The sequence below is a fragment of the Donghicola sp. XS_ASV15 genome (assembly GCF_041224595.1).
Lineage (GTDB): Bacteria > Pseudomonadota > Alphaproteobacteria > Rhodobacterales > Rhodobacteraceae > Donghicola.
The window spans coordinates 1-56,121 of record NZ_JBGFGN010000135.1; the positions used below are offsets into that span (position 1 = coordinate 1).

Annotated in this window: 59 protein-coding genes and 1 tRNA gene (1 of these 60 only partly in view); 44 read left to right on the forward strand and 16 right to left on the reverse strand. The window is 58.8% G+C overall.

What is annotated here, in order from left to right:
* Positions 1-121: 121 nt before the first annotated feature.
* Together AB9K37_RS10750 and AB9K37_RS10755 are read right to left on the reverse strand one after the other, a co-directional pair.
* Positions 122-469, reverse strand: coding sequence for an ABC transporter substrate-binding protein (locus tag AB9K37_RS10750; RefSeq protein WP_369838297.1), 348 nt, complete (start codon positions 467-469; stop codon positions 122-124).
* Positions 470-718: 249 nt separating this feature from the next.
* Positions 719-793, reverse strand: a tRNA-Asn gene (locus AB9K37_RS10755).
* Between the two features lie 242 nt (positions 794-1,035).
* On the opposite strand from AB9K37_RS10755, the gene gfa reads away from it, so the two are divergent.
* From gfa to AB9K37_RS10785, 6 genes are all read left to right on the forward strand, one after another.
* On the forward strand, positions 1,036-1,680 hold the full coding sequence (gfa, locus tag AB9K37_RS10760) for an S-(hydroxymethyl)glutathione synthase (protein WP_369838301.1): 645 nt from the start codon (positions 1,036-1,038) through the stop codon (positions 1,678-1,680).
* A 95-nt stretch (positions 1,681-1,775) separates the two neighbouring features.
* Entirely contained in the window at positions 1,776-2,486 is a 711-nt protein-coding gene (locus AB9K37_RS10765; RefSeq protein ID WP_369838304.1) for a response regulator, read from the forward strand.
* Positions 2,487-2,488: 2 nt separating this feature from the next.
* Positions 2,489-3,646, forward strand: a complete 1,158-nt coding sequence (locus AB9K37_RS10770; RefSeq protein WP_369838307.1) for an FIST N-terminal domain-containing protein — start codon at positions 2,489-2,491, stop codon at positions 3,644-3,646.
* The gene (locus AB9K37_RS10775; protein WP_369838309.1) at positions 3,643-5,901 is read left to right on the forward strand and encodes a PAS-domain containing protein; all 2,259 of its coding nucleotides are present in this window, start codon (positions 3,643-3,645) and stop codon (positions 5,899-5,901) included. Before AB9K37_RS10770 ends, AB9K37_RS10775 begins: the two co-directional genes overlap by 4 nt.
* A 46-nt stretch (positions 5,902-5,947) precedes the next feature.
* Entirely contained in the window at positions 5,948-6,613 is a 666-nt protein-coding gene (locus AB9K37_RS10780; RefSeq protein ID WP_369838312.1) for a hypothetical protein, read from the forward strand.
* A complete protein-coding gene (locus AB9K37_RS10785) occupies positions 6,610-6,954 on the forward strand; it encodes a hypothetical protein (protein ID WP_369838315.1) in 345 nt (114 codons plus the stop codon). The genes AB9K37_RS10780 and AB9K37_RS10785 overlap by 4 nt, the downstream gene beginning before the upstream one ends.
* Here the strand turns inward: AB9K37_RS10785 and AB9K37_RS10790 are convergent, their stop codons facing one another.
* On the reverse strand, positions 6,955-7,743 hold the full coding sequence (locus tag AB9K37_RS10790; RefSeq protein WP_369838317.1) for a quinoprotein dehydrogenase-associated SoxYZ-like carrier: 789 nt from the start codon (positions 7,741-7,743) through the stop codon (positions 6,955-6,957).
* A gap of 124 nt (positions 7,744-7,867) precedes the next feature.
* On the opposite strand from AB9K37_RS10790, the gene AB9K37_RS10795 reads away from it, so the two are divergent.
* Positions 7,868-8,869, forward strand: coding sequence for a quinoprotein relay system zinc metallohydrolase 2 (locus tag AB9K37_RS10795; protein ID WP_369838319.1), 1,002 nt, complete (start codon positions 7,868-7,870; stop codon positions 8,867-8,869).
* 1 nt (position 8,870) lies between these two features.
* Here the strand turns inward: AB9K37_RS10795 and AB9K37_RS10800 are convergent, their stop codons facing one another.
* Complete coding sequence (locus AB9K37_RS10800) at positions 8,871-9,479, reverse strand: hypothetical protein (RefSeq protein ID WP_369838321.1); 609 nt, start codon at positions 9,477-9,479, stop codon at positions 8,871-8,873.
* A 164-nt stretch (positions 9,480-9,643) separates the two neighbouring features.
* Here AB9K37_RS10800 and AB9K37_RS10805 point away from each other — a divergent pair, with 164 nt between their 5' ends.
* The 7 genes from AB9K37_RS10805 to AB9K37_RS10835 all read left to right on the forward strand — a co-directional run bounded on the left by AB9K37_RS10805 (position 9,644) and on the right by AB9K37_RS10835 (position 15,916).
* Complete coding sequence (locus AB9K37_RS10805) at positions 9,644-10,774, forward strand: S-(hydroxymethyl)glutathione dehydrogenase/class III alcohol dehydrogenase (protein WP_369838324.1); 1,131 nt, start codon at positions 9,644-9,646, stop codon at positions 10,772-10,774.
* Between the two features lie 14 nt (positions 10,775-10,788).
* Positions 10,789-11,613: an S-formylglutathione hydrolase gene (fghA, locus tag AB9K37_RS10810; protein WP_369838327.1), complete on the forward strand. Its 825-nt coding sequence runs from the start codon at positions 10,789-10,791 to the stop codon at positions 11,611-11,613.
* A gap of 12 nt (positions 11,614-11,625) precedes the next feature.
* Positions 11,626-12,009: a cytochrome c family protein gene (locus AB9K37_RS10815; RefSeq protein WP_369838329.1), complete on the forward strand. Its 384-nt coding sequence runs from the start codon at positions 11,626-11,628 to the stop codon at positions 12,007-12,009.
* A 141-nt stretch (positions 12,010-12,150) separates the two neighbouring features.
* Positions 12,151-13,953, forward strand: a complete 1,803-nt coding sequence (xoxF5, locus tag AB9K37_RS10820) for a lanthanide-dependent methanol dehydrogenase XoxF5 (RefSeq protein WP_369838332.1) — start codon at positions 12,151-12,153, stop codon at positions 13,951-13,953.
* 154 nt (positions 13,954-14,107) lie between these two features.
* Positions 14,108-14,557 carry a c-type cytochrome, methanol metabolism-related gene (locus tag AB9K37_RS10825; RefSeq protein WP_369838585.1) on the forward strand — a complete coding sequence of 150 codons (450 nt, stop codon included), beginning with the start codon at positions 14,108-14,110 and terminating at the stop codon, positions 14,555-14,557.
* Positions 14,538-15,383: a substrate-binding domain-containing protein gene (locus AB9K37_RS10830; RefSeq protein ID WP_369838591.1), complete on the forward strand. Its 846-nt coding sequence runs from the start codon at positions 14,538-14,540 to the stop codon at positions 15,381-15,383. The genes AB9K37_RS10825 and AB9K37_RS10830 overlap by 20 nt, the downstream gene beginning before the upstream one ends.
* A 20-nt stretch (positions 15,384-15,403) precedes the next feature.
* Complete coding sequence (locus AB9K37_RS10835; protein WP_369838335.1) at positions 15,404-15,916, forward strand: PQQ-dependent catabolism-associated CXXCW motif protein; 513 nt, start codon at positions 15,404-15,406, stop codon at positions 15,914-15,916.
* Between the two features lie 5 nt (positions 15,917-15,921).
* Here AB9K37_RS10835 and AB9K37_RS10840 read toward each other — a convergent pair whose 3' ends face one another.
* Genes AB9K37_RS10840 through AB9K37_RS10850 form a run of 3 tightly spaced genes read right to left on the reverse strand, consistent with a single transcriptional unit; the run spans position 15,922 to position 17,880 of the window.
* A complete protein-coding gene (locus AB9K37_RS10840) occupies positions 15,922-16,848 on the reverse strand; it encodes a YncE family protein (RefSeq protein WP_369838338.1) in 927 nt (308 codons plus the stop codon).
* The gene (locus AB9K37_RS10845; RefSeq protein ID WP_369838341.1) at positions 16,832-17,374 is read right to left on the reverse strand and encodes an SRPBCC family protein; all 543 of its coding nucleotides are present in this window, start codon (positions 17,372-17,374) and stop codon (positions 16,832-16,834) included. Before AB9K37_RS10845 ends, AB9K37_RS10840 begins: the two co-directional genes overlap by 17 nt.
* Positions 17,371-17,880: a DUF3280 domain-containing protein gene (locus tag AB9K37_RS10850; protein ID WP_369838344.1), complete on the reverse strand. Its 510-nt coding sequence runs from the start codon at positions 17,878-17,880 to the stop codon at positions 17,371-17,373. Before AB9K37_RS10850 ends, AB9K37_RS10845 begins: the two co-directional genes overlap by 4 nt.
* 131 nt (positions 17,881-18,011) lie before the next feature.
* On the opposite strand from AB9K37_RS10850, the gene AB9K37_RS10855 reads away from it, so the two are divergent.
* The 3 genes from AB9K37_RS10855 to AB9K37_RS10865 are packed head-to-tail and all read left to right on the forward strand — an operon-like array spanning position 18,012 to position 20,635.
* Positions 18,012-19,202 (forward strand): ABC transporter substrate-binding protein, encoded by a 1,191-nt coding sequence (locus AB9K37_RS10855; protein WP_369838347.1) that lies wholly within the window; start codon positions 18,012-18,014, stop codon positions 19,200-19,202.
* Positions 19,203-19,220: 18 nt separating this feature from the next.
* Positions 19,221-20,192, forward strand: coding sequence for a YVTN family beta-propeller repeat protein (locus AB9K37_RS10860; protein ID WP_369838350.1), 972 nt, complete (start codon positions 19,221-19,223; stop codon positions 20,190-20,192).
* 14 nt (positions 20,193-20,206) lie between these two features.
* Complete coding sequence (locus tag AB9K37_RS10865) at positions 20,207-20,635, forward strand: hypothetical protein (protein ID WP_072706178.1); 429 nt, start codon at positions 20,207-20,209, stop codon at positions 20,633-20,635.
* A 48-nt stretch (positions 20,636-20,683) separates the two neighbouring features.
* Here AB9K37_RS10865 and AB9K37_RS10870 read toward each other — a convergent pair whose 3' ends face one another.
* Both AB9K37_RS10870 and AB9K37_RS10875 read right to left on the reverse strand, forming a co-directional pair.
* Positions 20,684-20,887, reverse strand: coding sequence for a hypothetical protein (locus AB9K37_RS10870; protein ID WP_369838353.1), 204 nt, complete (start codon positions 20,885-20,887; stop codon positions 20,684-20,686).
* Positions 20,888-21,057: 170 nt separating this feature from the next.
* Positions 21,058-21,558 carry a MarR family winged helix-turn-helix transcriptional regulator gene (locus tag AB9K37_RS10875; protein WP_369838356.1) on the reverse strand — a complete coding sequence of 167 codons (501 nt, stop codon included), beginning with the start codon at positions 21,556-21,558 and terminating at the stop codon, positions 21,058-21,060.
* Positions 21,559-21,782: 224 nt separating this feature from the next.
* Between AB9K37_RS10875 and ectA the strand changes: the two genes are divergently transcribed.
* From ectA to modC, 9 genes are all read left to right on the forward strand, one after another.
* Positions 21,783-22,334 carry a diaminobutyrate acetyltransferase gene (gene ectA / locus AB9K37_RS10880; RefSeq protein ID WP_369838359.1) on the forward strand — a complete coding sequence of 184 codons (552 nt, stop codon included), beginning with the start codon at positions 21,783-21,785 and terminating at the stop codon, positions 22,332-22,334.
* A gap of 39 nt (positions 22,335-22,373) precedes the next feature.
* Positions 22,374-23,660, forward strand: a complete 1,287-nt coding sequence (ectB, locus tag AB9K37_RS10885; RefSeq protein ID WP_369838361.1) for a diaminobutyrate--2-oxoglutarate transaminase — start codon at positions 22,374-22,376, stop codon at positions 23,658-23,660.
* A gap of 5 nt (positions 23,661-23,665) precedes the next feature.
* Positions 23,666-24,076, forward strand: coding sequence for an ectoine synthase (locus AB9K37_RS10890; RefSeq protein ID WP_369838364.1), 411 nt, complete (start codon positions 23,666-23,668; stop codon positions 24,074-24,076).
* Complete coding sequence (locus tag AB9K37_RS10895) at positions 24,076-25,500, forward strand: aspartate kinase (protein WP_369838366.1); 1,425 nt, start codon at positions 24,076-24,078, stop codon at positions 25,498-25,500. Before AB9K37_RS10890 ends, AB9K37_RS10895 begins: the two co-directional genes overlap by 1 nt.
* Positions 25,501-25,876: 376 nt before the next feature.
* On the forward strand, positions 25,877-28,333 hold the full coding sequence (nirB, locus tag AB9K37_RS10900) for a nitrite reductase large subunit NirB (protein ID WP_369838369.1): 2,457 nt from the start codon (positions 25,877-25,879) through the stop codon (positions 28,331-28,333).
* A complete protein-coding gene (gene nirD, locus AB9K37_RS10905; protein ID WP_369838372.1) occupies positions 28,330-28,671 on the forward strand; it encodes a nitrite reductase small subunit NirD in 342 nt (113 codons plus the stop codon). Before nirB ends, nirD begins: the two co-directional genes overlap by 4 nt.
* Before the next feature lie 454 nt (positions 28,672-29,125).
* On the forward strand, positions 29,126-29,863 hold the full coding sequence (gene modA, locus AB9K37_RS10910) for a molybdate ABC transporter substrate-binding protein (protein WP_369838594.1): 738 nt from the start codon (positions 29,126-29,128) through the stop codon (positions 29,861-29,863).
* Positions 29,863-30,531 (forward strand): molybdate ABC transporter permease subunit, encoded by a 669-nt coding sequence (gene modB, locus AB9K37_RS10915; RefSeq protein ID WP_369838375.1) that lies wholly within the window; start codon positions 29,863-29,865, stop codon positions 30,529-30,531. The genes modA and modB overlap by 1 nt, the downstream gene beginning before the upstream one ends.
* Positions 30,528-31,610 (forward strand): molybdenum ABC transporter ATP-binding protein, encoded by a 1,083-nt coding sequence (gene modC, locus AB9K37_RS10920; protein WP_369838377.1) that lies wholly within the window; start codon positions 30,528-30,530, stop codon positions 31,608-31,610. The genes modB and modC overlap by 4 nt, the downstream gene beginning before the upstream one ends.
* A 9-nt stretch (positions 31,611-31,619) precedes the next feature.
* Here the strand turns inward: modC and AB9K37_RS10925 are convergent, their stop codons facing one another.
* Positions 31,620-32,381 (reverse strand): ion transporter, encoded by a 762-nt coding sequence (locus tag AB9K37_RS10925; protein WP_092463702.1) that lies wholly within the window; start codon positions 32,379-32,381, stop codon positions 31,620-31,622.
* A 108-nt stretch (positions 32,382-32,489) separates the two neighbouring features.
* A complete protein-coding gene (gene ald, locus AB9K37_RS10930; RefSeq protein WP_369838381.1) occupies positions 32,490-33,608 on the reverse strand; it encodes an alanine dehydrogenase in 1,119 nt (372 codons plus the stop codon).
* A gap of 127 nt (positions 33,609-33,735) precedes the next feature.
* On the opposite strand from ald, the gene AB9K37_RS10935 reads away from it, so the two are divergent.
* From AB9K37_RS10935 to AB9K37_RS10980, 10 genes are all read left to right on the forward strand, one after another.
* A complete protein-coding gene (locus tag AB9K37_RS10935; protein ID WP_369838383.1) occupies positions 33,736-34,671 on the forward strand; it encodes a helix-turn-helix domain-containing protein in 936 nt (311 codons plus the stop codon).
* A 337-nt stretch (positions 34,672-35,008) separates the two neighbouring features.
* Positions 35,009-35,776, forward strand: coding sequence for an SDR family NAD(P)-dependent oxidoreductase (locus tag AB9K37_RS10940; protein WP_369838385.1), 768 nt, complete (start codon positions 35,009-35,011; stop codon positions 35,774-35,776).
* 15 nt (positions 35,777-35,791) lie between these two features.
* Positions 35,792-36,565 carry a crotonase/enoyl-CoA hydratase family protein gene (locus AB9K37_RS10945; RefSeq protein WP_293708115.1) on the forward strand — a complete coding sequence of 258 codons (774 nt, stop codon included), beginning with the start codon at positions 35,792-35,794 and terminating at the stop codon, positions 36,563-36,565.
* 87 nt (positions 36,566-36,652) lie between these two features.
* A complete protein-coding gene (locus AB9K37_RS10950; RefSeq protein WP_369838386.1) occupies positions 36,653-37,690 on the forward strand; it encodes a TRAP transporter substrate-binding protein in 1,038 nt (345 codons plus the stop codon).
* 3 nt (positions 37,691-37,693) lie between these two features.
* A complete protein-coding gene (locus tag AB9K37_RS10955; protein WP_369838388.1) occupies positions 37,694-38,233 on the forward strand; it encodes a TRAP transporter small permease in 540 nt (179 codons plus the stop codon).
* Positions 38,233-39,555, forward strand: a complete 1,323-nt coding sequence (locus AB9K37_RS10960; RefSeq protein WP_369838390.1) for a TRAP transporter large permease — start codon at positions 38,233-38,235, stop codon at positions 39,553-39,555. Before AB9K37_RS10955 ends, AB9K37_RS10960 begins: the two co-directional genes overlap by 1 nt.
* Before the next feature lie 14 nt (positions 39,556-39,569).
* Complete coding sequence (locus AB9K37_RS10965) at positions 39,570-40,046, forward strand: MarR family winged helix-turn-helix transcriptional regulator (protein ID WP_369838392.1); 477 nt, start codon at positions 39,570-39,572, stop codon at positions 40,044-40,046.
* Between the two features lie 26 nt (positions 40,047-40,072).
* Positions 40,073-41,887: a feruloyl-CoA synthase gene (locus AB9K37_RS10970; RefSeq protein WP_369838393.1), complete on the forward strand. Its 1,815-nt coding sequence runs from the start codon at positions 40,073-40,075 to the stop codon at positions 41,885-41,887.
* A 9-nt stretch (positions 41,888-41,896) separates the two neighbouring features.
* A complete protein-coding gene (locus AB9K37_RS10975; protein ID WP_369838395.1) occupies positions 41,897-42,772 on the forward strand; it encodes an amidohydrolase family protein in 876 nt (291 codons plus the stop codon).
* The gene (locus AB9K37_RS10980) at positions 42,772-44,319 is read left to right on the forward strand and encodes an acyl-CoA dehydrogenase family protein (RefSeq protein ID WP_369838397.1); all 1,548 of its coding nucleotides are present in this window, start codon (positions 42,772-42,774) and stop codon (positions 44,317-44,319) included. Before AB9K37_RS10975 ends, AB9K37_RS10980 begins: the two co-directional genes overlap by 1 nt.
* Positions 44,320-44,368: 49 nt before the next feature.
* On the opposite strand, the gene AB9K37_RS10985 is transcribed toward AB9K37_RS10980, so the two are convergent.
* The 3 genes from AB9K37_RS10985 to AB9K37_RS10995 all read right to left on the reverse strand — a co-directional run bounded on the left by AB9K37_RS10985 (position 44,369) and on the right by AB9K37_RS10995 (position 46,936).
* Positions 44,369-44,728, reverse strand: coding sequence for a response regulator (locus tag AB9K37_RS10985; protein ID WP_369838399.1), 360 nt, complete (start codon positions 44,726-44,728; stop codon positions 44,369-44,371).
* Between the two features lie 2 nt (positions 44,729-44,730).
* The gene (locus tag AB9K37_RS10990; RefSeq protein WP_369838401.1) at positions 44,731-45,846 is read right to left on the reverse strand and encodes an HWE histidine kinase domain-containing protein; all 1,116 of its coding nucleotides are present in this window, start codon (positions 45,844-45,846) and stop codon (positions 44,731-44,733) included.
* 70 nt (positions 45,847-45,916) lie between these two features.
* Positions 45,917-46,936: a LacI family DNA-binding transcriptional regulator gene (locus AB9K37_RS10995; RefSeq protein ID WP_369838402.1), complete on the reverse strand. Its 1,020-nt coding sequence runs from the start codon at positions 46,934-46,936 to the stop codon at positions 45,917-45,919.
* Between the two features lie 145 nt (positions 46,937-47,081).
* Between AB9K37_RS10995 and ltnD the strand changes: the two genes are divergently transcribed.
* The 8 genes from ltnD (at position 47,082) to AB9K37_RS11035 (ending at position 54,570) form a co-directional block, all read left to right on the forward strand.
* A complete protein-coding gene (gene ltnD / locus AB9K37_RS11000) occupies positions 47,082-47,984 on the forward strand; it encodes an L-threonate dehydrogenase (protein WP_369838404.1) in 903 nt (300 codons plus the stop codon).
* A 2-nt stretch (positions 47,985-47,986) separates the two neighbouring features.
* On the forward strand, positions 47,987-49,252 hold the full coding sequence (gene otnK, locus AB9K37_RS11005; RefSeq protein WP_369838406.1) for a 3-oxo-tetronate kinase: 1,266 nt from the start codon (positions 47,987-47,989) through the stop codon (positions 49,250-49,252).
* The gene (locus tag AB9K37_RS11010; protein WP_369838409.1) at positions 49,249-49,896 is read left to right on the forward strand and encodes an aldolase; all 648 of its coding nucleotides are present in this window, start codon (positions 49,249-49,251) and stop codon (positions 49,894-49,896) included. The genes otnK and AB9K37_RS11010 overlap by 4 nt, the downstream gene beginning before the upstream one ends.
* A complete protein-coding gene (locus tag AB9K37_RS11015; protein ID WP_369838412.1) occupies positions 49,896-50,657 on the forward strand; it encodes a hydroxypyruvate isomerase family protein in 762 nt (253 codons plus the stop codon). Before AB9K37_RS11010 ends, AB9K37_RS11015 begins: the two co-directional genes overlap by 1 nt.
* Before the next feature lie 123 nt (positions 50,658-50,780).
* Positions 50,781-51,950 (forward strand): pyridoxal phosphate-dependent aminotransferase, encoded by a 1,170-nt coding sequence (locus tag AB9K37_RS11020; protein ID WP_369838415.1) that lies wholly within the window; start codon positions 50,781-50,783, stop codon positions 51,948-51,950.
* 21 nt (positions 51,951-51,971) lie between these two features.
* A complete protein-coding gene (locus AB9K37_RS11025) occupies positions 51,972-52,916 on the forward strand; it encodes a 2-hydroxyacid dehydrogenase (protein WP_369838418.1) in 945 nt (314 codons plus the stop codon).
* Complete coding sequence (locus AB9K37_RS11030; RefSeq protein WP_369838421.1) at positions 52,916-53,692, forward strand: HpcH/HpaI aldolase/citrate lyase family protein; 777 nt, start codon at positions 52,916-52,918, stop codon at positions 53,690-53,692. Before AB9K37_RS11025 ends, AB9K37_RS11030 begins: the two co-directional genes overlap by 1 nt.
* A 74-nt stretch (positions 53,693-53,766) precedes the next feature.
* Positions 53,767-54,570 carry a hypothetical protein gene (locus AB9K37_RS11035; RefSeq protein WP_369838424.1) on the forward strand — a complete coding sequence of 268 codons (804 nt, stop codon included), beginning with the start codon at positions 53,767-53,769 and terminating at the stop codon, positions 54,568-54,570.
* A 37-nt stretch (positions 54,571-54,607) separates the two neighbouring features.
* Here the strand turns inward: AB9K37_RS11035 and denD are convergent, their stop codons facing one another.
* The gene (gene denD / locus AB9K37_RS11040; RefSeq protein ID WP_369838427.1) at positions 54,608-55,573 is read right to left on the reverse strand and encodes a D-erythronate dehydrogenase; all 966 of its coding nucleotides are present in this window, start codon (positions 55,571-55,573) and stop codon (positions 54,608-54,610) included.
* Positions 55,574-55,594: 21 nt separating this feature from the next.
* On the reverse strand, positions 55,595-56,121 hold the 3' end of the coding sequence (locus AB9K37_RS11045; RefSeq protein WP_369838430.1) for a fumarylacetoacetate hydrolase family protein. It continues 625 nt past the right edge of the window; only the last 527 of its 1,152 coding nucleotides appear in the window; its start codon lies off the right edge, out of view; its stop codon occupies positions 55,595-55,597.

Consider the following 56,121-nt stretch of genomic DNA (forward strand, 5'->3'; position numbering starts at 1 on the left):
ACCTCACAGAATTGGCCTGACGGCCAATGCGCCTTGGACCGGGCTTGCTATATGAGGGCCGCACGCTCCAAGGCGCTCGCCCCAAACTGGCCGACTTTTGCTCCGCCACAATGGCCGAATTTTACTCCGCCGTTGACACCTGCACCTTGGGCTGCGAGCGCCCGCCTGCGATTACAAGATCGGGTGCCATCACGGCGAGCGCTTCAAAATCAGGCTCGAACAGGGAGCCGACTGTGGGCACATCTTGCGTTGCCTTGGCCAGATAGGCGGGCGGCGTGATGTCCGGAATGCCTGCAATCTCAACACCAAGTGCATTCAGGGTGTCGATGGCTGACAAGTCCAGCGCAACCACTGTGGCAGGGTTCAGGGGCGCGGATTGTGGACCGGTTGCCGTCTCGACGGTCACGGTTTCGGCGAGGGCAGTGACGGGAATGGCGGTTAAGGCAAGAGCGGCAAAAAGGGGTTTCATCCAAAGCTCCTTGAGGGTCAGGGATTCAATCGCAAAGTTGATCATAACAGTCAGCTTTAATTTCCGACAAAAATACTAGGTCTGACGAAGGCGCAAGCAAAAACTCTGTGATGAGGTGAAAAAGCGGACCTGCCGGTTTCGGTGGGAACGCAGCGCGGCGCGACCATACATACCAGCGATAGGCCAAATGACGGCAATGCCGTTTACCGTGGGTGCAAGGTAACTCGATGCTTTATGGGGATTTTTCAGTGGCTCCGGCGGTAGGGATCGAACCTACGACCAATTGATTAACAGTCAACTGCTCTACCGCTGAGCTACGCCGGAACACTGTAGGGCGTTCTATAATAAGAGCATTCTTTGGGCGCAAGCGGAAATTCCAAAAAACCTGAAAATGATTTTCAGCGCTCCTAAGGCCATGACGATTCTTGGAAAACAGTCGCTGCGCATCTTCGATCAACTTTCAGAAACTGGCCAGACTTAGCGGGCCGATACTTAATGCTGAATTGTTTGACATGTCAGAGCGCCGCACTCTGCATTGGCGACCCGGATCAATGCAGGAGACAGAGATGGGACGGTATGACTGGGACAGTGTGCTTCGTGGGTTTGACGGTCAAAACAGGGTGATCCACCCAAGCGCTGCAAAGCGTGATGTGAAACACGAAGGCGAGTTCGGTGGGGGTCACCTGAAATGTCACTGCCAAATCAGCCCGATTGTCGTCCGAGTGACGACACAGGTTCAGCACAACCACCTATGCGGTTGCAGCCAGTGCTGGAAGCCTGATGGCGCACTGTTCTCGCAAATTGCTGTGGTCCCGCAAGAGGCTGTGGCAGTAATCGAGAATGGTGACAAACTGGGTTTGGTCGATCCGTCCTCTATGATCCGCCGTTATGCCTGTCGTGACTGCGGGGTGCATATGGTCGGTCGGATCGAATCCAATACGCACAGTTTTTATGGGCTCGACTTCATTCATACAGAACTGTCCGAAGAGAAAGGTTGGGCGGGACCGACCTTTGCGGCCTATGTGAGCTCTGTCCTTGAGACAGGCTTTCCCGCTGACCAAATGTCCTACTTGCGAGCGCAGTTGCGCGCCTTGGGATTGGAGCCCTACGATTGCCTGTCGCCTGACCTCATGGATGTTATTTCGCATCATGCATACTTTCGCAGCCGGTCACATGGTAGGCGGGATTCGGCCGAAGTGGCTGTCGGATAACCGCTTGGGCCAAGTGAAATCCGAATAGTCCTGCCTATTTTTATGGTGCTTTTCTAGAATCATCGGGTACGCTTCCTGTCAGGGAGGAAATTACAATGATTCAGGAACCAGCGGCGGAGTCGACTGGGCAGATGTGTTCTGTCCTGATTGTAGACGATCATCCACTTTACAGCGACGCGTTGACGGCGGCTCTGCGGAGCGAGAACCCGGAGTGCGAGGTTACGTCGGCGCGGTCTTTGCGGGCCGCTTTGAAAGCGCTTGATGACGGATGCCAGCCAGACCTCGTGATGTTCGATCTGAAATTGCCAGATGTGCTTGGTATCTCTGGGTTCCTTTCATTGCGAGAGCGTATGCCGGACCTGCCAATTCTCGTGATTTCTTCGCTTACGTCAAATGACGTCGTTCATGCATTGATGGCAAAGGGCGCGGCGGGATTCCTGCCCAAAGATGCATGCTCTGAGATTTTGCGCGAGGTGGTGAGCACCGTCTTGGCAGGCGAAAGATACCTGCCCACCGCATATCAGCAGTCCACCGCAAACGAAGAGCCCGAGCGGGTGACCGGAACCAAATTGGATGAACTCACCCCGCAACAGCAAAAGATCATGCGGCTGATCTGTTCTGGCAAAGCAAACAAACAGATCGCTTATGAACTGTGTCTCGCAGAGGCGACGGTCAAAGCCCATATCACGGCGTTGCTTCGGCGGCTTGGGGTGCAGAACCGGACTCAGGCAGCAATGATGATGGAAAGCTCTCTGGCGGCGGGGCAGTCTTCAGACCCTGACGCGCTTGCATTCCTGACCCATTAATCATGCTGGATCAAGGAAACACAGCACGGTTCGTGCGTGTGGCCCTATCCCGAGCCTCCACCGCGACCGAGGCTGTGACCGAAGCTGTCGCGCAGGTGGACCGGCGCGCAACGTGCTTTGTCATGGCCTTTGTGCCGGATCATCTGGACCGAGAGGTGCTGGCGAGTGAGCTTGATCGGCAGATGGGGGGCGTTCCGGTGTTCGGGTGCACGACAGCGGGCCAGATTACGCCCCATGGGTATGACACCGAGTCCCTGATGCTGATCGCGTTTCCACGGCGGTACTTCCGCTGTGCCTCGATGTTTGTCGAGCACCTTCGCGACTTCCCGATGCGCGAAATGAGTCAAAAGGTCGATCGCCTCAAAACCCAGTTCCAGCGAACTGCAGGATGGCGCAGGTTGGGTTTGGTTTTGTGTGATGGCGTGTCGAAACAAGAGGATTTGCTTGTCTCGACCTTACAGCTCTGCCTCGGGGAAATCCCGGTTTATGGGGGCTCTGCGGGGGATGGGCTGAAGTTTCAAGAAACCTATGTTCTTCATGGAGGGCGGTTTCATTCTGGCGCAGCGCTCATGCTCCTGATTGAAACGGCACTGGATTTTTCTGGCGTCGGGTTCGACCATTTCCGGCCGACAGATACCTTGATGGTGGTGACTGACGCTTTGCCCGAAGAGCGGGTCGTGCTGGAGTTGAACGGTGCCCCGGCAGCTTTGGAGTACGCGCGCAAGATTGGTGTTGCGGTGGAGGATCTCTCTCCCGAGGTCTTTGCCGAGAATCCCGTGCTCGTCCGACAGAACGCGAATTTCCACGTGCGGGCGATCCATTCGGTCGAGGATAATCACGGGCTCTCGTTTATGGGGGCGATTGACGATGGCCTGCTGCTGACCCTGGGGACTGGAACAGAGATCATCAATGCGCTGGAGACTGGTCTGGGGCTGAAGGGCAGCGCGGATCAACCGCCAGACTTTATCCTTGGGTTTGACTGCATCCTGCGCAAACTGGAATTTACCCAGAAGGGGATGCTGGACGACGTTTCTGCGGTGTTTCGCAAATACAACGTGCTTGGCTTCAACACATATGGCGAACAGCACTGCGGGGTCCACGTGAACCAAACCTTTGTAGGCGTTGCGTTTTTCGAGCACACGCCGGAGGATCTGCATTGATCAATCCCGCCGACAGCCCGCAGGAACAAATCCGCAAACAGGCCAAGATTATCGATGCGCTTATTCGCCGGATGAACCACCAGCACGAACTGGGGAACTCGGCCTATGCGACATTTCAATCGGCGGTCGCGATGCAAGACAAAATGCACGAACAGTCGCGGGATCTGGCACGTACTACGTCTGAATTGGCAAATGTTCGCATCGAGAGAGAGCGCACGCGCAAGAACCTGACCAGTGCGCTTGCCGCGATGGAAGGGGGCTTTGCGCTTTTTAACCGGTGCCGGTTGGAAGTCAGCAATGAACTTTTTCAGATGGTGCTGCCCGATATCTCGGGGCGCATTCAACCCGGTCTGGAAATCGACGCCTATATCGAGGCGATGCTGTCGAGCGAACATCTGGTTGGCACGGACGGGCGTCTTTTTGGGGCACTGGCGCAAGTGCGCCGCTCAGCCGTCGGAGCTGCGGTGAATGCAGTCGTCGCCGAGCTGGTGGGGGATCGTTTCTTCCAAGTAAATCTTCAGCGCACAAGTGAAGACAACATCGTCATCCTGTTGACCGACATTAGCCGGATTGTGCGCCAGAACCGCAGCGAGAAGGAAAACCTGATCGACCGTCAGGCAAATTATTTGCAGGCGGTGTTTCAGAATATGACTTCCGGCGTTTGTACCTTTGATGCGGATGGGCGGGTCAAAATGTACAACCAGCGGTTCCGTCAGCTCTTGGGCCTGCCCTACACGCTACTTCAGACAGGCTCCGAATTGGACCTCATTGTCCGACATGTGAAATCGCATGCGGTGTTTGAAGACGAGGACGCTTTTGATGTGCCGTTCTGGATGGAGCGATTGCGCAAACAGGGGCGGTTCCGATCACGTCTTCGCCATGCAAACGGGCGCATCTTGGATATGCACTCGCACGTCTTGCCTGATGGCGGTTTTGTGGTCGATCTGGGAGACGTGTCAGCCGAGATCCGCACTGCCGAGATGCTCGAAAACCGCGTGGCAGAGCGCACTGGTGAACTCACCGAAGCCAATGTCCGTCTACGCGAACAATACGAAGAGAAGGCCCGCGTCGAAGAGAAATTACGTGTCGCCAAAGAGGCGGCAGAGGCAGCGGTATCGTCGAAAACCCGTTTCTTGGCGGCGGCCAGCCATGACCTGTTGCAACCAATCAATGCGGCCAAGCTCCTGATTTCGACGATCAAAGAAGAGACCAAAGGCGACCCTGTGCATCCAATGGTCAAACGGCTCCAGTCGTCCTTTAGCTCGACCGAACAGCTCCTTCATGCACTGCTTGATATCTCGCGGCTGGATAGTGCCGATGCCAGCGCGTTGCAGCCGTCGAATGTGTGCCTCGGGACGTTGATGCAAGGTGTCTACGAAGACCAGATGCGCGTCGCCGAAGACAAGGGTGTGCGACTGGATGTAGTGCCTGCGATGGTCTTTGTCCGGTCCGATCCGGTTTACCTGTTGCGGTCTATACAAAACCTCGTGGTGAACGCGATCCAGTACACCCCCGAGGGGGGGCGCGTTCTGGTTGGGTGCCGTCGGCATGGGAATAAAGTGGTTCTTGAAGTTTGGGATACGGGCATCGGTATCACGCTGAAGGATCAGTCCAGAGTTTTCGAAGAGTTTACCCGCGCTGGGAATGTTCCGATCGGCTCTGGTGTCGGACTTGGGTTGTCGATTGTCGAACGCACCTGCCGCCACATGGGCCACCAAGTCTGGGTGAAATCGAAACCCGGCGTGGGTTCTGTATTTTCGATAGCTATGGATCGCGTGGCTGTTCGACCCGAACAGATCGAAGAACGCGTTCCGGTAAATATCAATGAATCCAGCACGATGGATTTGATTGTTCTGGTTGTCGAAGATGATCCTTCGGTCCAGTTCGCCATGGTCAAGAAGCTAGAACAGTGGGGTGCGTCGGTTCTGGGGGCCAGTTCGACATCAGAGGCGCTGCGTCATGTGCGCGACATGGGCATCCCGCCGGACATCATCTTGGCGGATTATCAACTCGGAATGACGGATACTGGGATCAACGCAATCCGCGCGGTGCGGCAACTGACAGCCATGAACGTGCCCGCGATCATGATCACTGCGGATCGTGGTGATCATTTACTAAAGATCGGGTCAGAGCACCAAATACCGGTTCTGACCAAGCCGGTGCGCCTGCGAAAACTGCGGCCTCTGATCGAATGGTTGACCCGTGATCCGGTGGAACCTTTGGTCGCCGCCGGCACAGACGAAAGTCGGCAATGACTGCCATTGCCGAGCGGTTAGGCTGATCCTCGGGGAGGAGTTTATCATGCGGAAAACATTGCTATCTTTGGCCTTGGTGTGCGCCGTGGGCGCGCCTGTTCATGGTGCTGTTCTAGAGGGTAATGCCCTTTACGAGACACTATTCAAAACGGGGACATTGGCGCAGATCGAGACAGGTGAAAAGTTGGTTTACCGCCGAGACGTCACCAACAAAGCACTGCCTGATGCGGCCACCCGAGACACCGGCGATGTTGTTCTGTCGCTCGAACAAGGCGACGCGCTGATGGCGAACCTCGAGTTTCGCCAAGATGACATGCATCGCAATCTAGGAAGCTTTCCTGCCAGTATCGGAAACCCGATGATTATGTATTTTGCCGAAACGGTCGCGCGTGACATGGCCGAAACGTCCGGTGGTAGCCCGTTCTATATCAGGAACCGCTTGAAAGAGGCGTTGGTCAGCGCGGCAGAGATCACAGAGGGTGAGGCTGACCTAGAGGGCACGGATATACCTGTAAAAATCGTCGTGCTGCGCCCCTTTGCCGATGACCCAAACCGCGACCGGATGCATGGGTTTGAGGATTTGGAACTGACCGTCGCCATGTCGGACTCAGTGCCCGGATGGTATCTGTCGCTGACGGCGGTGACCCCAGCAGAGAGCACTGTGGGCTACAGATCCGAAACCCGCTTCGTTACTGTAGAGGCCACGCAATGAAATTACCGGCGATCTTACTGGCTCTGTCCACGCTTCCTGCTTATGGGCAGAGTGTTGCGCAGCAATTCAATGATTACCCGACAGCTGCGCGGGCGGACTATGTGTTCGCCTGTATGGCGAGCAATGGCCAGACCCGACAGTCTCTTGAAAAGTGCGCGTGTTCCATCGACGAGATCGCGACGATCTTGCCTTATGAAAAATATGTTGAGGCAGAGACGGTGCTGTCTATGCGACGCACAGGCGGCGAGCGCATGGCAATCTTTCAAAGCGCGGCCTCCGCTTCGGCGCTGGTGGCCGACCTGCGGCGGGCGCAGGCCGAAGCCGAGGTGATTTGCTTTTGATCAACTGCCCGATTTGGGCAGTACGTTTCGCCAGATGTTGCCTTCGGTATCGGTGGCCTGGACGATCAGATCGTCGGCCCCGGTGTCGGTGTAGGTGAACCGGAACACCGGGTTTTCGCTGATCGAAATACCGCCTTCCATCGTAAAGAGAACCGCGTCCCCCTGAAGCACCTCAATCTCGCTCAGGAAGTGAGCGGGAATGAATAGCTGGGTCAACTGGTCGCGCTGAAGTCCCGAATAATTCGGATGCCGGATCATGATCTGCGCTTCACGGCGATTGTGGTCTTGGGGTGCGAACTGGCGCAGTTTCATCTTGCCCATGTCAGCTTTGGCCATCTCCGGATCGCGGGTGGCTGGGGCAGAGCAGCCGCCCGACGCTTTGACAAATCCGCCATCCATCGCCAGACCATTTGGCGTTTTGGCCAGAACTCGGACGTTCGAGTAGGCGTTCACACGTACCCGCAATTCAAAATCAAGCGGCAGCATTTCCGGCCCGAAGTTGAAAGTGCCTGCCACTGGCGCCGGGTTTTCGTCAATGACGACGGTGGCCGCTGTGACGGCCATGGCGGGATCGGTCTGGATGATCCGGATCGGGACGGTGCCGGCGTCTTGGGCGCGTTTCGGGGCCTCGATCTTGAACATGCCCGTTGCGGGAATGGGTGTGAGTTCGCCGATAACGTCGGCCTGTAACGCGTCCCATGTGGGACTGTCTTTCATAGGCGCGGTCTCGCCAAAGGCAGGTAGCGCGATGGACAAAGCCAGCGCAGCAACAAGGCAGCGTGTGATCATTTGGGCTCCTCCTTGAGGGCGAAGTATGCCAGATCAGCAACGCGTTTCTCATACCGCCGAAAGTCTGTGTGGTCCGCAGGGAGCTGGCCCCCAACCCTTGAGGCAAATTGGATGGGAGGCCGTGATGTTCGAATTGATCGCGACGGTGTGTGTGGCAGGAACCTGTCATGCACAACTGGTGCCGGGCTTTGAGGCGGAAACTTTGCCAGAATGCCAAAGCCTTGCTGCGGATCATTACGGCGGGCTCGAGGCCTCGTGTCAGCCCATTGGACCGGCGCTGGATCTGTCAGAGGTTGCGCCTGGCGTGTATGTTCACATTGGTGAAATAGCCGAGCCGAATCCGGAAAATAGGGGCGATGTGGCCAATATGGGCGCGATCGTAGGTCGCGACTCCGTCGCTGTGATCGATTCGGGTAGTACGCGACAGGTCGGGGAAGCGCTGTGGCGCGCGGTGCGAAAAGTCACGGAATTACCTGTTCAGCACCTGATCCTGACGCATATGCACCCGGACCATGTGCTTGGCGCTGCGGTTTTCGCCGAAGCAGGCGCCGACGTGATCGGGCACGAGGGATTGGCGCGCGCGCTGGCGGATCGTCAGGGCAGCTATCTGTTGCGCATGGAGCAGGAAGTCGGCGCTGAACTTTTCAAAGGCACCATCGCACCCGCCGTGAACATAGAAGTCGCGGATGAGATGAGTATCGACTTAGGCCTGCGTGAAGTCACTTTGAATGCGTGGCCTCTTGCGCATACGCAGACGGATCTTACCGTGCATGTGCCCGATGCAGAGCTCTTGTTCGCTGGGGATTTGCTGTTCGATGACCATTGTCCGTCACTTGATGGCTCGGTCGTGGGGTGGCAAACGGTACTGGATGACCTGATTGCGTTTCAGGTCACGCAGATGGTGCCGGGTCACGGCGAGGTTCTTGCGTGGCCGCCAAAGGATCTACCGCTGAAGCGCTACCTGGCGGATTTGGAGGCCGAGACCCGCGCCGCGCTGGACAAAGGAAGCCGTCTAGACGAGGCCGCAATGACAGTCGCGCACGAGGCCTCGAAGGAATGGCGCTTGTGCAGCACATACACCCCGCGGAACGCGACGGTCACGTATACCGAGTTAGAGTGGGAATAAGTCAGAGCGCAGCGTTCTGCAGAAGACTCGCGAGTGCAAACAGGCGCTTTTCCAAGAGAACTGGAGATTCGCACAGGTACGTGACAGATTGCTGGCGTTCCCGATAGATGCGGTCATCCCAGTCAACTTGTTCTTCCAATGCATCAACGGTGTCGTAGTCAGGCTCTGGCATATCCATCAGCCGTTCCATTTCGGATCGTGCTTCGTCAATCCGCTCGGCCAAGGCGATTTGACCGGTAGACACATTGCCAATGCCGCTGATGATACGTGTGCGTCGCTTGCTGATGGTGTCGAAGACTTCGGAAAATACCGCCTGCATCAAATCCCGTTCGGTTCCATGGGTTTGCGCAAAGTCAGAGATCATCTGGCGCGCGTTCTCCATGTCCACACGCTGTAGTGAAAGGGCCGATGCCAGCTCCTCGACAGCGCCTTGCTGGGGATCGCTTAGGCTGATGTTTTGCTTCGGCTCGGGCCACATCAGACCCAGAGACAACCGTTCCACCTTGCGCTGGATGCACGGCCAAGTCGGGTCGGAAAAGTCCGCTGCCTGTACATGAGTTGTCGCAACTGACAAAGCCAGTGCCATAGAAAGATTACATAAAATCTTCATGCGGTACCTCCCTGCGCATTGAATATGTGTTACTTGGGGTCTGTCTGTCTATGCAGACCTGACACCAACCATCGTATGCATTGAGTGAAACGCAAAGTGCTCAGCATACTTGGACCAACCCGTGTGTACCGCGGAATACTAACTCAAATTCATGGAGACTATGGATGCGAACCCGTGCCGCCGTTGCCCTAGAGGCAGGCAAACCCCTCGAAATTATGGAAGTCGAACTCGAGGGCCCCAAAAAGGGAGAGGTTCTGGTCGAGATTAAAGCGACCGGCATTTGTCACACCGACGAATTCACCCGCTCGGGTGATGACCCAGAAGGTCTATTCCCCAGCATTCTCGGCCACGAAGGTGCCGGTGTGGTTCTGGAAGTCGGCGAAGGCGTCACCACGCTGAAGCCCGGCGACCACGTAATCCCGCTGTATACGCCTGAGTGCCGCGAATGCCCCAGCTGCCGTTCAGGCAAAACCAACCTGTGTACTGCGATCCGCAACACTCAGGGTCAGGGCCTGATGCCCGATGGAACCACTCGGTTTAAGATGTTGGATGGCACCCCAATCTATCACTACATGGGCTGCTCGACCTTTGCGAACCACACTGTCATGCCCGAGATTGCTCTGGCGAAAGTTCGTGAAGACGCGCCGTTCGAGAAGATCTGCTATATCGGCTGCGGCGTCACCACCGGCATCGGTGCAGTGATCAACACTGCGGGCGTCGAGATCGGCTCGACCGCGGCTGTGTTCGGTCTGGGTGGCATCGGTCTGAACGTGATCCAAGGCCTGCGTATGGCGGGTGCGGACATGATTATCGGTGTCGATCTCAACGACGACAAAGCGGAAATGGCCCGCAAGTTCGGCATGACCCACTTTGTGAACCCGTCCAAGATCGAAGGCTCGGTCGTGCAGGAAATCGTCAACCTAACCAAAAAGGGCGACGATGTCATCGGCGGCGTGGACTACTCGTTCGACGCAACCGGCAACGTCAAAGTCATGCGTGACGCGCTAGAATGTTCGCACCGCGGTTGGGGTGTGTCGGTCATCATCGGCGTTGCGCCGGCGGGTGCCGAAATCAGCACCCGTCCGTTCCAGCTGGTCACTGGCCGCGTCTGGAAAGGGACCGCATTCGGTGGCGCCAAAGGCCGGACCGACGTTCCCAAGTTCGTCGATTGGTACATGGACGGCAAGATCGAGATCGACCCCATGATCACGCACGAGTTGACCCTCGACGAGATCAACGAAGGCTTTGAACTGATGCACGCGGGCAAATCGATCCGCGCTGTCGTGAAGTTCTAAGGTTGGGGGACGAGATGGAGGTCGTATCGGAAAATAGAAGCTTCGGCGGCCGCCAGATCGTCGCGAAACATCCCTCTGACGCGTGCGGGTGCGACATGACCTTTGCGGTCTACTTGCCTCCGCAAGCCGAAGAAGGTCCAGTCCCGGTGCTTTGGTATCTATCGGGGCTGACCTGCACACATGAAAACGCCATGAGCAAGGCTGGCCTGCAGGAACACGCTGCCCACCATGGTTTGGCAATCGTCTATCCCGATACCTCGCCGCGCGGCGACGAGATCGCGAATGACGAAGCCTATGATTTGGGGCAGGGCGCAGGCTTCTACGTGAACGCCGTATGCGATCCGTGGAAAGCTAACTTTCAGATGTATGACTATGTCACAGATGAGCTTCGGGGACTGGTCGAGCGAACGTATCCGGTGACAGACCGTCACGGTATAACAGGGCATTCAATGGGCGGCCATGGTGCCCTGACGATCGCGATCCGCAATCCGGACCGCTACCATTCCTTGACGGCCTTTGCGCCGATCACGAACCCAACCCGCTCGGATTGGGGCCGCAAACAGCTCTCGGCCTATCTGGGAGATGACGAGACCACTTGGTCAAATTACGACGCCACGCTCCTGCTCGAGGAGCATGGATGGAAGGGCGATATCCTGATTGATCAGGGGGCCTCGGACCAGTTTCTGGATCTGCTCAAGCCCGAAAGCCTGTCTGCGGCGATGGCGCGCCGCCGCCAACCGGGTGAGTTCCGCATGCAGCGGGGCTACGACCATTCCTACTATTTCGTCAGCACATTCGCTGGCGAGCATGTCGCATGGCATGCAGAACGGCTGAATTAAAGGAAGCTACTCATGTTTAAACGGGTTTTTGTCGCAGTACTTCTGCTCTCGGTTCCGGCCAATGGGGTCATGGCCGAAGGAGACCCCGCCAAAGGCGAGCGGGTCTTCAAGAAGTGCCAGGCTTGCCACGCCGTCGGCGCGGACGCCAAAGCGAAAACCGGACCTGTTTTGAATGGCATTGTTGGCAGTGAGGTCGCTGTTTCGGAGGGGTATTCCTACTCTCCGGCGATGCAAGAGTTTGCCGAGACCGGGGTGACCTGGACGGTAGAAGAACTGGACGCATTCCTCGCCAAACCGCGCGAGCATGTGTCGGGAACAAAGATGTCTTTTGCAGGTCTGCGCAAAGAGAAAGAGCGCGCAGACGTGATCGCGTATTTGGGTACGTTTACCAAGTAACAGACCCATGGGGATCATAGGGCCCCAGTACAAGAAGCTTGCGCCCGGAGGGAGGAGAGGTCGCTGGACGCAGGCACCAGTCGGGAGAGGTGTGCCCGATGACCAGAGGGCGGGGATGGCCCGTCAATCAGGGAGGAAAACATGAAAAGCCTTAAGTACTTAACATCAGTATTGGCGATTTGCTCGGCGACAGGCGCGCTGGCGAATGCCGATCTACAGAGCCAGATCGACAACCCCGCGCAGTGGGCGATCCAGACTGGCGACTACGAGAACCAGCGATATTCGGAACTGGATCAGATAAACGCGGACAACGTTGGGGACATGCAGGTTGCATGGACCTTCTCGACCGGCGTTTTGCGTGGTCACGAGGGCTCGCCACTGGTGGTGGGAGACGTGATGTATGTCCACACGCCGTTCCCGAACACGGTCTACGCTCTGGATCTGACGCAGGAAGGTAAAATCATCTGGAAGTACGAGCCCAAGCAGGATCCGAACGTGATCCCTGTGATGTGCTGTGACACCGTAAACCGCGGCGTGGCCTATGCGGATGGCAAGATTTTCTTGCATCAGGCAGACACCACGGTCGTGGCTCTGGACGCGAACACGGGCGAAGCGCTGTGGTCGGTCAAGAACGGCGATCCCAGCAAGGGTGAGACCAACACCGCGACCGTCATGCCGGTCAAGGACAAGGTCATCGTTGGCATCTCGGGTGGTGAATTCGGTGTGCGCGGCTCTGTGACGGCCTACAACATGGAAGACGGCAGCCTCGCATGGCGCGCCTATTCGATGGGTCCGGACAGCGACATCCTGTTTGATCCGGAAAACACCACCCATCTTGGTCAACCCGTTGGCGCGGACTCTGGCACCAACACATGGGAAGGCGATCAGTGGATGATCGGTGGCGGCACCACATGGGGATGGTATTCCTATGATGCCGAAGCTGATCTGATCTACTACGGCACCGGTAACCCGTCCACTTGGAATCCGGCGCAGCGCCCTGGTGATAACCGTTGGTCGATGACCATCATGGCACGCGACCCCGATGACGGCATGGCCAAGTGGGTCTACCAGATGACTCCCCATGACGAGTGGGATTATGACGGCATCAACGAAATGATCCTGACCGATCAAGAGATTGATGGCCAGGTGCGCAAGCTTCTGACCCACTTTGACCGGAACGGTCTGGGTTACACGCTGGACCGCCTGACTGGCGAACTGATCACCGCAGAGAAGTTCGATCCGGCCGTGAACTGGACCACCGGCGTCGACATGGACCCTGCATCCGAGACCTACGGCCGTCCCGCAGTGGTGGCCCAGTACTCGACAGAGCAGAATGGCGAAGACGTGAATTCGACCGGCATCTGTCCGGCGGCTCTGGGCTCCAAAGACCAGCAGCCTGCGTCCTACAGCCCCAAGACAGAGCTGTTCTACGTGCCGACCAACCACGTCTGCATGGACTACGAGCCCTTCCGCGTGAGCTACACCGCAGGTCAGCCCTATGTGGGCGCGACACTTGCAATGTACCCCGCACCGGACAGCCATGGCGGCATGGGGAACTTCATCGCGTGGGACAACATCGCAGGCGAGATCAAGTGGTCCGTCCCCGAGCAATTCTCGGTCTGGTCGGGTGCTCTGGCAACTGCGGGTGACGTGGTGTTCTACGGCACACTCGAAGGTTACCTGAAGGCCGTTTCGGCTGACACCGGCGAAGAACTGTACCGCTTCAAGACCCCCTCGGGCATCATCGGCAACGTGATGACCTATGAGCAGGCGGGCAAGCAGTACGTCGCGGTTCTGTCGGGTGTCGGCGGATGGGCCGGCATTGGCCTTGCGGCTGGTCTGACCAACCCGAACGACGGTCTGGGGGCTGTGGGCGGCTACTCGGCGCTCAGCGACTACACCGCTTTGGGTGGTCAGCTGACTGTGTTCACCCTGCCTGACTAAGCGACATGCTTGATCCAAGGGAGCCGGCCGTTTGGCCGGCTCCAACCCCCGAAAACTTAAGGATAATATGATGATCCGACAGGGTTTTTCTCTGGTGGCACTGACCACCGGTCTGATGGTTGCGTCCGGTGTATGGGCTGAATCCAGCTACACAATGGACGACCCGAACATCGCCGTCTCCTACGAGGAAGATGGCCGCTATTTCACAGAAGATGACGTTCCGACCTTTAACGTCACTGACGATGGCAAGGTTGACTGGCTGACATTCTCGGGCTTTCGCCGCTATCACTCGGAATGCCACGTCTGCCACGGCCCCGATGGCGAGGGATCGACCTACGCGCCCGCGCTGAAAAAATCCGCGCTGGACATGGATTACTACGACTTCCTCGATGTGGCGACGAACGGACGCCAGCGGGTCGATGCGGCGGATAACTCGGTCATGCCTGCCTTTGGCACCAACCTGAACGTGATGTGCTATCTGGATGACATCTATGTCTACCTCAAAGCCCGCGGCATGGAAGCTGTACCTCGCGGTCGTCCCGGCAGCAAAGAAGCCAAATCCGATGACATTCGCGAAGCTGAAAATGCCTGCATGGGAACGTAAATCTGCTCTCAAGGTTCTGGCCGTGGCGCTCTGCGGGCTCTTGCCCGTCAGCGGCGCCGCGCAGACCTCGGATCTGGTGTCGCACCATGCGTTCCGTGTGTGTGCAGATCCGGCCAACCTGCCGATGTCCGACGATCAGGGCAGGGGATACGAGAACCGACTGGCAGAGCTGTTTGCGTCAAAATTGGATTTACCTGTGGAGTACGAGTGGTACCCGATGGCCACGGGTTTCATCCGCAATACGCTCAAGGCGGCGAAGTGCGATGTGGTGATCGGGTATGCCCAGGGGCATGAGATGGTTCTCAACACGAACCATTACATGACCTCTGGGTTTGTTCTTGTCGCGCCTCGGGATAGCGCCTTGTCCAACGTCAGCGGGCTGTCTGATCCCGCGCTGCAGGGCAAACGGATCGGTATTGTGGCAGGCACTCCGCCCGCCACGCACATGGCGCGCTACGGCCTGATCGGCAAGGCCAAGCCCTATAACCTGACCGTGGACCGCCGCTACGAGAGCCCCGTGGTCAACATGCTCGAAGATCTTAAGGCCCAAGAGATTGACGCCGCCATTCTGTGGGGGCCGCTTGGCGGACCGTTGGTGAAATCCGACTATCCGGGCATGACGGTCCTGCCTCTGTTGGGGGAAACACTGCCGCCCAAGATGTTCTATCGCATCACCATGGGCGTCCGTCAGGGAGAGAAGGTCTGGCAGCGCAAGCTTAACTCGCTCATTCGTCGTCATCAGGATGAGATCAACGCCATTCTCATGGAGGCGGGTGTGCCCCTGCTGGATGCGCAGGGCCAGACCTTGCTGGAACTCCCCCAGTGAGGTGGCCATGGGCGGCTCTAATGTCCTGCCTGCCCATGGCTCTCCTCGCGCAGGTGGCCGAGCCCGAGGGCTACCGTACCCAACAGTATCGGGCTGCAGTTCCGTCAGAGCTTTCTGGCGGGACTGTCATCACGACACCAGAGGCCGAGGCGCTCTGGCGTGAGGGGCAGGCGGCTTTTGTCGATGTGCTGCCCCAAGCGCCCAAGCCTGCCAATCTGCCAGAAGGCACGATCTGGCGCGACAAACCCCGCCACTCTATCCCCGGCGCGATCTGGCTGCCAAATACTGGTTACGGCGCGCTGGCGGATGTGACGCTCGATTATTTCCTATCGGGATTGGACGCCGCGAGCGGTGGGGACAAGGCGCATCCTCTGGTCTTCTTTTGCCTAGAAGAGTGCTGGATGTCTTACAACGCTGCGCGCCGTGCGCTGGAGTTGGGCTACAAGGATGTCAGCTGGTATCCCGATGGCACCGACGGCTGGACGTTCTTTGATCTGCCGACCGAGCAAATCAAACCCTTTGCCGAGGAGTAAGGGGCTCAGGGTCGGATAAACCGGCCAAACGCCCGTGGCCCGTCTGCTGTCGGGTAGGTCGCAATGATGCTCTGGCTCTCTGGATCAATGACTTGGATGGTATTGTCGAACCAGTTCGCAATCACGATATCCCCGTCAGAGGTCGTATCGATCCCCTCTGGGTATTCGTTTGTGGCAATCTCGGTCAGCGGGGTCAGTGTTTGCAGGTCAAACAGGCTCAGCGTGTTGGCGTATTGGTTGGTCGCGAAGCCGACAGCGCCCGCAAAAGCGATCCCGTAGGGCCGCTCTCCCACTGGAATGGTCGCAATCACCAATCCAGCCTCTGGATCAATGACGCTCACATCGTTCGTTCCCACATTCCCAACGAACAACCGGCCGTCTGCATGGAACCGCAGACCATAGGGACGCACGCCGGTTTTGACACGGGCCACGACCTCGAGTGTGTCTGTGTCAAACAAAGAGACCTGATCCCCATCGCGGTCGGCACTGGCCAGAAGCCTGCCGTTCGCCGAGATATCCAACCCTGCAGGCGCGGCGCCGGTTTTCAGCGCGTCCAACACGCTCAAATCTTGGCCAGATAGCACCCAGATGCGGGCGTTGTACCAGTCGGACACAAAGAGCCGATCGTGCGCAGGATCATAAGCGATCCCCGTCGGCCCGCCGTCCAGAACTGTCTCTGCCAGGACCGCGCCGGTTTCGGGGTGGTGACGCCGGACGGTCTTGGCCTCGGGCGCAACCGTGTACACGGCGTCTCCAGACACAGCGATCCCCGCCGGTTGACCGGGCAGGGGCCAGCGCGCAATTTCGCGCCCTTCGTCCAGATCAAAGACACTCAGCGCCTCGCCGTTCTGACAGGTGATGTAGGCGATATCCCCAAGCGCGGGTAGGGCGGCGCATCCCAGCGCCGCCGCAAGTTCAAGAACCCGGCGCACCAAATTTCTCGACCAAGGCATCAAGACCAGCCTGATACACCCCGCTGACTGCGGCAATCGCGGCTTCGTCGTTTAACTCGGCAGGCGGATCGTTGTTCGGGTACCCACGGTAGAAGGCCCCTTTCCACTCGATCTTGGAGCCACCGCCATCGCGGGGCGTCACCGTCAGGTGGGATGAGTAGTTGGTGACAGGCAGAACCTCGACCTTCACGTCGGTGATCCGATAGGAATAGCTCATCTTGGTGGCGTCGTACTTGTACAGGATCTCGTCGATCGTCGGACCGCCTTCTTCGCCAAGCACCAATTGGCGCGTGGCATCAATCTCGTTGCCGCCGTTCCCAGTGGTCGCATGCACCGCAGGGTGCCACCCCATGTCCTGGAAATTCCCGATCGCAGCCCAAACCTCTGCGGGCTCTGCGGCGACTTCGGTGGACAGCGTGATCTTCTGCCGCGTGGGCCCGTGGGCATAGGCCAGCCCGGGCAGCGCAGCCAAGGCGACCGCGCCAAGGAATAAGCGTCGTTTCATTGGGATCCTCCCCTGTCTTCTGTGAAGAACGTTGTTTTCAGGATGTACCGCATGCCGCGCTGCCAGCTTTCATCCGTGTTGTTCCGGATATCGACCACACGGCCTTTGACCATGTTGCCCGTCGCGGCATCGCGCATCTGTAAATTCATGCTCAGGATCAGGTTCGAGACCTTCTGAACCTCGCCGACTAGGGAATAGTCTGCCCCCAGCTTGGTCGCCATGCGCGTGTCGCAGCCATAGCACTTGGCGGGGTTCACGGTGGCGTCGATTTGCTCTTGCACAGGGGCTAGATCGACCAAGTCGTACCCGTTTTCGGCAAAGCGCTCGCGCACCATCGCCTCGAGCATATCGATCCGCGCCATCTCTGCTGGGTCTTGGCCTAGTTCAGCAGTCTGCAAAGAGCTGTCCAGAAAGGTGATCCCGAAAAACGCCACGCTCTCAGCGCTTTGGGCAGGAGAGCCAAAGCCGAGCAGGGTTGTCAGGATCAGTGCGGTGTTCCGTAGCATACCGCCATCGTCACGCGGGACGGGGGCTGCTGCCAATTGCTCCGAAAGTATCGGTAGCGAGCCGCGCCGCCGCTCTGACAAGCTGTTGGTATGCGTCGGTATTCAGTGACGTGAACGTGTACGGAGGTGGCATGCGCAGACAAACGGGAACATGGGCTTTGGCCTCTGTGATGGTGCTGGCCGGACTGGCACCCGCGGCGGCGGTCGAGGTAACCTCTGCTGTTTTGCGCGTTGACTATCAGACACTGCTGCCGATCTCGCGATATGACCTGAAGCCGGATGATTTGGGCTTCGCCGGTGCGGCGCTCGCTGACGAAGATAACAGCACCACGGGCCGCTTTCTGGGGCATACCTATGAAACCCGGACCCTGAGCGTTCCACCCGAAGCCGCCGCCGAAGCCGCTGCTGAACTGGTCGCTGACGGCGCGCCTTATGTGGTGGTCATCGCCAATGGGCCGGACACAGCGGCCATTGCTGATGCCGTGGCTGGGGCAGGGGGGATCGTTCTGAATGCGGGTGCCGCTGATAATAGCCTGCGCGGCGCTGAATGCCGTGAAAACCTGCTGCACATCGCGCCGTCCAATGACATGCGTGCGGATGCCGTGGCCCAATTTGCCATGTGGAAAAAGTGGCCGCGCTGGGTACTCGTCGAAGGCTCCAATCCCGCCGATCAGGAATTGGGACAGAGTTACGAACGCGCCGCCCGCAAGTTCGGCGCCAAAGTGGTCGAGACCCGCACATTCGAAGATACCGGCGGCACGCGCCGCACGGACTCGGGTCATGTCTTGGTACAGCGCCAATTGCCGACTTTTATGCAGGACTTGCCGCGCCACGATGTGGTCATGTCCGCCGACAACTCTGACTACTTTGCGGCGTATCTGCCCTATCATTTGTGGGACCCGAGGCCCGTTATGGGCTCGGCTGGTTTGCGGCCGGTGACCTTTCATCCCGCGCACGAGGCGTGGGGTGCGACCCAGTTCCATACTCGGTTCGAAGACTTAACGGGGCGCTATGTCCACGAAGAGGATTACGAGGTCTGGCTGGCCCTGCGCGTCATCGGAGAGGCCGTGACTCGTACCAGCAGCAACGATCCGGCCGTCCTGCGCGACTACATTCTGTCGGATGACTTCGAATTGGCCGCGTTCAAGGGGCAGAAGGTCACCTTCCGCGATTGGAATGGTCAGATGCGCCAGCCAATCTTGCTGTTTGACGACCACATCACAGTCAGCGTCAGCCCGCAGGATGGTTTTCTACACCAGATATCCCCGCTCGACACCCTAGGGCAGGACCGTGCCGAAAGCGCCTGTGCCGCCTTTGATTAATCCTAGATGGAGACCTTTGTGAAACCTCTGCTTTTGACGACTGCCCTCGTGATGGCCGCTACCTCGGTCTCTGCCAACCGCGCCTTCGTGTCGAACGAGCGGGGAAATACAGTCACCGTGATCGACACAGAGACGTGGGAGGTCGAGACCGAGTTCTTTGCCGGAAACCGCCCGCGCGGGATCACCGTCAGCCCTGATGGGACTTTGCTGTATGTCTGCGCCTCTGATGATGATCAGGTCAAAGTGTTCAGCACTGAAACCTTCGAGGAACTCTATAGCCTGCCATCTGGCCCAGATCCTGAGCTGTTCACTCTGCACCCGTCGGGCAATCCGCTGTATATCGCGAACGAGGACGACAATCTGGTCACTGTGACAGACACCGAAAGTCACAGGGTTCTGGCGGAAATCCCTGTCGGGGTCGAACCCGAAGGCATGGCGATTTCTCCTGACACCAAGTTCGTAATTAACACTTCGGAAACCACGAACATGGCGCACTTCATCTCGACCGAGGATTACGAGATCAAACACAACATCCTCGTCGATCAGCGGCCGCGCTATGCCGAGTACACGCCGGACGGCAAGCGCCTGTTCGTGAGTTCAGAAATCGGGGGGACTGTATCGGTCATCGACATTGCAGACGACGGCACGCCGACCCTGACCAAGAAGATCGGGTTCGAAGTCGCTGGCGTGCTGCCGGAATGGCTTCAGCCTGTGGGGGTCAAAGTCACGTCGGACGGTAGTCGGGTTTTTGTTGCCTTAGGGCCGGCGAACCGCGTGGCCGTCATCGACGGGGATACGCTCGAAGTGCTGGACTACATTCTGGTCGGGCAACGGGTGTGGCAGATGGCGTTTACACCTGATGGGGCGCACCTGCTGACCACGAACGGCAATTCCAACGACATCACAGTGATCGACGTGGCCAAGGAAAAGGCCATTCAGTCCATTCAGGTCGGCCAGCAGCCTTGGGGCGTGGTCGTCACACCGAAATAATTGGGGAGAGAGTTATGAAAACATGGATCGCGGCAGGCGCGTTGGCGCTGATTGCGGGTGGTGCAGCAGCCCATGACTATGGGTTCGCGGGGGTGCTGTCCGCGAACAACAAGGGCGAGATGCCCGAGATTACGCTGTCCGTCGGCAAACCCATCGCCGAAGGGCCGATCACGCTGAAGTCTGGGATGATGTACGAACTGGAGATCGAGTCAGACGGCAGCGGGGAACTGGCGCTCGAGGGGCCGGGTTTCTTTCGTGCGATCTGGGTGAATGAGGTCGTCGTCAATGGGCTGGAAATGCGCCCCTTTGGCATGGAAAGCGTCGAGTTCGACGAAGCCGGCGAGATGGAGATTGAATTTCTGGCGATCAAGCCGGGCGCGTATTTCCTGCGTATTCCGGGATCCAAGGGCGAAAGCCAGCGGGTCGAGATCACCATTCAATAGGTCGGCACGCAACCAGCCCCTCCTCTGACAGGGCTGCGTGCTGACGGATTAGATGGCTTGGGAGTCCAGATTGACCATTCGGCACTTCCAGCCTTGGACCGAGAATTTGGGGTGCTCGACCTGCCATTTGGCCAACTCAGGTTGTGCACCCATCATGCAAGCCATGGGGGTCACGTCGACAAAGGTCAGGCTCTTTTGCTCACAGACGTCAGGGGCTGTGGCAAGACAAGCCGTGAAGAGAAGTTCGATCATAAAGACATCCTTTCAGTCAGAGGGGATGCCCAAGCGTAATGCCGCAATGCAGCATTCACGTCAGGGTACTGGTTAAAAGACCATCACCTTTTGCATAGTTTTGCGATTTTGCACAAGATATAGGCGCTATTTGCCGCAGGTCACGGAAAAAGCGCCGTCTGCCCCGCTGCTTAATGGGCGCGGTGGCCCTTGATCTCGCCCGTGGTCAGTACCGGAGAGGCGTCAATATCGTCTGCATTCAGCATCGCTGCGACTCGCTCCAGCGATGCGAGAAGCTGAGCTTGCTCCCAATCTTTCAACTTTTCAAACGCCTGAACGTAGCGCTGCTGCAGCGCGTCGGGGGCAGTCTGAACGGCCATCTGCCCCGTCTCGGTCAGGATGATGTTGGTCTGACGGCGGTCGGTTTCGGACCGTACGCGCACCGCGTAGTTGCGCGCAACCAAACGATCCACAAGCGTCGTGACCGTGGCTTGTGACACGCCCATCTGAACCGCCAACTCCTTGGGGGTGGCGCTGCCATCCCGTGCGGCAGTGATCTGCAAAACACGCAGTTGAGCAGGGGTGAGACCGGCCGACTGCGCAAGGCTGCGCGAGTACAGTTCCGTCGCACGCAAAATGCGGCGCAGGGCGATCAGGCTTTGGTCGGTTCGGTCACGGTGTTGTTCAGACATATCCCTATATTGCACAAAACCTAAAATGCTTCAATTGGCTAAGTATCCACACCGTCCTCTTAGAGATGCTAAAGGGAAATATTTTGGCTTTTCGGTATAAAAATCAGAAAAAACATCGAAAAAACAAAGGCATTTAGGTGGATTGAGAAAAATAACTTAGGTGCTTGAAATATTTCCGGCTTCGATTACTTTGACTGTCAAAGGAAACAACCCGAGGGGCCAATATGCCAGAGCTGACCATGCAGACCGAAACGACTCCGATGCGAGCCATGCAGCCGATCCTGCGCAAGCCGGATGCGACCGATGGTAAACTCATCTGGGAGCTCGTTCGGAGCTGCCGTCCTCTGGATGAGAACTCGATCTACGCCAATATCATTCAGGCCGACCACTTTCGTGATACATGCGTACTGGCCGAACTGAATGGCGACGTGGTCGGGTGGATCTCGGGTCACATGATCCCGAACTCTGATGCGTTCTTTGTCTGGCAGGTTGCTGTCAGCCCCAAAGCGCGTGGTCTGGGTTTGGGCAAGAAAATGCTGCGTGAATTGCTGTCGCGAGATGCGACCGCAGAGGCGCGTGAGTTGAAAACCACGATCACGCAAAGCAACGAGGCATCGTGGGGGCTGTTCCGCAGCTTTGCCCGCGACGTCGGCGGGGATCTGACCGATCAGCCGCACTTCACAGAAGACGAGCACTTTCACGGCGAGTGTGCCACCGAACACATGGTGACCATCACTCTGCCGCGCGCTCAGGCTTCTATTGCACGCGCCGCTTGAACTCTCCCCTCTTTTACGACTGACCAAAGGATTTTCCCCATGCCCAAAGACATGGCTACTGAACGTACGATCTATGAACGCCGCGAAAGCGGGGCGCGTTCCTACTGCCGCGCATTCCCTGACTCCTTCACCGAGGCACGTGGCTCCGAAATTTTTACCGCTGACGGAAACCGCTACATTGACTTTCTGGCGGGCTGTTCTTCGCTGAACTACGGTCATAATGATGCCGACATGAAAGCCGCTTTGATCGAGCATATCGCTGGTGACGGCATCGCGCACGGTTTGGACCTGCACACTGACGCCAAAGGCGCGTTCCTGACCGCGTTCAACGATCACATCCTTGCGCCCCGCAAGATGGATCACCGCGTGATGTTTACCGGCCCCACAGGCGCAAACGCTGTTGAAGCGGCGATGAAGGTCGCGCGCAAAGTAACCGGTCGCACCAACATCATCTCGTTCACCAACGGCTTCCACGGCGTGACCATGGGTGCGCTGGCAGCAACCGGCAATGGCTACCACCGTGGCGGCGCTGGCATGGACAAAGCTGGCGTGACGCGCTTCCCCTTTGACGGCTATGCCAAAGGTGTAGACAGCGCAGCACTACTCGATCAGATGCTGAGCGACCCTTCGGGCGGCATCGACGCCCCCGCTGCGATCATGTTCGAAACCGTCCAAGGCGAAGGCGGCCTGAACCCCGCTTCGGCGGAATGGGTTCGCAAAATGCAGGAGATTGCGCACAAGCACGGCGCGCTGCTTATCATCGATGACATTCAGGCGGGTTGTGGCCGGACCGGCACCTTCTTCTCGTTTGACGAAATGGGCGTGCAGCCGGACATCGTGACCATGGCAAAATCGGTTTCGGGCTTTGGCCTGCCGATGGCTCTGATGCTGGTCCGCCCGCAGCACGACATCTTTGGCCCCGCCGAGCATAACGGCACGTTCCGTGGGAACAACCACGCCTTCGTCACCGCCCGTGTCGCGATCGAAAAATTCTGGGCCGATGAGGCGTTCCAGACGGAGTTGACCGAAAAAGCTGCTCTGATGACCGAAAAGCTGCAGCGTATTGCGGACCTCGTTCCCGGCGCCTACCTGAAGGGCCGCGGCCTGATGCAGGGTGTTGACGTTGGCTCGGGCGATCTGGCCTCGGACATCTGTGGCCGCGCCTACGAGAACGGCCTGATCGTCGAGACCTCGGGTCCGAATGACGAAGTGGTTAAGATTCTCGCGCCTCTGACGACCTCGAAAGAGCTGTTCGAAGAAGGCTTCGCGATCCTAGAGAAAGCGGCTCGCGACGTGCTGAACAACGCAAAGCTGGCAGCGGAGTAAAAGTAATGATTGTACGCGATTTTAACGAATTGAAGAATACTGACCGCCACGTTGCTGACGCGCAGTGGACGTCGACCCGTATGCTTCTGGCGGATGATGGAATGGGCTTCTCGTTCCACATCACCATTCTTGAGGCGGGCTCGGAGCACACGTTCCACTACAAGCACCACTTCGAGAGCGTGTACTGCATGGCAGGCAAGGGCTCGATCACTGATATCGCCACCGGCGAGACCCACGAGATCAAGCCTGGCGTCATGTACGCCCTGAACCTGCACGACAAGCATATCCTGCGCGCCGAAGAAGAGCTGCACATGGCTTGCTGTTTTAACCCGCCCGTGACCGGCAAAGAGGTACACCGCGAAGACGGCTCCTATGCCCCTGCCGAAGAGTTGGCGCAACAGCAGACAAGGATCTGATGACCTATACTGTCGAAAAAATCGGCGGGACCTCGATGTCTCGCGTGAACGAGTTGACCGAAACGCTGTTTATCCCGAACGGCGTCTTGGACGACATTTATGGCCGCATTTTCGTTGTCTCGGCGTTTGGTGGGATCACCAACCTGCTGCTTGAGCATAAGAAAACCGGTGAATCGGGTGTTTATGCCCGCTTTGCCGATGCGGATAATGATCACGGCTGGCATGATGCCCTGAGCCGCGTCGCGATCGAAATGCAGAAGGCGCACGCTGCCGTTCTGGATCACTCGGCTGATGTCGCGCAAGCAGATGCCTTTGTGTCCGAGCGCATCGCTGGTGCCCGCAACTGCCTGACCGACCTGCAACGTCTGTGCAGCTACGGCCACTTCCGTCTGGCTGAACACATGCTGCACATCCGCGAACTGCTGTCTGGTTTGGGCGAGGCGCATTCGGCCTTTGTCACCAGTCTGATGTTGCAACGTCGCGGCGTCAGTGCGCGGTTTGTGGATCTGTCTGGCTGGCGTGATCAGGGCGAAGTCTCGCTCGATGAACGCATCATGACCGCGATGAAAGACGTCGATCCCGCGACTGAGATGCCCATCGTGACCGGTTATGCCCAATGTACCGAAGGCCTGATGCAGGAATTCGACCGTGGCTATTCCGAGGTGACGTTCTCGCGCATGGCAGCGCTGCTGCACGCCCGCGAAGCGATCATTCACAAGGAATTCCACCTGTCCTCCGCCGATCCCAAACTCGTAGGGGCAGGGGTGGCGCGCAAGTTGGGTCATACCAACTACGATGTGGCAGACCAGATGTCGAACATGGGGATGGAGGCGATCCACCCCAAGGCTGCGAAAACACTGCGCCAAGCTGATGTTCCGCTGCGCGTGGTGAACTGCTTTGACCCTGCCGATCCGGGTACATTGATCGACGATCGTCCTGCCGAGAGTGCAGCGGTCGAGATGATCACGGGTCTGGATATCGTGGCACTTGAGCTGTTTGAGCAGGACATGGTTGGGGTCAAAGGATACGACGCTACCATCCTTGATGTGCTGACCCGTCACGGTGTCCGCATCGTGTCCAAGACCTCGAACGCGAACACTATTACGCATTATCTGGATGCCTCGCTCAAAACGATGCGCCGTGTGGAACGTGATCTGGCAGAGCGCTACTCGGGTGCCGAAGTTTCGGCCCGTCCGCTATCCATGGCCTCGATCATTGGTCGTGACTTGCGCGGACTGTCGGTTCTGACCAAAGGTCTGCAAGCTCTGGCGAATTCTGGGATGGCTTGTCTTGGCGCGTCGCAAGGACCGCGCAACGTTGACGTTCAGTTCATTCTGGAACGTGACGATCTGCAGCCCGCCATCAAGGCGCTGCACAAACAACTGATCGAAGGCGTGACGCCGACCCTGAAGCAGGTCGCATAACAACGCGCCAAGTCCAACAGAGACGTCAGGGGCCGCCACGTGCGGCCCCTTTTGCGTGCGTTGAGGCGCAAAAAGTTTATATTATGCATTGGAATTAGGCATTTCGGGGCAGCGAGCGCCTGCGTGCTCTGATAATTCGTATGCCATATTGCGCCCGCAGAAATTTCGGTCTATCTCAAACTCAAGCGGGCGGTGTATCGCCCAATCCCTTGGTCGCAACGGCGCGACTTTTTCCGATCATATCCCTCGCGGGTTGCAGCAATGTCGCTGGTTCTGGCTCCGAAATTCGGTGCCCTCGGAATCCCTTTACTGATCCATTGCTTCGGCCTGATCGCAGTCACTCATGACGCTCGGGCCACACGAACCGGAGAGTCTGATGACCAAGGCACGTCTTGTTATTGTTGGAAATGGTATGGCCCCTGGCCGGATGCTCGAACACCTGTTCGATCTGGCTGGCGATGCGTTCGATGTCACGATTTTCAACGCCGAACCCCGAGTGAACTACGACCGCATCATGTTGTCGCCCGTCCTGTCTGGTGAGAAGTCCTATGAGGACATCATCATTCACGGCGATGGCTGGTACGAAGAGCACGGCATCACTCTGCACCGCGGTGAAAAGGTCGCGAAAATCGACCGCGTGGGCAAGACTGTGACCTCCGACGGCGGGATCGTCGCGCCCTATGACAAGCTGGTGCTGGCGACCGGATCGAACCCCTTCATCATTCCCGTGCCCGGCCACAAACTGGATGGCGTTCTGGCATACCGTGATCTGGATGACGTTGACGGCATGCTCAAGGCGGTTGAGCAGGGCGGCCGTGCGGTGGTTATCGGCGGCGGTCTCTTGGGTCTGGAAGCTGCCGCTGGCCTAAAGATGCGCGGCATGGACGTGACGGTTCTGCACCTGATGCCCACCCTGATGGAGCGTCAGCTGGACCCTGCCGCAGGCTACCTGTTGCAAAAAGAACTCGAAGGGCGCGGGATCGAAGTCCGCTGCGGCGCCAACACCAAAGCGATCCATGGCGACGGCAAGGTCGAGCAGGTCGAGCTGGAAGACGGCACGATCATCGACGCAACGCTGGTGGTGATGGCCGTGGGCATCCGCCCGAATGTTGAACTGGCCAAAGAGTCCGGTCTCGACGTGAACCGGGGGATTGTGACTGACAGCGCCATGTGCACCTCGGACCCGGACATCTACTCGGTCGGTGAATGTGCCGAAGTGGGCGGCCGCGTCTACGGTCTAGTGGCACCGCTGTATCAGATGGCCAAAGCCGCCGCGCACCATCTATGCAAGCTGGATGACAACGATTTCGCCCACGCCGAGACCCCGACGAAGCTGAAGGTCACTGGCGTAAACCTGTATTCCGTCGGCGAATTTGGCGATGGCCCCGATCTGGAAGACGTGGTTCTGCGCGACGCGAACCGCGGCACCTATCGCCGTGTGATCATGCGCGGCAATCAAGTGGTCGGTGCGGTTCTGTATGGCGATGTCACCGACGGCATGTGGTACAACGAAATGCTGAAGTCCGGTCAGGACATCAGCGAAATCCGCGATACCCTGATCTTTGGTCAAGCGCATCAGGGCGGCGCTGCAGCAGACCCGCTGGCGGCTGTGGCCAGTCTGGCAGACGACGCGGAAATCTGTGGCTGTAACGGCATCTGCAAGGGTCAGATCGTCAAGACCATTCAGGACAAGGGTCTGACCTCGCTCGCCGAAGTGCGCGCCCACACCAAAGCCTCGGCTTCGTGCGGGACCTGTACCGGTCTGGTCGAAAGCGTGATGGCGATCACCCTCGGCGACGGCTACGCCAAGAAGGTCGAAGGCATGTGCGGCTGTACCGATCTGGGCCACGGCGATGTGCGCCGCCTGATCAAAGCCAAGGGCCTGAAATCGATCCCCGCGGTCATGCAGGAGCTGGAGTGGAAATCCTCGGGTGGCTGCGCCAAGTGCCGTCCGGCGCTGAACTACTACCTGCTTGCGGACTGGCCGGGCGAATACAAAGACGATCAGCAGTCGCGTTTCATCAACGAACGCGTCCACGCCAACATCCAGAAAGACGGCACCTATTCTGTGGTGCCACGGATGTGGGGCGGCATGACAACCTCGGACGAGTTGCGCGCGATCGCGGATGTGGTCGACAAGTTCAAAATCCCAGACGTCAAAGTCACTGGCGGTCAGCGCATCGACCTTTTGGGCGTCAAGAAAGAGGATCTTCCTGCCGTCTGGGCCGACCTGAACGCTGCTGGCATGGTCTCGGGCCACGCTTATGCCAAGGGTCTGCGCACGGTCAAAACCTGCGTGGGCAGCACGTGGTGCCGCTTTGGCACGCAGGATTCCACCGGCCTGGGCATCAAGCTCGAGAAGTTCATGTGGGGTTCTTGGACACCCGCCAAGGTCAAGCTGGCCGTCACCGGTTGCCCCCGCAACTGCGCCGAAGCGACCTGCAAGGACATCGGCGTGATCTGCGTCGATAGCGGCTACGAGATTGTCTATGGCGGCGCGGCGGGTCTGCACATTCAGGGCACCACCAAGCTTGGCACCGTGAAGACCGAAGAAGAGGTCATGGAGATCGCAGGCGCGATGACCCAGATGTACCGCGAGCAGGGCTTCTATCTGGAGCGGATTTACAAGTGGGCGGAACGCGTGGGTTACGACACGGTCAAGGCCGCGATCTTTGACGACGTGGAGAGCCGCCGCGCCTACCACGAACGCTTTATCTACAGCCAGAAGTTCAGTCAGTCTGACCCATGGTCGGAGCGTGTGTCCGGCGTAGACAAGCACGAGTTCAACCCCTTGGCCGTGTTCGGCGACGAAAAGATGGAGCCAGCAGAATGAACGCCCCTGTGACTGAAACCCATCTCGATTGGCGGCTCATTGGTACGATTGATGACGTGCCCGTTCAGGGTGCGCGCTGCGTCAAAAATGGCGATACGACGATCGCAATCTTCCGCACTGCCAAGGATAAGATATTTGCGCTAGAAGACAAATGCCCCCACAAAAACGGGCCTTTGTCGCAGGGTATCGTACACGATGGTTGTGTCACGTGCCCGTTGCATAACTGGGTTATCTCGCTCGAGACTGGGATGGCCCAAGGCGCAGACAGCGGGCAGACGGCATCCTATCCGGTTCGCCTTGAGGGGCGCGAAATCTATTTAAGTTTGTCACCTGCTTGAGAAGTGCTGCGGCGGAGGGGCCGCATGGTTTTGAGTTCATCATAATAATTTATTTGGGACGAGTTAGGTGACGTGGCGGCTCTGCTTTGCAGGGCCGCCGTCTGTTTTGCAGCAACCTCCCTCCCAGTTGCGATTGTGTCATTGTGCGCTCCAAGTTCTGCCTAGGCGTGATCACGCGTTTGGTTGCCTATGCTGGCTGTGTCTTGGCTGCGGCAAGAGCACTTTGTTGCGCGCGGATAGTGGAGTCGTGCCTCGTTTCTACATATTGCAGTGCATTCTGACGATGCGTAGGAAAAGGAGCAGGCTGGTTTCAACGCTCGTACGGGAAAGCTCAACGCAAAATACTGGTTGACGATTTCGCTGCCTGCTGTCCTAATTTGTGTCGCAAACCGAAACGGAGATCCTCTTGCGTTTGACACGCCGAAAATTCGGATTTCTCTGCGCTGGGGCCACCGTGGGAGGCGTAGGTTCGGTTACGGCATCCGGCATTCCAGTGATTGCATCTGCCTCAGATTTATCATTTGCAATCAGTGATCTGGTGGACTCATTTCATGCGTCGACAGGGCTAGAGGTTCGGTACGCACTGGGTGCGACTGGCAACTTGTCCCGCCAGATCCGCGCAGGTGCACCGTTCGAGATGTTCATGGCCGCTGACGAACAGTTTGTGCTGGATTTGTCTCGGGATGGGCTGACACGCGATCCCGGTGTCCTCTATGCCCAAGGGCGCATTTCGATCATCACGCCAGAAAGCAGCGAGCTGCATCCCGACCCAAGCCTGCAGGGTCTGGCTACAGCCTTGGAACGCGGCACTCTTGGGCGTTTTGCGATTGCGAACCCCGAGCACGCGCCATACGGGCAGCGCGCTCAGGAGGCGTTGGCGCATGCGGGATTGTGGGAGGCCATTCAGCCACATCTGGTTCTTGGGGAGAATGTCGCGCAGGCCGCGCAGTTTGCGGTGTCGGGGAACACGGATGGCGGCATCATCGCGCATTCATTGGCGCTGGCGCCCGATCTGGCGGCAAGAGGGCGATCAGCCTTGATCCCGGCCGAGTGGCACGCGCCTCTGTTGCAGCGGATGGTTCTGATACGTGATGCAGGGCCCGTTGCCGAAGCGTTCTACACCTATGTTCAATCTTCCGAGGCCCGCCGAATCCTGAGCGATTACGGGTTTTCTTTGCCGCAGGGGCATTGATGGACTGGAGCGCACTTTTACTTTCGCTGCGATTGGCGGCATGGACGGTTGTTCTGTTGTTTCCTGTTTCCGTTCTGCTAGGGCGCCTGTTGGCGTACAAACAGTTCCGAGGAAAAGCACTCTCCGAAGCGATGATCATGTTGCCGCTGGTGCTGCCGCCAACGGTGTTCGGCTATTACTTGCTGGTTCTGTTGGGGCGTGGCGCGCCACTGGGAGAGGCGTGGTATCAGCTCGTTGGTCAGCCTTTGGTATTTAGTTTCGAAGGGCTCATTTTTGCCTCGGTCATCTTCAATCTGCCGTTTGCGATCCAGCCTGCGCAGCGTGGGTTCGAGGCTGTCCCGCAAGATGTGCGCGAGGCCGCGGCCTGTTGCGGTATGTCGCCGTGGCGCAGTCTGTTGCAGGTCGAGTTGCCCTTGGCTTGGCCAGGTTTGATGACTGCGATGGTCCTGACGTTTGCCCACACCCTTGGGGAGTTCGGGATTGTGCTGATGGTAGGTGGGTCCATTCCGGGCGAGACCCGCACCATCGCGATTGCGATCTATGACCGTGTGCAGGCCTTTGACTATGATGGCGCGGCGGTCATGTCGGCGGTGCTTGTGGGGATTTCTTTGTTTACCATTGGGATCACCTATTTGCTCTCTGCTCGTGTCGGACGGCGTTTGTCATGAGCCTGAGCTTTTCGGCAAAAGCCACCACGCCCATCCCGCTTGATCTGTCGTTCGAGGCCAAGGCAGGCGAGGTCCTGGCGCTGGTTGGCCATTCTGGGTCGGGCAAGACGACCATTCTGCGTACAATTGCCGGGCTTTGGGCCCCGCAGAGCGCCGAGGTTCAGTGCAGCGGGGCAACGTGGCTTCGCACTGCGTCAGGGGTGGATGTTCCAGCCCATCGTCGGCGTGTCGGGGTGGTTTTCCAGAATTACGCACTGTTTCCCCATATGACGGCCAAGCAGAATGTGATGTCCGCGATGCCGGCCACTGTCCGTGACAAATCTAACGCCGCATTGGATTGGCTGGCGCGGGTGAACCTGCCGGATATGGCGGAGCGCAAACCAGCCGAGCTGTCAGGCGGGCAGCAACAGCGCGTGGCCTTGGCGCGGGCCTTGGCGCGTGCGCCGGATGTCCTGCTTTTGGATGAACCTTTCTCTGCAGTGGACCGCGTTACGCGGGAACGGCTGCATGCAGAGCTGATCGCGCTGCGCTCTGATCTATCGATGCCTGTTATTCTGGTCACTCACGACATGGCCGAAGCCCAAGCGCTGGCCAACCAAATGGTTGTGATCGATCAAGGGCGGGTGATCCGCCAAGGCCCCACAGCCAAGGTTATGTCTGATCCAGCGGCGCTGCGCGCGATGGGGCTGCGGGATTTGGCATCCTTGCTGACGGCGCGTGTCATTGCACACGACGACGATGGTCTGACACAGTTGGAAACGGCGACGGGCCCTATTTGGCTGCCGCGCGTCAAAGCAGATGTCGGAACAACCCTGCGCGTCCGCGTTCTGGCGCACGAAATCATCTTGTCCCGCGCTCGCCCCGAGGGACTGTCGGCGCAGAACATCCTGCCCGCCGTCGTGGATCGCATTGTTTCTGGCGAAGGGCCCGGCGTGATCGTGCACCTTGCGATTGGCGGGGACGAGGTTCTGGCGCGGATCACCAGACGCGCCGCGCGTGATCTGGATCTGCAGGTCGGCCAGCCCTGTCATGTGATCCTGAAATCCATGTCGGTCGCCCGAGACCACGTGCGCGGATAACGCCCGCCCTCAGACGTTCCCTTCGGTTTCGATATGGATCACCGTCCCGCAATGCTTACAGTGGACCGCGTCCGCGTCGTGCAGCACGAGCCCGCAAACATCGCATTCCTGCCGAACTTTAGATGGACGGAACAGTACTTGGAGCAGGCGCAAGAACAGCGTCACGCCAAAGATCATAACCAAAACCGACAAGAGCCGCCCCCAAGGCCCGCCGAGCGTGATGTCCCCAAATCCGGTCGTGGTCAGGGTGGTGACCGTGAAATACAGCGCGTCAACGTAATTTCGGATCTCTGGATTGATGCCGTACTGGGTGGCATAGATCAGGCCCGTCATGATGAACAGGAATACACCCAAGTTCATTGACGATAGAATGATGTCCTCGTTCTTGCGGAAATAGCCAAAGTCCTGACGTAGCCGCGCCAACGTCTGATAGGTGTGCAGCAGCCGGAGCGTGCGCAACACGCGCAGGAACCCTAGGCCTTCGCCCGCGATAGGTGCCAGAAAGGACACGACGGACACGATGTCAGCCCAAGTAGACAAACGCGTCAGGTAGCGGCTCTTTTGACGTTCGATCCACAAGCGCACGATAAAATCGGCAAGGATCAGGATGCCAAAGACAACGTCAATCGCCTCGATCAGTGGGGTGTGCGTGAAGAACGAGGTGACCACCACGAACCCGATCGTCACCAGATCGAAGATCAACAGAATATAGCGAAAGGTGTGCGCGGCGTGGCTGTCGCCTTCGTACAAGGCGCGGATGCGGTCCAACACTAGTCTGCCTCTTGGGTTGTTTGCCAAAGAGTTGCACATGGTCAGGCCAAGAGCCAGAGGGCCAGATCAAGCGGCCCGCACCCTGATACAGATGCGGGCCGGTTTTGGTCAGAGTTGCGCCAGCATGTCGGCGGCAGGCGTGTAGGGCAGGTTCTGCGCCACGGCGACGGGTTCGCAGGTCACAACCCCTTTGGCGACGTTCAGGCCGTTCAGCAGGTGGGGGTCACGGCGCATCGCTTCGGCCACACCCAGATCCGCCAGTTGTAGCAGATGGGGCAGGGTGGCGTTGTTAAGCGCATAGGTCGAGGTGCGGGCCACGGCGCCGGGCATGTTGGCAACGCAGTAGTGCACGATGCCTTCCTCGATATAGATCGGATCGGCATGTGTGGTTGCGCGCGAAGTCTCGAAGCAGCCGCCTTGGTCGATCGCCACGTCCACAAGAACCGCGCCGGGCTGCATGGTTTTCAGCATCTCTCGAGTGACCAGCTTGGGGGCTGCTGCGCCGGGGATCAGGACCGCTCCGACAACGACATCTGCATCCTTGATTGCAGCTTCGAGCAGGCTTTGGCTCGAATACACTGTCTTGACCGCGCCGCCGAACTGCTGGTCAATGCTTTCGAGCACGTCATTCGACCGGTCCAGAATGGTAACATCCGCGCCAAGGCCAACTGCCATCTGCGCTGCATTTCGGCCAACGACACCGCCGCCGATGATCACAACTTTGCCCGGTGCTACACCCGGCACACCGCCAAGCAGAACGCCGCGACCGCCCTTGGCCTTTTCCAGCGCTGCAGCGCCGGCCTGCACGGACATCCGACCGGCAACCTGCGACATCGGCTTGAGCAAGGGCAAACCGTCGCGCGCAGAGGTGACCGTTTCATAGGCGATGCAGTTGGCACCAGAGGCGATCAGGTCATTCGTCTGGGGCGCGTCAGGGGCAAGGTGCAGGTAAGTGTAGAGCGTCTGGTCCGCGCGCAGGCGTTTGCGCTCAACCTCTTGGGGCTCTTTGACCTTGACGATGATGTCAGCAGTCTCGAAGACCTCTTCCACGCTCGCAATGGTCGCGCCTGCGGCAATGTAATCGTCGTCGCTGGCGCCGATGCCATCGCCTGCGCCAGTTTCCATGGTCACACTATGTCCGTGTGCCACAAGCTCGGCCGCGCTTTCGGGCGTCAAGCCGACGCGGTATTCGTGGTTCTTGATTTCTTTGGGGCAACCGATACGCATTGTATTCTCCTGAATTCGCGTTGCCATAATCATGCGCTCGATTGTCGCGTATGAGTTTCGAATGTTGGTCTGATTGGCGAGTTTTTACGAAGAAGTTTGCGTATCTATTACTCAGTGTCGATGAATATTGCGTAGATTTGTTGCTGCGCCGCAGTATGGCCCGCTCGTGGATTCGCAGATTGCCGCTCTGTGTGCCTTCTGGCACATTTCACGCATGACAAGCGCTCATCCCATCCCATCCTTCAACCTCTTCGGGGAAACCACCGTGTTTCCGGATGTGGTCCATTGCGAGCAATATTTTGACCGCGCCGCCCAACATGATTGGGCGATTTCAGCGCACCGGCATGACCAGATGGCGCAGTTGTTTGTCATGGACGAAGGGAGCGCCGAAGTCTCGTTGGATGGTGCAACGCGGCACCTGAACACAGGCTGGTATCTCTTTGTGCCGCCCCACGTGGTACACGGGTTTAACTTTACCCGTGGGTCCCAAGGTGTGGTGATCTCTTTTCCAACCAGTGTGTTTCTGGGTTTGGCAGGCGAGGGCGGCCAGATCACGAACGCGCTGTCGCGGCCCTTCTTGGGGCAGATCACGCCAGAGATTGGCAACCTGTGTTCCGTGCTCTCGACCTTGTTTGCGGGACGCGGGGCATTCAGAGCGCAGAGCCTTGTATCCTCGGCGCAGGCGATCCTCTCGTTGGTGGCCGAGGCCAGTCCGGTGGAACTGGGGGATGGCGCGGATGACCGGCTCAAGCGGCTCGATGCCTTGATTGCTGCGCACATGTCCGAGGGATGGAGTGCCCGAGATTACGCCGACGCGCTGTCAATCACGACCGGCCATTTGAGTCGGCTGTGCCGCAACGCAACGGGGCAGGGCGCAGCAGTGTATATCGAGGCCGCGATGATGGCAGAGGCCCGCAGGCTGCTGGCCTTCACGCGATTGCAGGTGTCCGAAGTGGGATACAGGCTTGGGTTTTCCGACCCCTCCTACTTCTCGAAACGGTTCAAAGCCAAAGAGGGTCTGACCCCGCTCGCTTACAAAGCTCGCTTCGCGCCAGAGGTGTGATCCGCGCACCTGTTTGCCCTCAGGAAGTTGCAGTCAGTGCGTGTTTTGTGGCTGCTTTTTCAGTCACTTGTTCGCTTTTTCGCGATGGACTGATCTGCGGACGCCTATCCTCTTATGCTTGATCGGCATGCACGAAAACTACCAGCCTACGCTCAGTTCCTCTATTTGCAATGTATGTTTTCTCGGTCACGCTCTGCCTCAGGAGGAGTGTCTGCTATTCGTAATTCGGCTTTGTGTGCAAGGGCTGCGTTGGCTGACGGGAACGTGAAGGTTGGATAATTGTTCATTGACAGAACAATTAATTCCATGACACGTTTCAGGCAACGGGAGGACATTCATGGATATCAAGGGCAAAGTAGCGCTCGTCACGGGTGGTGGCAGCGGACTTGGAGAGGCAACCGCGCGCCGTCTGGCCGCCGCAGGCGCTAAAGTCGCCGTCGTTGATCTGTCGCAGGAACGCGCGGACGCAGTGGCAAACAGCATCGGCGGTGTTGGCATCGCAGCGGACGTGTCGAACGCAGAGCAGGTCGACGCAGGCTTTGCCAAAGCGGCCGAAGTCCTTGGCGCAACCCCCGCAATTGTTGTGAGTTGCGCAGGGATCGGGACCGCCTCGCGCATTCTGCCGCGGGATGGATCGCTGACCATCGATAGCTTTGCCTTGGCTCTCAAGGTGAACCTGCTGGGTACTTATACCGTCCTCAACATCGCGGCCCGCGAGATGGCCAAGGTCGCTCCGCTGGACGAGGATGGCTCGCGCGGTGTGATCGTCAACACCTCGTCTGTTGCGTTCGAGGATGGTCAGATCGGTCAGGCCGCATACTCGGCCTCAAAGGGCGGCGTTGCTTCGATGACCTTGCCTGCGGCACGGGAACTGGCGCGCTTTGGTATTCGTGTGATGGCCATCGCACCCGGTCTGTTCGAGACCGCCATGAGCGCCGGTCTGCCCGACGACATCCGCGCAGAGATTTGCAAAAGCATCCCGTTTCCCAGCCGGATGGGCATGCCCGACGAGTACGCGCGTCTCGTCGAGCAAATCGTCGAAAATTCCATGCTGAACGGCACTGTCATCCGTCTGGATGCCTCTGCCCGTATGCCCGCCAAGTAAGAAGAAAGAACATCGATGTCCCAGAGCACCGAATACCTGAAGGTCGAGATTGATGGCGCGATCGCCACTCTGACCATGAACCGTCCCGGCAAGCGTAATGCGATGTGCGACGAGTTGCTGGACGCGATCGACGCGTTCTTCTCGAACCCGCCCGAAGGCGTGCGTGTCGTCATTCTGACCGGCACCGAAGGGCACTACTGCTCTGGCCTTGACCTGTCCGAGCATGTGGCCCGCAACGCCGAAGGCACCATGCGCCACAGCCGCAACTGGCACCGCGTGATGGACCTGATCCAGTTCAGCGGCCTGCCTGTGATCTCGGCCATGTATGGCGCGGTGATTGGTGGCGGTCTGGAAATGGCGACCAGCACCCATGTGCGGATCGCGGAACCCAGCACCATCTTCCAGCTGCCCGAAGGGATGCGCGGCATCTTTGTCGGCGGCGGCGCGACTGTGCGCGTGGGACGTATCCTTGGGGCCGACCGCATGTGCGAGATGATGCTGACGGGCCGCAAGTACAACGCCGAAGAGGGCTTCACTCTGGGCCTGACCCACTACTCGGTTGGCGAAGGCGAGGCGATGCCTCTGGCCCGCAAGCTGGCCGCGAAGATCGCGAAAAACGCGAGCCTGTCCAACTACATGATGATTAACGCGATCAGCCGGATCAACGACATGTCCAAGGCTGACGGCCTGTTCACCGAAAGCCTGTGCGCTGCGGTGTCCCAGACCAGCGAAGATGCCGAAGAGGGCCTGAAGGCCTTCCTCGAGAAGCGTGCGCCGGTTTTCCGGTAACGCTATATGATCTTTGTCCGCCCCAAAGAGGAGGGGGCGGGCAGTCAGATTTCATTCGATCCACAGGACGATAGGGAGGCCCTGAGAATGACGAACTTTACCCGCCGTAGCATGATGGCAACCATGGGTGCCGCACTGGCAACCCCCGCGCTGCTGTCGCGCGCCAATGCCGCAGAGATCACTCTGCGTTTGCATCATTTTCTGCCCGCAGTGGCACCGATGCAGAGCAGGTTCTTTGAGCCTTGGGCCGCAGAGCTGAAAGAAGCGTCGAACGGCGCGATTGACGTGCAGATGTTCCCCTCGATGCAGCTGGGTGGCAAGCCGCCTCAGCTGGCAGACCAGACCCGTCAGGGGATCTGTGACATCGCGTGGACCCTGCCTGTCTACACCCCCGACCGTTTCCCCGTCGCAGAGACCATGGCGCTGCCCTTCATGGTCAAGAACGCTGAGAAAACCTCGGTGGTCATGCAAACCCTGATGGACGAGTTTGGCGAAGGCGAATACAGCGGAATGAAGACGCTGGCCTTCCACACTCACGATGGCGGTAAACTTCACACTCGCGGCGGTCCGGTCACCAGCACCGCTGACCTTCAGGGTCTGAAGCTGCGCGCACCGAACCAAGCGACTGGCGAGATGCTGACCGCGCTGGGGGCCGAGGTTGTCTTCTTCCCCGTGACCGAAATGGTTGTTGGTCTGTCGAACGGCGTGATCGACGGCTGCTGCCTGCCTTACGAGGTTGTGCCCGCCTTCAAACTGCAGGAACTGACCAGCACCACGTCGCAGCCTGCGGCCGGATCGCGCGGCCTGTACTGCAACACCTTCTCGCTGGTGATGAACCAGCGTTCGTACGACAAGATGTCGCCTGACGTCCAGAAAGTTATCGACGATCACTCGGGCATGGCGCTGTCCCAGCGGATCGGCAAGCAGTTCGACGAATTCGAAGCCTTTGGCAAATCGGTTGTGGAAAAGCAGGGCAATACCATTGCCGAAATTCCCACCGAGACCATCGCTGAATGGCAGGAGCTGGCAGCTCCGATCCACGAGGCTTGGGTGCAAAAGCTGAACGACCGTGGTTTGGACGGTGCCGCCATTCTGGCCCGCGCAAACGAACTGCTGGACGCGTAAGTCATGGCAGAACGCCTCGAGAACGAGGACTGGCAAGGGGTCCAAGGCCCCTTGTTCAAAGTCCTGCGCCCCATTTGTTGGACCTCGGCCGGTATCGGCGGGTTGGCGATCTTCGGGGCGGCGATTGTGGTGACCGCGTCCGTCATCATGCGAAATGTAGGTCTCGGCGGTATTCGCGGGGACTTCGAATTGGTCGAGCTGGTCTGCGCGGCCTGTGCGTCTCTGTTCTTGCCCCTCTGCCAGTTGAACAAAGGGCATGTGATGGTGGACCTGTTCACCGCGTGGATGCCGTTCAAGGCGCAGCGTCGCTTGGACGGGATTTGGACATTGCTGTTTGCCTTTGTCTGGGGGCTGCTCTGCTGGCGCCTGTCGATCGGGCTCGAGGAAATCCACAGCTACGGTGACAAGACCATGCTGCTGCGGGCGCCGGTCTGGTGGGTCTATGTACCCGCTGTCTTTGGTACCGCGCTGTCGGCGGTTGTGGCCTTTGCCATGAGCCTGCCGATGATCTTTTCATCCATGCGCGGAATGGAGCGAACCTGATGGACGCGACGACTATTGCAACAATCATGGTGATCGTCCTTCTTCTGGCGATCTTCATCCGCATGCCAATCGCACTGGCGATGGGGGCCGTGGGCGCTGTGGGCTATTCAGTTCTGGCCAGCCCCTATGCCTTGATGGCGTATTTTAACACCGCTTGGGTCGACAAGTTCATGTCCTATGAGCTGGCCATCGTCCCGCTGTTCATCCTGATGGGCCACTTGGCGACGCGGACCGGCATTTCCGGTGCGATCTTCCAAGCGTCAAACGCGTGGATCGGTCACTTCCGTGGCGGTCTGGCGATGGCCGCTGTGGCGGGCTGTGCTATGTTCGGCTCGATCTCTGGCTCGTCGTTGGCAACGGCCTCGACAATGGCCAAGGTTGCCCTGCCGGAAATGCGCAAGCACGGGTATTCTGGGGCTCTGTCCTCGGGGTCGCTCGCGGCTGGCGGTACACTTGGCATTCTGATCCCGCCCTCGGTGGTGTTGATCATCTATGCCCTGCTGACCGAACAGAACATCGTAAAGCTTTTCTTGGCTGCGACCATCCCCGGCATTCTCGCTGTGATGGGCTTCTTCATCGCGATCATGGTCTACGTGCGCCTTTATCCCGAAGAGGGCCCGACCCACGAAAAAGCAGACTTCAAAACCCGCCTCAAATCGCTGGGAGAAATCTGGCACGTGGTCGCGATCTTTGTGGTGGTGCTTGGCGGTATCTACGGTGGCTTCTTCACCCCAGCCGAGGGCGCGTCTGTTGGCGTGGTGATGACACTGGCCGTGGGTCTGTTCAAGGCAGGCCTGAGCTTCCGTGAACTCATGGACTGCCTGATCGACACAGCCGGTTCGACCGCGATGATCTTTGCCATCGTGTTCGGTGCGGATATCTTCAACGTCGCGCTTGCGCTCAGCCAGATGCCTGCAGAGGTTGCCGACTATTTCCGTAATGCAGACATCGCACCGATGACCGTGATGCTGGGAATGATCGTGTTCTACCTGATCATGGGCTGCGTCATGGACAGTCTGTCGATGATCCTCTTGACCGTGCCGGTGTTCTTTCCGACCGTAATGGCGCTGGACTTCGGCCTGATGCCGGAACAGCAGGCCATGTGGTTCGGGATCATCACGCTGGTGGTCGTCGAGATGGGCTTGATCACGCCACCTGTCGGGATGAACCTGTTCGTGATCTCGGCCATGGCGAAAGATATTCCGACCGGTCAGATTTTCCGCGGAACGACCCCGTTCATCATCGCAGAGTTCTGCCGGATCGCGCTACTGGTCAGCTTTCCAGCGCTCAGCTATTGGCTGGTCGCCACAGTGGCCGGCTAAGCAGGAGAAGGATGATGGCGAAAGTGGCACGGAAACAGACTGCAGCGGCACCCGCTCCGAATGACGAAGTTCTGCGGCAATTCTACGGCTACAGCTTGAAGCACAGCTACCTGCTGATCCGCGATGACATGATCCAGACGATCGAACCTTTGGGGCTGCGTGTGGCGACGTTTTCTGCGCTCGCCATCATCAACGCCCATCCAGACATCACCCAGACCCAGCTGGCGCAGGCGCTGCGTATCGAACGGTCTGGCGTGGTGGTGCTGGTGGACGAATTGGAAAATGCCGATCTGATCGGGCGCAATCGCGTCCCGGGTGACCGGCGCTCCTATGCTTTGCGGGCTACGCTCGCGGGGCAGAAGCTCTGGAAAAAGGCGGTAGCGACCGTACACGAACATGAACGTGTGATGCTGTCGGCCCTGACCGAAGACGAGCAAAAGACATTGAAAGACCTGTTGTGGCGCATCGGCGCTACGGAAAAATTCGACTAAGGGCGGGAGGGCCCAGAGGGGGAATTATGAAAAATGAGATTACGGGGCTGACCATGGTCCCGCACTCTGTCCGGCTCGACCGCCGCGACAGCACTCTCGAAATGCGCTCTAACGTTGCCTGTGATCCGATCGTTGATCATACCGGCGTCTGGATCGAACAGTGGGCGACCAAGACACCCGATCAGGTCTATATCGCAGAGCGGGCAGGGGACGGCTGGCGCGAAGTGACCTATGCCGCGCTGCTGGAGCAGGTCAAAGCGATTGCGTCGTCTCTGGCGGCTCGCGGTCTGGGCCAAGAGACTCCGATCGTCATCATGTCCGGCAACTCGGTCGACCACGCGCTGCTGTCTTTAGGCGCGCAGTGGGCAGGGGTGCCCACCGTGCCGCTGGCCGAACAGTATTCGCTGATCCCCGAGGCGCACGCCCGCCTGGTCTATGTGCTGGACAAGGTCAAACCAGCGATGGCCTTTGTCGATGACGCGGGCCGCTACGCCGAGGCGCTGAAGCGTCCCGAGCTGGCGGACGTAGAGATCGTGGCGTCAATGACCGACGGCGCGCCTGTCGCAGTGACCCCCTTTGCCGATCTGCTGGCGGGTGATGAGAGCGTCGATCTGGACGCGGTGCACGCCACTGTCGGCCCCGATACGCTGGCGAAAATCCTGTTCACCTCGGGCTCGTCTTCGGACCCCAAGGGCGTTCTGACCACCCAGCGCATGATGTGCGCGAACCAGGCGCAGATGGCGTCTGTCATGCCCTTCCTCAAGGAAAAGGCCCCCAGCATCACCGACTGGCTGCCTTGGAACCACGTGTTTGGCGGATCGCACAACGCCTACATGATGCTGGCAAATGGCGGCAGTCTCTACATCGACAACGGCAAACCGACCAAGTCGGGCTTCAAGCACACCGTTCAGAACATCATCGACAAGCCCGGCACGCTGTCCTTTAACGTACCCGTAGGGTTCGCAATGCTGGTCCATGAGATGGAAACTAATCTGGACCTGCGCCAAGCGTATTTCCGTGATCTGGACCTGATCTTCTATGCTGGCGCATCGCTGCCCCAAGACGTCTGGACCCGTCTCGAAGAGATGGCGATGGAAGTCCGTGGCCGCCTGCCGCTTATGATCTCGAGCTGGGGCATGACCGAAACCGCGCCTGCCACCATCATGGTGCACGAGCCTATTGGCCGCTCTGGCGTGATTGGCGTGCCGCTGCCCGAAACTGTTGTGAAACTGCTGCCCGACGACGAAATGCGCTGCGAAGTGCGCGTCAAAGGCCCGAACGTCATGACCGGCTATTGGGGCGATGAAAAGAAGTCCGCCGAAGCCTTTGACGAAGAGGGCTTCCTGATCACCGGCGACGCTGTGCGCTTTGTGAATAACGACGACCCCGAGCGGGGCCTGACCTTTGATGGCCGCGTGTCCGAGGATTTCAAACTGCTGACCGGCACTTGGGTTCAGGCAGGCAAACTACGTCTCGAAGCCTTGGAAGGGCTGCGTGGCTTAGTGCAAGACGTTGTGATCTGCGGTCACGACCGCGACCAGATCGGCCTGTTTATCTTCCCGCGTCCCGATCACGTGCATGGCGACAACACCTCCGAAGGGGCGGTCATCGACCCGATCCTTCAGGCCGAACTCGAAGAGCGGCTGCGCGAGATGGCGCATAATGCCACAGGATCTGCAAAGCGGATCAGCCGCGCTATTATCTTGTCCGAGCCGCCCTCGGTCAAAGACCACGAGATTACGGACAAGGGCAGCTTGAACGTCCGCAAAATCATTACCCGCCGCGCCGACCTGCTCGAGCGGCTTTACGATAACGAAGACCCGGCGCTGATCCGGGTGTGAGGTGACACAATGGTAGATTTCTCCAAAGTTCGCGCGATCGATTTCCACACCCACGCCGAGGAAAGCTGCGGCTGCCACGCTGATGACGGCTATGACGAGCTGCAAAGCACCATGGCCAAATACTTTGGTGCCCCGTGGAGCCACCCGCCGACCATCCCCGAGACGGCAGCCCATTACCGTGAAATGAACATCGCAGCCGTGATCTTTCCCGTGGATGCAGAACGCGAGACCGGCTACCGCCGCTACAATAACTACGAGGTCGCCGAGGCCTGCGCCAAGGAAGACGATATCCTGATCCCGTTCGCCAGCATCGACCCTCACAAGGGCAAGCTGGGGGCCCGCGAGGCCCGCGATCTGGTGGCGAATTACGGCGTTCAGGGCTTCAAGTTCCATCCGACCATGCAGGGCTTCTACCCCAATGACCGCATGGCCTATGACCTGTACGAAGCGATTGCCGAAACCGGCAAGCCCGCCCTGTTCCACACCGGCCAGACCGGCGTTGGCAGCGGCATGAAGGGCGGCAACGGGATGCGGCTGAAGTACTCGAACCCGATGTACATGGATGATCTGGCTGTGGATTTCCCCGACATGCCGATCATTCTGGCGCACCCGTCCTTCCCTTGGCAGGAAGAGGCGCTGTCGGTGGCGACCCACAAGCCCAATGTCTACATCGACCTGTCGGGCTGGTCGCCCAAGTACTTCCCCGAGATCCTGATCCGCTATTCGAACACACTCTTGAAGAAGAAGATGCTGTTCGGCTCGGATTGGCCGATGATCGCACCGGAGAAGTGGCTCAATGCCTTTGACAAGCAAAACTTCAAAGACGAAGTGCGCCCGCTGATCTTGAAAGAAAATGCGATGCGTCTGCTGGGGGTGACGGAGTAATGGTTCCTTTTGCCGCCCCCGTTGACGATATCCTGTTCAGCCTGCGCAAAGTGGCCGATGTCGACCGTTTGCCTGACTGGGATGACGAACTGGCCGAAGGCGTGATAACCCATTTCGCCAGCTTTGCCGAAGGGGTGATCGCCCCGCTTGACGAGTCCGGCGATGCACAGGGGTGCCGTCTGGAAAATGGCCGCGTTCAGATGCCCGACGGGTTCGGCGACGCCTATAGCCAGCTCGCCGAAGGCGGCTGGCAGGGGCTGACCGCGCCCGAGCAATTTGGCGGAATGCAGGCGGACCACGTGACAGCTGCCTGTGTTTCTGAAATTTTCAGCGGCGCGAACCACTCGATGCAAATGGTCTGCAATCTCGTACCGGGGGCGATCTCGACTCTGATGCGCTTTGGGACCGAGGATCAGAAATCTGCCTACATCCCGCCCTTGGCGGAGGGGCGCTGGCTTGCCACCATGTGCCTGACCGAGCCGGGCGCGGGCAGTGATCTGGGCCGTGTGCGGACCAAGGCGGTGCAGGATGGGGATCACTACAAGATTACCGGCGAGAAGATTTTCATCTCTGGCGGTGATCAGGACATGAGCGAAGGCATATTCCATCTGGTGCTGGCCCGCACCGGCGCGATGGAAGATGGTGTCAAAGGTCTGTCCCTGTTCCTGTGCTTGTCGGAAAATGACGGCATCCGGAATGACATCACCGTGACGCGGATCGAAGAGAAGCTCGGCCTCCATGCCTCGCCGACATGCCAGATGTCCTTTGACGGGGCGCGGGCAGAGCTGGTCGGGACCGAAGGGCAGGGCCTGATGGCCATGTTCACCATGATGAACCACGCGCGGATCGATGTGTCCTTGCAAGGCGTCGCCCATGCCAGCCGCGCCTATCAGGTTGCGTCGACCTATGCCGCTGACCGGACCCAAGGCCGTAAATCTGATGGCAGCCCCGCTGTGCTGTCCGATCACCCTGATGTGCGCCGGATGCTAGACGAGCAGCGGATGCTGGCCTTGGGGGCGCGGGCGATGGTGCACGTGGCAATGGTCGAAATGGATTTGGACGCGCGCCCCGCGCTGGTCGATTTCCTGACGCCGGTGTGCAAGGTGTTCTGCACCGATGCGGGTACGCGCAGCGCTGATCTGGGGATGCAGATCCTTGGCGGTTACGGCTATCTGACCGAATATCGCGTCTCTCAGACGTGGCGCGATGCGCGGATCTGCGCGATCTACGAGGGCGCGAATGGCATCCATGATCTGACGATTGCGACACGCGGGCTCAAGCTGCCTGGTGCGGCTGATGGATATGACGATCTGATCGGTGAGTTGACCGATGATGAGGGCGTCATGGCACTGCGAGATAAATGGCGGGCCATGCGCGCCGAGGTGAGCGCAAGCGCAACGCCTGCGGCCATAGCGTATGACTTTGCACGTTTGACGGGGGAGCTCTACTTCCGCGCGGTATGGGCGAAGATCGCCCGCGTTGGCGATGAAGAGTTGCAGCGTCTGAACGAGCGTGTCCAGCGACGCCCTTTGCCGGTGCCCGTCTAACAAAAAAGCGGTTCCTTGGGTCAAGGAACCGCCCTAAAATTTCAGGTTTTTAGGCCACGAGACGCTCGATACAATCCATCAGCGCCGACGTCGACGAGGGCTTGCGGATCAAAGGTTCCTCGGTCTTACGGAACGACACGGACGAGGGCGCCTCTGCGGTGATAAATGCGATCGGGATATTCCGTTCGCGTAGTATCTTGGCGATCCCTTCGGTGGTTTTTCCATGGCCGAGATTTACGTCAAGCAAGGCTGCGTCAATATTGTCCTCGCGGGCGGCACGCTCTGCATGTTTGAGGCGAGAGCAGGGCCCGACCACTGCAAAACCGTGGTCTTCGATAATCTCTGTGAGGTCGAGCGCCAAGATCACTTCGTCTTCCACGACGAGGACGCGACGGTTGCCATCGCTCATAGTTATTCCTCCTCGATCGGGACGATACATGTCCATGTCACACCTGCCTCTTTAAAATCCATCTCAACGGTGCCCCCGGTTTCAAGAGCAATTGCCCGGTTCGTAATGAACGACCCGAAGCCCTTCCGCTCAGTTTTAACGACCGTAGGACCGTTAAGTTCCGACCAATTTACGATCAGAGACGGGACATCATCAATATCTTGGAGTTCCCAAGTCAGAGTTACACGTCCTTCGGGAACGCTGAGTGCCCCATATTTGATCGCATTGGTTGCCAATTCGTAAAACGCCATGGAGAACGCCAAGGCTTCTCCGCTGTTAATCTCATGGGCTGGACCGCTGTAGGACACACGACCCGGAGCCACATGATCCACGATATCTGCAACCACCTGCCGGAAGTCGCCGGATTGCCACTTGGTATCCATCAATCGCCCGTGCGCTGCGGCATAAGCATCCAAACGATGATCCAGAGTGCGCCGTACGTGCGGTTCTACCGAACTGTAGCGCAGGGATTGGTTCACAATCGATTTCACCACGCTGAAGGCATTCTTGACCCGATGATTCAACTCGCGGATCAGAATTTGCTGGGTGTCCTGAAGTTTGCGCTCGCGATCTATATCGATCAGGGCAACGGCTGCACCGATCCGGTTCCCATCGGCATCCAGCACGGGGCGGCCGATGATCCGCAGCCAAAACTGGGTATCGTCGCCGCGCAAATATTGTACGTCCAACTCGGAATAATCTGCGCCGGCCAAAACGCGGGCCAGTGGATATTCCTGAACCTCGACTTTGCTGCCGTCCGCGTGGAAGGCGGTCCAGGCACGGTAATCAGCGACATTTTCGGAAAAGTGGATGGGATGGCGCAACATCTCTTCCACCAGATGATTGCCATAAGTGATCTTCCCGCTTGCATCTGCGATCAAAATGCCGACCGGGGCGGTTTGGACCATTGCCTCGAATTCCAGCAGCTTGGTGCGCTTGGTGCTTAGCCGAAGAGCCTGCGCCGCGTTCTCGGCCTCTAGCTCAGCGATGCGCTGCTTCAGCTCTTCAATTTCGTCCGGCCGATCCACAGAAATGTCTGCTGGGGGATGGGGCGTGTTGGTCAAAGGGCTAACTCTCATGGCGGGCCTATCTGTTAGCGAGTGTGGCTTGTCAGGTAGGTTTCGGTGTTCAAAAGCAAGGCTGTCAGCATCACTTGGCTGTGACCGTCTGTCTTGCATCTATAACATGCTGAATCGGGACAGTTTTCAAGAGAGGATCGTTTGCAACCTTGGTTCCGTGACGTGACAGAATGGCTTTGGCTGCGGCCGTTCCGATATCGCGTCGCGACGTTCGGGTCGTCGCAATCGGTGTAGGAAGGCTTGCCACTAGGTCGAGCCCGTTGAACCCCGCGAGGATCACTTGATCAGGAACCCTTATGTGGCGCTCCATACAGTGAAAGGCCCCACCGATCGCTAGGTCGTCGTTCGAATAGTAGATCACATCAAGAGAGGGATGAGCCGCCAGCAACGCGGCCGTCATCGTTTTGCCTGCCGCGACCGAAGAGCGCTCGGTGCTGGTTTGTTGCGGAACCTCGGTAATACCGTTCTTGGCTAGGGTGTTCAGATAGCCATCGCGCCGCTTGATTGCGCGGGTGTCGCGGTCAAGCGCGCAGCCCACGTAGCCAAATCGTTTGCGATCCTGCTTGATCAGAAGATCGGCCATGCCCGCACCGGCCTCGTGTTGAGAAAAACCGACGCACAGATCGACAGCTGCGCCATCCGTGTCCATGATCTGAACAACTGGCAGAGTTGCCGCCTTCAGTAGGGCCCGCGTTTGGGCATCTTGATCCAAGCCTGTCACGATCAGCCCCGCAGGCCGCCACGATAGCATTTGCCGCACCAGAAGGTATTCACGCTCTGGATCGTATCCGGTGACCCCAAAAAACGGCTGCAAGCCAGTGCCGGCAATCGCGTCCTCAATGCCGGACATAACCTCGGAAAAGACGATGTTGGACAGGGACGGGACCACCACGCCGATTAGGTCGGTGCGGCTGTTCGCCAGACTGGCGGCGACGTGGTTGCCCATATACCCCAGATCAGCTGCAATCTTGCGCACGCGTTCGACGGTCTTTGGCGACACGTCCTTGGCACCCCGCATCGCGCGCGAGGCTGTCATCTTGCTCACGCCGGCGGCGGCGGCCACGTCGGCCAAGGTGACTTTGCTGTGCATCGGTTTCACTTTTCCAATCGCGATTTCGCTTTTCTACACGGGAAGCAGGCTTGACGCACCCCTCAATGCTGACTACCCCTAGTGCCCAACGGTACCGGTAACGGAAATAACGTCAAGCCGGTGGCTCATGTTCGGAGGAGGGACTATGGGACAAAATTACAAAGTGGCCGTGATTGGCCTTGGGTCGATGGGATACGGGGTTGCAAGTTCGCTGCTACGGGCAGGGCTGTCCGTTTACGGCTACGACATCAACGAAGCGCAAATGGCTAAATTCCGCGAGGCTGGCGGCGCCGAGGGGGCGTTGGCGGATGTGGCCGTGGATTTGGACGCTGTGGTCACCGTAGTCCTGAACGCTCCGCAGACCGAAGCTGTCCTGTTTGGCGATGGCGGCGTGGTCCCGATGCTGCGCAAGGGCGCGGCGGTCATGAGCTGCGCCACAGTCGCCCCCGATTTCGCCCGCAAGATGGAGGCGCAATGCGCCGAAACGGGTGTCCTCTATCTGGATGCGCCGATCTCTGGCGGCCCGATCCGTGCGGCCGATGGCGCGCTCTCGGTTCTGGCATCGGGCACTGCGGAAACTTTCGCGGCTCTGAAACCCGCTCTCGATGGCATGGCAAGCGACGTCTTCGAGATGGGCGACAGCGCCGGTGCAGGCAGCGCGATGAAGGCTGTGAACCAGTTGCTCGTTGGTGTGCACATTGCGACCATGGCCGAAGCACTGACCTTTGGCATGACCCAAGGCGTCGACCCCAAGCGGTTCTACGAGGTCATCACCAAATCCGCTGGCAATTCGTGGGCGCTCGAGAACCGGACGCCTCACATTATCGACAACGACTATTCCCCCAAAAGTCAGGTCAACATCTGGCCCAAAGACCTTGGTATCGTGCAAGACATCGCGCGTTCGGCCCAATTCAGCGCGCCAATTTCCGGCGCGGCGCTCCAGATGTATTTGGCGGCGCAGGGCATGGGCCTTGGGGCCGAAGATGATGCCGCAGTGGCCAAGGTCTATGCGGCGATGGCGGGGCTCACTCTTCCTGGACAGGAGTAACTATGACCGTACTTGGCTGTATTGCCGACGATTTTACCGGTGCCACTGATTTGGCAGGCCTCTTGGCCCGCTCCGGCGTGCGTGTGTCCTTGCGCATGGGCATTCCCGACGAGGCGCCCTCTGACACCGCCCCGTTCGAGGTGATTGCCCTGAAATGCCGGACGGCCCCTGTGGCCGATGCCGTTGCTGAATGCCGCCGTGCCTTGGACTGGCTAAAGCAAGCAGGCGCAGAGCGGTTTTTCTGGAAATACTGCTCGACTTTTGACAGCACGGCCGAGGGCAATATCGGCCCCGTGGCCGAGGCCCTGATGGCCGATCTGGACGCCAAGCAGACCATGTATTGTCCCGCGTTTCCTGAAAACGGGCGCGCGATTTTCATGGGCAACCTTTTTGTCGGTGAGCAGCCCTTGGCCGAAAGCCCGATGAAAGATCACCCCCTGACGCCCATGCGCGACAGCAACTTGATGCGCTTGCTGGCACCGCAGGTTTCGGGGCAGGTGGGGCTGGCCAATCGCTTGACCGTCGCCCGCGGCGCTGACGCGCTGCGCGAACGTCTGTCAGAACTCGAAGGCGCGGGCGTCGCGCATGTTGTGATCGACGCTGTGGCGGACGATGATCTCTACACCATTGCCGCTGCGTGTCGTGATATGCCGTTGATGACCGGCGGGAGTGCGGTCGCGATGCCCTTGCCCGATCTCTATGTGCGTGACGGGGTGCTGTCAGCGGATGCCGAGAAAGCCGTGCGTCCGGATTTGCCCGAAAAGACCATCATTCTGTCTGGCAGTTGTTCGGCCATGACCCGCGCGCAGGTGAGCGCGTATTCGGTCAATGCTCCCAGCTACCGTCTAGATGCCTTCGACTTAGAGAAACGTGGAATTGGTCCGGTGCTGACGTGGCTTTCGAAACAGGATTTGAGCAAAGCGCCCCTGATCTACGCCACCGCAGAGCCGGATCAGGTGCGCAAGGCGCAAGAGGCCTTTGGCGGCCCGCAAGTGGGGGCGATGATCGAAGATGCGCTGGCCGAATTGGCCCAAGCAGCTTTCAGTGCAGGGGCGCGGCGGTTCGTGGTCGCTGGAGGTGAAACCAGCGGTGCTGTTACACAAGCGCTAGGGGTCACCCGTTTGGACATCGGCCAAGAGATCGCGCCCGGCGTGCCGTGGACCTATACCGAGAGCGAAGGCGAAAAGATTGCTTTGACCCTCAAATCCGGCAACTTTGGCAAAGAAGAGTTCTTTGCGGACGCGCTTGCTGTGCTGGAGGATCAATGACCGAAGAAACCAAGCTGCGCGAAGAGATGTGCCTGCTGGCCAAATCCCTGTTTGACCGCGGTCTGACGGGGGGCTCGACCGGCAACATTTCGGCGCGGACGCCGGACGGGGGGCTCTTGGTGTCGCCTACCGGGACGAGCTTCGGACGGCTTGATCCGGCGCGGCTGTCGCGGTTCGACGCAAATGGTACCCTGATTGGCGGCGATAAACCGACCAAGGAAATGCCGCTCCATTCGGCCTTTTACGAGACGCGGAACAAGACCGGCGCGGTGGTTCACCTGCACTCCTGCCACTCGGTCGCGTGGTCCCTGATGCCCGAGGTGGACGAGGATAACTTTCTGCCGCCGCTGACCCCCTATGCGATCATGAAACTGGGCAAGGTCAAGCTTCTGCCCTTCTTTATCCCCGGAGATCCGGCGATGGGCGATGCGGTGCGCGGGCTGGCGGGGAAACGCAGTGCGGTGATGCTTGCTAACCATGGCCCCGTCGTTGCGGGCAAGGATGTGGAGGCCGCCTGCAACGCCATCGAAGAACTCGAAGACACCGCGCGGCTAGCCATCCTGATGCGCGGCTATGATGCAAAGATGCTGAGCCCCGAAATGGTCCAGCAGATCGTGACCAAATATGATGTGGAGTGGGACTGATGAAATTTTCTGCCAACCTCGGGTTCCTCTGGCGGGAACTGGACTTGTCCGACGCTATCCGCGCCGCGAAAGAGGCCGGATTTTCGGATGTGGAATGCCACTGGCCCTATGACACCCCCGCCAAACAGGTGCGCGAGGCGCTCAAGGAAACTGGCATGACCATGCTGGGGCTGAACACCCATCCGGGCGATCTGGATGACGGGGATTTCGGCCTGTGTGCGCTGCCCGACCGCATGGACGAGGGGCGCGCCGCCATCGACCAAGCCGTCGCCTATGCCAACGCCACGGGCACCAAGTGCATCCATGTCATGGCAGGTAAAGCCAAGGGGGCAGACGCTGCCAAAGCCTTTGTCCAGAACCTGCGCTATGCCTGTGAGCGAGCGGCCCCATTCGGCATCACCATCCTGATCGAACCCCTGAACACCTATGACGTGCCGGGGTACTTCCTGACCTCGACTGCCGAGGCGCAACGGATCATCGACATGGTGGACGAGCCGAACATCAAGATCATGTTCGACTGCTATCATATGCAGCTGATGCAAGGCGATCTGACCAACACGTTGCGCGACTTGCTCCCCAAAATCGGGCACATCCAGATCGCCTCGGTCCCCGACCGTGCGCAGCCGGATCACGGCGAGTTGGACTATAGCTATGTCTTGCAACTGATTGCCGAACTTGGATATTCCGCGCCCATCGGCGCCGAGTACAAACCGACCAAGCCCACTGATCAAACGCTAGGTTGGCTGAAAAACTATCTCTGAAACACTCCCCGAAACTCGGGGCTTTTCAGGTTGGAAATTTTGGTATACCAAATTTCCAAACCCAGTCGGAGCGGGAAGGAGGGGCCCGCTCCGACACTTTTAATCAGCCTATGGGGAGGGACCATGTCAGGCATGATTTTCGCCGACAGTCTGTCGCGTCTGGGAACCGAGTCCGCCTTTGTGGTGCTGGCGCGGGCACAGGCGCTGGCGCAGCAGGGCAAAGATATTATCAACCTCGGGATCGGGCAGCCGGATTTCAAAACGCCCCAACATATTTCCGAAGCCGCGATCAAGGCGATCCGCGACGGCCATCACGGGTATACGCCCGCAAATGGCCTGCCGGTGCTGCGAGAGGCCGTTGCCGCTGACCTGAACCGCCGTCATGGGGTCGAGGTGAACCCTGACAATGTGGTCGTCGTGCCGGGTGGCAAGCCCACCATGTTCTTTGCGGTGATGATGTTCGGCCAACCGGGCGTCGAGATCATGTATCCCAATCCGGGCTTCCCGATCTACGAATCCGTGATCAAGTACAGCGGCGCTACGCCTGTGCCGATTGCCTTGGAAGAGAAGAACGGATTTGCCTTCAGCGCTGAACAGGTTCTATCCCAGATCACCGAGCGCACCCGTCTGATCATCATCAACAGCCCCGCCAACCCCACGGGCGGCGTCACACCCAAAGAGGAAATCGACAAGCTGGTCGCTGGCCTGATGGATCACCCCCACGTGGCCCTGATGTCGGACGAGATTTACAGCAACATGCTCTATGGCGGGCGCGAACATGTCAGCCTGTTGCAATACCCCGAAATCCGCGATCGCCTGATCATGCTGGATGGCTGGTCCAAGACCTATGCCATGACTGGCTGGCGCCTTGGCTATGCGGTCTGGCCGGATGCGGCGGTGGATCATGTGACGCGCCTTTGCATCAACGACCACTCTTGCGTGAACGCACCGACCCAATTCGCGGGACTGGCCGCGCTGACCGGACCTCAGGACTGCGTGACCGATATGGTGGCCCAATTCGACGCGCGCCGCCATGTGATCGTCGATGCCCTAAATGACCTGCCCGGAGTGCGCTGCGCCGATGCGGCGGGGGCCTTCTACGCCTTCCCGAATATCGAGGGCACAGGCCTGACATCAAAAGAGGCGCAGGACAAATTTCTGGACGAGGCCGGGGTTGCGACCGTCGCGGGCACGTCCTTTGGCGCGTGGGGCGAAGGGTACTTGCGCTTCTCTTACGCGAATTCGACTGAGAACATTCTTGAAGCGATAAGCCGCATCAAGAAATTGCTCTAAACCACGGAAAGGAAATGTGAAATGTCCGATGTAAAACTGCTTGTCTGTGGTGCCTTCAACGAGGAAGAGCGCGCGCGGTTCGATGCGAATTACCCCAACGTTTATGCTGCGTCGCCTGACGATATCGCGGGCGTGGACGCGGATACCCGCGCGGGAATCACTGCAGTGGTGTTCAAAGGGCACGCACCCTTTGGCGAGGCGGCGATGGACCCGCTGGAAAACCTGGGCCTGATTGCGAACTTTGGTGTTGGCTATGACGCGATTGACGTGGCCGCTGCCAGCGAGCGCGGGATCAAAGTCACCAACACCCCCGATGTCCTGAATGACGACGTGGCGGATCTGGCGGTGGCCCTGATGCTGACCCAGACCCGCAACATGATCGAAGGCGATAACCTGACCCGCTCTGGCCGTTGGGCTGGCGGCGGAAGCCTCCCGTTGAACCGCAAGATGACCGGTGGGACCGTGGGTATCTGCGGCCTTGGCCGCATTGGCCGCGAAATCGCCGACCGTCTGGCAGCGTTCAAGATGGACATCCACTACCATTCGCGCAGTGAAAAAGAGACCCCCGGCTGGACCTACCACGCGGGCCCCAAGAGCCTCGCCGAGGCGGTGGATTGGTACGTCGTCGCGCTGGTCGGCGGCAAGGAGACCGAAGGCTATGTTAGCCGCGACGTGATTAACGCGCTCGGGAAAAACGGCGTGATCATCAATATCAGCCGCGGCACCACCATTGACGAAGAGGCGATGCTGGACGCGCTGGAAAGTGGCGCCATCGCGGGCGCGGGCCTTGATGTCTTTGTCAATGAACCCCATCTGAACGAAAGGTTCTACGATCTGAACAACGTGGTGCTTCAGCCGCACCAAGGGTCCGGCACCCACGAAACCCGCCGCGCCATGGCCGAGGTGCAGCTGTCTAATGTCACTGCGTTCATTGAAGGGAATGCTCTGGTTACGCCGGTGAACTGATGGAGCAGATCGCCAACCCGTTCAAAAAGGCGATCATGGCCGGTCAACAACAGATCGGCCTGTGGTCTACGATCCGCGATAATGCGGCAACGGAAATGCTGGCCGGTTTGGGCTTTGACTGGCTGCTGCTTGATTGCGAGCATACGGCCAACGACCTGAACAGTGTTCTTTCGATGCTGCAGGCGATGTCGGCGTACGGGGCGCACCCGGTCGTGCGCCCCACAGAACTAAATGCGGCCGAGATCAAGCGCCTCTTGGATGTGGGCGCGCAGACCCTGCTGATCCCCTATGTCCAAACCGTCGAAGAGGCGAAGCTGGCGATTGAGGCTGTGGATTACGCCCCCCGCGGGTTCCGCGGCATGGGCGGCTCTACCCGTGCGAACAGGTTCGGGACGGTGCCGGACTATTTCACCCGCGCCCGCGAAGAGATCTGCCTGCTGGTGCAGATCGAAACGCAAAAGGGGCTCGATAATCTGGACGAGATTGCGGCCTTGGACGGGATTGATGGGGTCTTTATTGGACCGGCGGACCTTTCGGCCTCGCTCGGCCATGCGGGGAATGTGCGCCATCCCGATGTCGAAGCCGCGATCCGCGATGGGATCCAGCGGGTGCGAGCACTTGGCAAGCCGGCGGGATTCTTGTCGGTGGACGACGCGTTGACGGCCATCGCGGTCGAGGCAGGCAGCCTGTTCACAGCCATTGACGTGGATATGGTCGCCCTGCAACGGTACCTGCGCGAGCGACTCCAGACGGCGCGAACGTCTTATGTGCGCTGATCTTCACCTAGCTGTGAACTGGTACAGAGACTGAAAACAACATCTGCTGCGTTGAAGTCATGAAAGGAGTTTTCATGACACATATTCACACCGCAGCCGAGGGCCACCAAGACGACCACGATCTGGGGCTTCGCCACGATTTGCCGCGTCTTATTGGTCGGCGTAGCGCACTTGGTTTTCTTCTGGGGGCAGGGGCGTTGGCCGCCAACCCCGCAGCCGCGCTGCAATGCGTGGTCAACAGCACCGAGACCGCAGGGCCCTATCCCGCAGACGGGACAAACGGGCGCGGCGGCAGCATCAACGTGCTGACCCAAGAGGGCATTATCCGCGAGGATTTGCGTCCCAGTTTCAACGGCATGAGCCCAACGGCAGAGGGTGTCCCCCTAGAGGTCACTCTGACCTTGGTTGACGCAAACGACGGCTGTACACCGCTCGAGGGTCGTGCGCTTTATCTCTGGCACTGTGATGCGATCGGGAAGTACTCGCTCTATGATTACGACGACCGCAACAATCTGCGCGGCGTGGGCATTTCCGACGCGGACGGGGTTGTCAAGTTCACGACAATCTTCCCCGGTTGTTATAATGGGCGCTGGCCGCACTTTCACTTCGAAGTGTTTGAAAGCGCAGATGAAATCGTTACGGGGCGCGACAGCCTACTCACTTCGCAGATTTCCTTGCCCGGAGAAGATTGTGCTGCGGTCTATAGCGCCGAGAGCGGCATCTACTCCAATGGCACAAGCAATCTTGGGCGTCAGGATTATGACCGCGACATGATCTTTGCGGATAACACCGAATCCCAGAAAGAGCAGCAGATGATGCAACTGAACGGCTCTCCCCAACAAGGTTACACAGGGTCTTGCATCATCGCGCTGGCGTAACGAGTGCGGCCCGCCAATCCTCTGGCGGGCCTTTTTCTTAGGCAGCGGGTTTGTCGTCTTCGAGGTAGTAGCGAATGTTATCCTCGAAGCTGTCATCCGCAGTCAGGCCCAGTTTCAGTGCCTTGGACGGCTGGATGTCGTAGCGCCAGCCTTTGACGATCGCGAGGATGTCGGGCTGCTCTTCCCAGCGGATCAGCTTTTCAGGCTCGGGCCCGCAGACGTTGCGCAGGGCCTCGACAATCTCGCCGATGGTCCAAGTCCGGCCAGGCATCATCATGCAGCGGTTCTGGCCCAAATCTTCTTCGGGAATTTCAGCGCCCTTGATCAGGTTTTCGATGCACTTGCGCGGGCTCAAATAGAAGTGCGCGAAGCTGGGATCGACAGGGCACACCGCCTCTTCGCCGTTCAATGGCTCGCGAATGATCGACGACATAAAGCTGCTGGCAGCGCGGTTCGGCTTGCCCGGACGGACTGAAATGGTCGGCAGGCGGAATCCGCGCCCGTCCACGATGCCTTTGCGGCTGTAGTCATTCAACAGCAGCTCGCCGATGGCCTTTTGCGCGCCATAGCTGGTCTGCGGGTTCAAAAAAGTGTCGTCGATGATGGGATCAGCGACCTCGCCGCCGTATACGGCGATTGATGAGGTGAAGACCACGACCGGCTTGGTGCCCAACTCTCGGCAACGCTCCAGCACGTTCATGGTGCCCATCATGTTGATCTTGTAGCCCAGATCCAGATCTTCTTCGGCTTGGCCGGAAACGATGGCAGCCAGCAGGTAGATCACGTCGGTGTCGGCATCAATCACGCTGCTGACGCTGGCCGGATCGGCGATGTCACATGTCGCGGTCTCGACCGCAAAGGGCGCTTCTACCTGCGCGGGGTCCACAACGTCTGCCAGCACGAGGCTATCGATGCTCTGACCGCGCAGTTCACCACGCGATGCCAGCGATTTGGCCAGTTTCTGACCGACGAGGCCACCGCCCCCGATAATAAGTACTTTCATCAAAATCTCCTCCCAGAGTAATTACAACAGCCCGCGACCCGCCAGATTGCGCATCAGCGCGGCGGTGCCAAAGGTCCATTCGGGGCATTCGGTGGACAGGCGTACTGTGTTTCGCAGCTCTCCCAGATGGGGTTCCGAGATGCTGACCACGTCGCCAACCTTGTGGGTAAAGCCCTGACCGGGGTTGTCGCGGTCCTGAATGGGGGCAAATAGGGTGCCCAAGAACAGGAAGAACCCATCGGGATACTGGTGATGCCGCCCGCAAGTTTGCGCCGCCAGATCGGCGGGGTGGCGGCTGATTTTGGTCATGGACGAGTGGCCGTTCAGAATGAACCCATCCTCGCCCGTGACCCTGAGCGTCAACTCGGCAGTTTCGACCTGCGCCATACCGTAGCTGTCATCGAACAGACGGACAAATGGGCCGATTGCGCAGCTGGCATTGTTGTCTTTGGCTTTTCCCAGCAGCAGGGCGCTGCGCCCTTCGACGTCGCGTAGATTGACGTCATTGCCTAGGGTCGCGCCTTTGATCTCGCCGCGGCTGTTTACGG

Coding starts and splice junctions, on each gene's coding strand:
- denD (WP_369838427.1), bottom strand. CDS start 55,573: ATGAAAGTACTTATTATCGGGGGCGGTGGCCTCGTCGGTCAGAAACTG.
- xoxF5 (WP_369838332.1), top strand. CDS start 12,151: ATGAAAAGCCTTAAGTACTTAACATCAGTATTGGCGATTTGCTCGGCG.
- otnK (WP_369838406.1), top strand. CDS start 47,987: ATGACCGTACTTGGCTGTATTGCCGACGATTTTACCGGTGCCACTGAT.
- AB9K37_RS10835 (WP_369838335.1), top strand. CDS start 15,404: ATGTCCTGCCTGCCCATGGCTCTCCTCGCGCAGGTGGCCGAGCCCGAG.
- AB9K37_RS10770 (WP_369838307.1), top strand. CDS start 2,489: ATGCTGGATCAAGGAAACACAGCACGGTTCGTGCGTGTGGCCCTATCC.
- AB9K37_RS10975 (WP_369838395.1), top strand. CDS start 41,897: ATGGTAGATTTCTCCAAAGTTCGCGCGATCGATTTCCACACCCACGCC.
- AB9K37_RS11035 (WP_369838424.1), top strand. CDS start 53,767: ATGACACATATTCACACCGCAGCCGAGGGCCACCAAGACGACCACGAT.
- AB9K37_RS10970 (WP_369838393.1), top strand. CDS start 40,073: ATGAAAAATGAGATTACGGGGCTGACCATGGTCCCGCACTCTGTCCGG.
- AB9K37_RS10845 (WP_369838341.1), bottom strand. CDS start 17,374: ATGAAACGACGCTTATTCCTTGGCGCGGTCGCCTTGGCTGCGCTGCCC.
- AB9K37_RS10995 (WP_369838402.1), bottom strand. CDS start 46,936: ATGCACAGCAAAGTCACCTTGGCCGACGTGGCCGCCGCCGCCGGCGTG.
- AB9K37_RS10875 (WP_369838356.1), bottom strand. CDS start 21,558: ATGTCTGAACAACACCGTGACCGAACCGACCAAAGCCTGATCGCCCTG.
- AB9K37_RS10780 (WP_369838312.1), top strand. CDS start 5,948: ATGCGGAAAACATTGCTATCTTTGGCCTTGGTGTGCGCCGTGGGCGCG.
- AB9K37_RS11025 (WP_369838418.1), top strand. CDS start 51,972: ATGTCCGATGTAAAACTGCTTGTCTGTGGTGCCTTCAACGAGGAAGAG.
- AB9K37_RS10940 (WP_369838385.1), top strand. CDS start 35,009: ATGGATATCAAGGGCAAAGTAGCGCTCGTCACGGGTGGTGGCAGCGGA.
- AB9K37_RS10980 (WP_369838397.1), top strand. CDS start 42,772: ATGGTTCCTTTTGCCGCCCCCGTTGACGATATCCTGTTCAGCCTGCGC.
- nirB (WP_369838369.1), top strand. CDS start 25,877: ATGACCAAGGCACGTCTTGTTATTGTTGGAAATGGTATGGCCCCTGGC.
- AB9K37_RS10960 (WP_369838390.1), top strand. CDS start 38,233: ATGGACGCGACGACTATTGCAACAATCATGGTGATCGTCCTTCTTCTG.
- AB9K37_RS10790 (WP_369838317.1), bottom strand. CDS start 7,743: ATGATCACACGCTGCCTTGTTGCTGCGCTGGCTTTGTCCATCGCGCTA.
- AB9K37_RS10800 (WP_369838321.1), bottom strand. CDS start 9,479: ATGAAGATTTTATGTAATCTTTCTATGGCACTGGCTTTGTCAGTTGCG.
- AB9K37_RS10870 (WP_369838353.1), bottom strand. CDS start 20,887: ATGATCGAACTTCTCTTCACGGCTTGTCTTGCCACAGCCCCTGACGTC.
- ald (WP_369838381.1), bottom strand. CDS start 33,608: ATGCGTATCGGTTGCCCCAAAGAAATCAAGAACCACGAATACCGCGTC.
- AB9K37_RS10965 (WP_369838392.1), top strand. CDS start 39,570: ATGGCGAAAGTGGCACGGAAACAGACTGCAGCGGCACCCGCTCCGAAT.
- AB9K37_RS10865 (WP_072706178.1), top strand. CDS start 20,207: ATGAAAACATGGATCGCGGCAGGCGCGTTGGCGCTGATTGCGGGTGGT.
- AB9K37_RS10990 (WP_369838401.1), bottom strand. CDS start 45,846: ATGAGAGTTAGCCCTTTGACCAACACGCCCCATCCCCCAGCAGACATT.
- AB9K37_RS10895 (WP_369838366.1), top strand. CDS start 24,076: ATGACCTATACTGTCGAAAAAATCGGCGGGACCTCGATGTCTCGCGTG.
- gfa (WP_369838301.1), top strand. CDS start 1,036: ATGGGACGGTATGACTGGGACAGTGTGCTTCGTGGGTTTGACGGTCAA.
- AB9K37_RS10785 (WP_369838315.1), top strand. CDS start 6,610: ATGAAATTACCGGCGATCTTACTGGCTCTGTCCACGCTTCCTGCTTAT.
- AB9K37_RS11020 (WP_369838415.1), top strand. CDS start 50,781: ATGTCAGGCATGATTTTCGCCGACAGTCTGTCGCGTCTGGGAACCGAG.
- AB9K37_RS11010 (WP_369838409.1), top strand. CDS start 49,249: ATGACCGAAGAAACCAAGCTGCGCGAAGAGATGTGCCTGCTGGCCAAA.
- AB9K37_RS10985 (WP_369838399.1), bottom strand. CDS start 44,728: ATGAGCGATGGCAACCGTCGCGTCCTCGTCGTGGAAGACGAAGTGATC.
- AB9K37_RS10765 (WP_369838304.1), top strand. CDS start 1,776: ATGATTCAGGAACCAGCGGCGGAGTCGACTGGGCAGATGTGTTCTGTC.
- AB9K37_RS11015 (WP_369838412.1), top strand. CDS start 49,896: ATGAAATTTTCTGCCAACCTCGGGTTCCTCTGGCGGGAACTGGACTTG.
- fghA (WP_369838327.1), top strand. CDS start 10,789: ATGGAGGTCGTATCGGAAAATAGAAGCTTCGGCGGCCGCCAGATCGTC.
- AB9K37_RS10750 (WP_369838297.1), bottom strand. CDS start 469: ATGAAACCCCTTTTTGCCGCTCTTGCCTTAACCGCCATTCCCGTCACT.
- AB9K37_RS10850 (WP_369838344.1), bottom strand. CDS start 17,880: ATGCTACGGAACACCGCACTGATCCTGACAACCCTGCTCGGCTTTGGC.
- AB9K37_RS10955 (WP_369838388.1), top strand. CDS start 37,694: ATGGCAGAACGCCTCGAGAACGAGGACTGGCAAGGGGTCCAAGGCCCC.
- ltnD (WP_369838404.1), top strand. CDS start 47,082: ATGGGACAAAATTACAAAGTGGCCGTGATTGGCCTTGGGTCGATGGGA.
- modC (WP_369838377.1), top strand. CDS start 30,528: ATGAGCCTGAGCTTTTCGGCAAAAGCCACCACGCCCATCCCGCTTGAT.
- AB9K37_RS10805 (WP_369838324.1), top strand. CDS start 9,644: ATGCGAACCCGTGCCGCCGTTGCCCTAGAGGCAGGCAAACCCCTCGAA.
- AB9K37_RS10945 (WP_293708115.1), top strand. CDS start 35,792: ATGTCCCAGAGCACCGAATACCTGAAGGTCGAGATTGATGGCGCGATC.
- ectA (WP_369838359.1), top strand. CDS start 21,783: ATGCCAGAGCTGACCATGCAGACCGAAACGACTCCGATGCGAGCCATG.
- ectB (WP_369838361.1), top strand. CDS start 22,374: ATGCCCAAAGACATGGCTACTGAACGTACGATCTATGAACGCCGCGAA.
- AB9K37_RS10950 (WP_369838386.1), top strand. CDS start 36,653: ATGACGAACTTTACCCGCCGTAGCATGATGGCAACCATGGGTGCCGCA.
- modB (WP_369838375.1), top strand. CDS start 29,863: ATGGACTGGAGCGCACTTTTACTTTCGCTGCGATTGGCGGCATGGACG.
- AB9K37_RS10855 (WP_369838347.1), top strand. CDS start 18,012: ATGCGCAGACAAACGGGAACATGGGCTTTGGCCTCTGTGATGGTGCTG.
- AB9K37_RS10815 (WP_369838329.1), top strand. CDS start 11,626: ATGTTTAAACGGGTTTTTGTCGCAGTACTTCTGCTCTCGGTTCCGGCC.
- AB9K37_RS10795 (WP_369838319.1), top strand. CDS start 7,868: ATGTTCGAATTGATCGCGACGGTGTGTGTGGCAGGAACCTGTCATGCA.
- AB9K37_RS10830 (WP_369838591.1), top strand. CDS start 14,538: ATGCCTGCATGGGAACGTAAATCTGCTCTCAAGGTTCTGGCCGTGGCG.
- AB9K37_RS10825 (WP_369838585.1), top strand. CDS start 14,108: ATGGACGACCCGAACATCGCCGTCTCCTACGAGGAAGATGGCCGCTAT.
- AB9K37_RS11030 (WP_369838421.1), top strand. CDS start 52,916: ATGGAGCAGATCGCCAACCCGTTCAAAAAGGCGATCATGGCCGGTCAA.
- nirD (WP_369838372.1), top strand. CDS start 28,330: ATGAACGCCCCTGTGACTGAAACCCATCTCGATTGGCGGCTCATTGGT.
- AB9K37_RS10890 (WP_369838364.1), top strand. CDS start 23,666: ATGATTGTACGCGATTTTAACGAATTGAAGAATACTGACCGCCACGTT.